At 65.2% G+C, this 56,819-nt stretch carries 48 protein-coding genes, 1 tRNA gene, 2 pseudogenes and 1 riboswitch (1 of these 52 running past the window's edge); of the genes and pseudogenes, 27 read left to right on the top strand and 24 right to left on the bottom strand.

What is annotated here, in order from left to right:
- On the top strand, positions 1-70 hold the 3' end of the coding sequence (locus tag J6500_RS20960; RefSeq protein WP_225714586.1) for a hypothetical protein. 119 nt of this gene lie to the left of the window's left edge; 70 of the gene's 189 nt are visible here — the last part of the coding sequence; its start codon lies beyond the left edge, outside the window; the stop codon is at positions 68-70.
- A 484-nt stretch (positions 71-554) separates the two neighbouring features.
- Here J6500_RS20960 and J6500_RS20955 read toward each other — a convergent pair whose 3' ends face one another.
- Positions 555-815 (bottom strand): hypothetical protein, encoded by a 261-nt coding sequence (locus J6500_RS20955; RefSeq protein ID WP_211988199.1) that lies wholly within the window; start codon positions 813-815, stop codon positions 555-557.
- 130 nt (positions 816-945) lie between these two features.
- On the opposite strand from J6500_RS20955, the gene J6500_RS20950 reads away from it, so the two are divergent.
- Genes J6500_RS20950 through J6500_RS20940 form a run of 3 tightly spaced genes read left to right on the top strand, consistent with a single transcriptional unit; the run spans position 946 to position 4,753 of the window.
- Positions 946-3,033 (top strand): M3 family metallopeptidase, encoded by a 2,088-nt coding sequence (locus J6500_RS20950; protein ID WP_225714585.1) that lies wholly within the window; start codon positions 946-948, stop codon positions 3,031-3,033.
- The gene (locus J6500_RS20945) at positions 3,030-3,683 is read left to right on the top strand and encodes a DUF1007 family protein (protein ID WP_376707837.1); all 654 of its coding nucleotides are present in this window, start codon (positions 3,030-3,032) and stop codon (positions 3,681-3,683) included. Before J6500_RS20950 ends, J6500_RS20945 begins: the two co-directional genes overlap by 4 nt.
- On the top strand, positions 3,680-4,753 hold the full coding sequence (locus J6500_RS20940) for a nickel/cobalt transporter (protein WP_376707835.1): 1,074 nt from the start codon (positions 3,680-3,682) through the stop codon (positions 4,751-4,753). Before J6500_RS20945 ends, J6500_RS20940 begins: the two co-directional genes overlap by 4 nt.
- 45 nt (positions 4,754-4,798) lie before the next feature.
- On the opposite strand, the gene J6500_RS20935 is transcribed toward J6500_RS20940, so the two are convergent.
- Positions 4,799-5,197: an MAPEG family protein gene (locus J6500_RS20935; RefSeq protein WP_225714582.1), complete on the bottom strand. Its 399-nt coding sequence runs from the start codon at positions 5,195-5,197 to the stop codon at positions 4,799-4,801.
- Between the two features lie 116 nt (positions 5,198-5,313).
- Between J6500_RS20935 and hemH the strand changes: the two genes are divergently transcribed.
- The 3 genes from hemH to J6500_RS20920 all read left to right on the top strand — a co-directional run bounded on the left by hemH (position 5,314) and on the right by J6500_RS20920 (position 8,103).
- Positions 5,314-6,351: a ferrochelatase gene (hemH, locus tag J6500_RS20930; protein WP_225714581.1), complete on the top strand. Its 1,038-nt coding sequence runs from the start codon at positions 5,314-5,316 to the stop codon at positions 6,349-6,351.
- A 209-nt stretch (positions 6,352-6,560) separates the two neighbouring features.
- Positions 6,561-7,565, top strand: a complete 1,005-nt coding sequence (locus J6500_RS20925) for an SPFH domain-containing protein (RefSeq protein WP_225714580.1) — start codon at positions 6,561-6,563, stop codon at positions 7,563-7,565.
- A 91-nt stretch (positions 7,566-7,656) separates the two neighbouring features.
- Positions 7,657-8,103: an NfeD family protein gene (locus J6500_RS20920; RefSeq protein ID WP_225714579.1), complete on the top strand. Its 447-nt coding sequence runs from the start codon at positions 7,657-7,659 to the stop codon at positions 8,101-8,103.
- A 160-nt stretch (positions 8,104-8,263) separates the two neighbouring features.
- Here the strand turns inward: J6500_RS20920 and J6500_RS20915 are convergent, their stop codons facing one another.
- Entirely contained in the window at positions 8,264-8,590 is a 327-nt protein-coding gene (locus J6500_RS20915; protein ID WP_225714578.1) for a winged helix-turn-helix transcriptional regulator, read from the bottom strand.
- Between the two features lie 74 nt (positions 8,591-8,664).
- Here J6500_RS20915 and J6500_RS20910 point away from each other — a divergent pair, with 74 nt between their 5' ends.
- Entirely contained in the window at positions 8,665-9,204 is a 540-nt protein-coding gene (locus tag J6500_RS20910; protein WP_225714577.1) for a carboxymuconolactone decarboxylase family protein, read from the top strand.
- Positions 9,205-9,221: 17 nt separating this feature from the next.
- Here the strand turns inward: J6500_RS20910 and J6500_RS20905 are convergent, their stop codons facing one another.
- Entirely contained in the window at positions 9,222-10,229 is a 1,008-nt protein-coding gene (locus J6500_RS20905; protein WP_225714576.1) for a KpsF/GutQ family sugar-phosphate isomerase, read from the bottom strand.
- 246 nt (positions 10,230-10,475) lie between these two features.
- Between J6500_RS20905 and J6500_RS20900 the strand changes: the two genes are divergently transcribed.
- Positions 10,476-12,149 (top strand): outer membrane beta-barrel protein, encoded by a 1,674-nt coding sequence (locus J6500_RS20900; protein ID WP_376707834.1) that lies wholly within the window; start codon positions 10,476-10,478, stop codon positions 12,147-12,149.
- A 169-nt stretch (positions 12,150-12,318) separates the two neighbouring features.
- Here the strand turns inward: J6500_RS20900 and J6500_RS20895 are convergent, their stop codons facing one another.
- On the bottom strand, positions 12,319-13,776 hold the full coding sequence (locus J6500_RS20895; RefSeq protein WP_225714574.1) for a glutamate synthase subunit beta: 1,458 nt from the start codon (positions 13,774-13,776) through the stop codon (positions 12,319-12,321).
- Positions 13,777-13,954: 178 nt separating this feature from the next.
- Positions 13,955-18,721, bottom strand: coding sequence for a glutamate synthase large subunit (gene gltB / locus J6500_RS20890; protein ID WP_225714573.1), 4,767 nt, complete (start codon positions 18,719-18,721; stop codon positions 13,955-13,957).
- A gap of 482 nt (positions 18,722-19,203) precedes the next feature.
- Between gltB and J6500_RS20885 the strand changes: the two genes are divergently transcribed.
- Entirely contained in the window at positions 19,204-19,980 is a 777-nt protein-coding gene (locus J6500_RS20885; RefSeq protein WP_225714572.1) for a hypothetical protein, read from the top strand.
- 195 nt (positions 19,981-20,175) lie between these two features.
- Here J6500_RS20885 and J6500_RS20880 read toward each other — a convergent pair whose 3' ends face one another.
- Positions 20,176-20,649, bottom strand: a complete 474-nt coding sequence (locus J6500_RS20880) for an Hsp20 family protein (protein WP_225714571.1) — start codon at positions 20,647-20,649, stop codon at positions 20,176-20,178.
- Between the two features lie 218 nt (positions 20,650-20,867).
- On the opposite strand from J6500_RS20880, the gene J6500_RS20875 reads away from it, so the two are divergent.
- Positions 20,868-21,815, top strand: a complete 948-nt coding sequence (locus tag J6500_RS20875; protein WP_225714570.1) for an alpha/beta fold hydrolase — start codon at positions 20,868-20,870, stop codon at positions 21,813-21,815.
- Between the two features lie 9 nt (positions 21,816-21,824).
- On the opposite strand, the gene J6500_RS20870 is transcribed toward J6500_RS20875, so the two are convergent.
- Positions 21,825-22,484 carry a hypothetical protein gene (locus J6500_RS20870; protein ID WP_225714569.1) on the bottom strand — a complete coding sequence of 220 codons (660 nt, stop codon included), beginning with the start codon at positions 22,482-22,484 and terminating at the stop codon, positions 21,825-21,827.
- Positions 22,485-22,562: 78 nt separating this feature from the next.
- Positions 22,563-24,359: an adenylate/guanylate cyclase domain-containing protein gene (locus J6500_RS20865; protein ID WP_225714568.1), complete on the bottom strand. Its 1,797-nt coding sequence runs from the start codon at positions 24,357-24,359 to the stop codon at positions 22,563-22,565.
- A gap of 248 nt (positions 24,360-24,607) precedes the next feature.
- Here J6500_RS20865 and J6500_RS20860 point away from each other — a divergent pair, with 248 nt between their 5' ends.
- Complete coding sequence (locus tag J6500_RS20860; RefSeq protein ID WP_225714714.1) at positions 24,608-25,243, top strand: LysE family translocator; 636 nt, start codon at positions 24,608-24,610, stop codon at positions 25,241-25,243.
- 884 nt (positions 25,244-26,127) lie between these two features.
- Here the strand turns inward: J6500_RS20860 and J6500_RS20855 are convergent.
- Together J6500_RS20855 and J6500_RS20850 are read right to left on the bottom strand one after the other, a co-directional pair.
- Positions 26,128-26,370, bottom strand: a complete 243-nt coding sequence (locus J6500_RS20855; RefSeq protein ID WP_225714567.1) for a hypothetical protein — start codon at positions 26,368-26,370, stop codon at positions 26,128-26,130.
- Between the two features lie 59 nt (positions 26,371-26,429).
- A complete protein-coding gene (locus tag J6500_RS20850; protein WP_225714566.1) occupies positions 26,430-27,182 on the bottom strand; it encodes a sulfite exporter TauE/SafE family protein in 753 nt (250 codons plus the stop codon).
- Between the two features lie 88 nt (positions 27,183-27,270).
- On the opposite strand from J6500_RS20850, the gene J6500_RS20845 reads away from it, so the two are divergent.
- Positions 27,271-28,164 carry a LysR family transcriptional regulator gene (locus tag J6500_RS20845; protein ID WP_225714565.1) on the top strand — a complete coding sequence of 298 codons (894 nt, stop codon included), beginning with the start codon at positions 27,271-27,273 and terminating at the stop codon, positions 28,162-28,164.
- Positions 28,165-28,193: 29 nt separating this feature from the next.
- Here the strand turns inward: J6500_RS20845 and J6500_RS20840 are convergent, their stop codons facing one another.
- The 4 genes and pseudogenes from J6500_RS20840 to J6500_RS20825 form a co-directional block, all read right to left on the bottom strand.
- Positions 28,194-28,682, bottom strand: coding sequence for an RlpA-like double-psi beta-barrel domain-containing protein (locus J6500_RS20840; RefSeq protein ID WP_312018232.1), 489 nt, complete (start codon positions 28,680-28,682; stop codon positions 28,194-28,196).
- 317 nt (positions 28,683-28,999) lie between these two features.
- Positions 29,000-29,970, bottom strand: a pseudogene (locus tag J6500_RS20835) (Bug family tripartite tricarboxylate transporter substrate binding protein).
- A gap of 84 nt (positions 29,971-30,054) precedes the next feature.
- Positions 30,055-30,834 (bottom strand): histidinol-phosphatase, encoded by a 780-nt coding sequence (gene hisN / locus J6500_RS20830; RefSeq protein ID WP_225714563.1) that lies wholly within the window; start codon positions 30,832-30,834, stop codon positions 30,055-30,057.
- An 894-nt stretch (positions 30,835-31,728) separates the two neighbouring features.
- The gene (locus J6500_RS20825) at positions 31,729-32,616 is read right to left on the bottom strand and encodes an N-formylglutamate amidohydrolase (protein WP_225714562.1); all 888 of its coding nucleotides are present in this window, start codon (positions 32,614-32,616) and stop codon (positions 31,729-31,731) included.
- 296 nt (positions 32,617-32,912) lie between these two features.
- On the opposite strand from J6500_RS20825, the gene cpdR reads away from it, so the two are divergent.
- Entirely contained in the window at positions 32,913-33,272 is a 360-nt protein-coding gene (gene cpdR, locus J6500_RS20820; RefSeq protein WP_066502958.1) for a cell cycle two-component system response regulator CpdR, read from the top strand.
- A gap of 79 nt (positions 33,273-33,351) precedes the next feature.
- Positions 33,352-33,426, top strand: a tRNA-Val gene (locus J6500_RS20815).
- Positions 33,427-33,581: 155 nt separating this feature from the next.
- Here J6500_RS20815 and J6500_RS20810 read toward each other — a convergent pair.
- The gene (locus tag J6500_RS20810) at positions 33,582-33,989 is read right to left on the bottom strand and encodes a hypothetical protein (protein ID WP_225714561.1); all 408 of its coding nucleotides are present in this window, start codon (positions 33,987-33,989) and stop codon (positions 33,582-33,584) included.
- Between the two features lie 384 nt (positions 33,990-34,373).
- On the opposite strand from J6500_RS20810, the gene J6500_RS20805 reads away from it, so the two are divergent.
- On the top strand, positions 34,374-36,152 hold the full coding sequence (locus tag J6500_RS20805; protein ID WP_225714560.1) for a peptidoglycan-binding protein: 1,779 nt from the start codon (positions 34,374-34,376) through the stop codon (positions 36,150-36,152).
- Positions 36,153-36,588: 436 nt separating this feature from the next.
- On the opposite strand, the gene J6500_RS20800 is transcribed toward J6500_RS20805, so the two are convergent.
- On the bottom strand, positions 36,589-37,203 hold the full coding sequence (locus J6500_RS20800; RefSeq protein ID WP_225714559.1) for a GNAT family N-acetyltransferase: 615 nt from the start codon (positions 37,201-37,203) through the stop codon (positions 36,589-36,591).
- Positions 37,204-37,271: 68 nt separating this feature from the next.
- Between J6500_RS20800 and J6500_RS20795 the strand changes: the two genes are divergently transcribed.
- The 7 genes from J6500_RS20795 to uca all read left to right on the top strand — a co-directional run bounded on the left by J6500_RS20795 (position 37,272) and on the right by uca (position 46,459).
- Positions 37,272-38,186: a LysR family transcriptional regulator gene (locus J6500_RS20795; protein WP_225714558.1), complete on the top strand. Its 915-nt coding sequence runs from the start codon at positions 37,272-37,274 to the stop codon at positions 38,184-38,186.
- A gap of 298 nt (positions 38,187-38,484) precedes the next feature.
- Positions 38,485-38,596, top strand: a riboswitch (guanidine-I (ykkC/yxkD leader).
- Between the two features lie 77 nt (positions 38,597-38,673).
- Positions 38,674-39,747: a putative urea ABC transporter substrate-binding protein gene (locus tag J6500_RS20790; protein ID WP_225714557.1), complete on the top strand. Its 1,074-nt coding sequence runs from the start codon at positions 38,674-38,676 to the stop codon at positions 39,745-39,747.
- Between the two features lie 40 nt (positions 39,748-39,787).
- On the top strand, positions 39,788-40,606 hold the full coding sequence (locus tag J6500_RS20785) for an ABC transporter permease (protein WP_225714556.1): 819 nt from the start codon (positions 39,788-39,790) through the stop codon (positions 40,604-40,606).
- Positions 40,603-41,436, top strand: coding sequence for an ATP-binding cassette domain-containing protein (locus J6500_RS20780; RefSeq protein ID WP_225714555.1), 834 nt, complete (start codon positions 40,603-40,605; stop codon positions 41,434-41,436). The genes J6500_RS20785 and J6500_RS20780 overlap by 4 nt, the downstream gene beginning before the upstream one ends.
- A complete protein-coding gene (locus tag J6500_RS20775) occupies positions 41,433-42,278 on the top strand; it encodes an urea amidolyase associated protein UAAP1 (RefSeq protein ID WP_225714554.1) in 846 nt (281 codons plus the stop codon). Before J6500_RS20780 ends, J6500_RS20775 begins: the two co-directional genes overlap by 4 nt.
- Positions 42,275-42,913, top strand: a complete 639-nt coding sequence (locus J6500_RS20770) for an urea amidolyase associated protein UAAP2 (protein ID WP_225714553.1) — start codon at positions 42,275-42,277, stop codon at positions 42,911-42,913. The genes J6500_RS20775 and J6500_RS20770 overlap by 4 nt, the downstream gene beginning before the upstream one ends.
- A gap of 3 nt (positions 42,914-42,916) precedes the next feature.
- Positions 42,917-46,459, top strand: a complete 3,543-nt coding sequence (uca, locus tag J6500_RS20765) for an urea carboxylase (protein ID WP_225714552.1) — start codon at positions 42,917-42,919, stop codon at positions 46,457-46,459.
- A gap of 62 nt (positions 46,460-46,521) precedes the next feature.
- Here the strand turns inward: uca and J6500_RS20760 are convergent, their stop codons facing one another.
- The 6 genes from J6500_RS20760 to J6500_RS20735 form a co-directional block, all read right to left on the bottom strand.
- Entirely contained in the window at positions 46,522-47,217 is a 696-nt protein-coding gene (locus J6500_RS20760) for an ABC transporter ATP-binding protein (protein WP_225714551.1), read from the bottom strand.
- Entirely contained in the window at positions 47,217-47,966 is a 750-nt protein-coding gene (locus J6500_RS20755) for an ABC transporter ATP-binding protein (protein WP_225714550.1), read from the bottom strand. The genes J6500_RS20760 and J6500_RS20755 overlap by 1 nt, the downstream gene beginning before the upstream one ends.
- Entirely contained in the window at positions 47,963-49,255 is a 1,293-nt protein-coding gene (locus tag J6500_RS20750; RefSeq protein WP_225714549.1) for a branched-chain amino acid ABC transporter permease, read from the bottom strand. Before J6500_RS20750 ends, J6500_RS20755 begins: the two co-directional genes overlap by 4 nt.
- Entirely contained in the window at positions 49,252-50,199 is a 948-nt protein-coding gene (locus J6500_RS20745) for a branched-chain amino acid ABC transporter permease (RefSeq protein ID WP_225714548.1), read from the bottom strand. Before J6500_RS20745 ends, J6500_RS20750 begins: the two co-directional genes overlap by 4 nt.
- Positions 50,200-50,337: 138 nt before the next feature.
- Complete coding sequence (locus J6500_RS20740) at positions 50,338-51,576, bottom strand: branched-chain amino acid ABC transporter substrate-binding protein (RefSeq protein WP_225714547.1); 1,239 nt, start codon at positions 51,574-51,576, stop codon at positions 50,338-50,340.
- A 374-nt stretch (positions 51,577-51,950) separates the two neighbouring features.
- Complete coding sequence (locus J6500_RS20735; RefSeq protein WP_225714546.1) at positions 51,951-53,177, bottom strand: TetR/AcrR family transcriptional regulator; 1,227 nt, start codon at positions 53,175-53,177, stop codon at positions 51,951-51,953.
- Between the two features lie 232 nt (positions 53,178-53,409).
- On the opposite strand from J6500_RS20735, the gene J6500_RS20730 reads away from it, so the two are divergent.
- Entirely contained in the window at positions 53,410-54,474 is a 1,065-nt protein-coding gene (locus J6500_RS20730; RefSeq protein ID WP_225714545.1) for a ketopantoate reductase family protein, read from the top strand.
- Between the two features lie 145 nt (positions 54,475-54,619).
- Entirely contained in the window at positions 54,620-54,814 is a 195-nt protein-coding gene (locus tag J6500_RS20725; RefSeq protein WP_225714544.1) for a hypothetical protein, read from the top strand.
- 343 nt (positions 54,815-55,157) lie between these two features.
- On the opposite strand, the gene J6500_RS20720 is transcribed toward J6500_RS20725, so the two are convergent.
- Positions 55,158-55,703, bottom strand: a complete 546-nt coding sequence (locus J6500_RS20720) for a DUF5625 family protein (RefSeq protein ID WP_225714543.1) — start codon at positions 55,701-55,703, stop codon at positions 55,158-55,160.
- 383 nt (positions 55,704-56,086) lie between these two features.
- Here J6500_RS20720 and J6500_RS20715 point away from each other — a divergent pair, with 383 nt between their 5' ends.
- Together J6500_RS20715 and J6500_RS20710 are read left to right on the top strand one after the other, a co-directional pair.
- A complete protein-coding gene (locus J6500_RS20715) occupies positions 56,087-56,275 on the top strand; it encodes a hypothetical protein (protein ID WP_225714542.1) in 189 nt (62 codons plus the stop codon).
- Positions 56,276-56,471: 196 nt separating this feature from the next.
- Positions 56,472-56,819, top strand: a pseudogene (locus J6500_RS20710) (AraC family transcriptional regulator); the annotation flags it as partial.

Below are 56,819 nucleotides of genomic sequence, written 5' to 3'. Positions count from 1 at the left end.
GCTGCCGTGGATTGGTTGGGAGAGTTTCCCGCCCGCTCACCTGGCAATGAAGGACAAGCCTTTTCAGTAGCCCGCGCCGGCGTTGGACTGCCGGTAGAGACCAAAAAAGCCCGATCCGTCGTTGCTTTAAGTCGCGTCCCCCGTTGAGAGCGGGGTGCGCCGGTTCGCCTCCGGCTGCCAGTCACGGTTGCAAGACGTGGCGAGACCTTCAACGGCATCCCTGGAGAGAGATGCTGGCCGCTTGATCCGTCATGACTAACGGGAGCGACCCTCGGTTCTTCCACCCCTTGGCGGCTGTCCGGCCTCTTGTCCGGATACCTACCGACTGACACACGACCACAGGCACGTGCGAAATTGGGCAAGCGAGGAAATAAGTCTTTTGACTTCGCGGCGCAAGAATTTTTTTGCGATCGCGACAAATTTCCCTAACGCGTGCTTGCGATCTCGCGAGCAGCAGGCGTCGTGCGACGCTGAAGATGAACCGCTGTTAAGATTGGCTAACGAAGCGTGTGCGTCTTAGCCCTGCGCCGCAGCGCTTTCTTGAATCGCTGCGCTCACGCGCGACGCGTGAACGGCTCGATGCGCTGTGCGGCGCGGATGAAGGCGATCATGATCAAGACGCCGACGCCGAACAGCACCGCCTGCAGGATGTGCGCGCCGACATCGTCGAGCCCGAACAGGATCGCGAGCGCCCAGCCGCCGGCGAACGCGGCGCCGAACACCTCGGCGCCGATCAGGATCGCCGCCGAGATCACGGTGACGACGCTCGGCCAGACGATGACGCGGTTGCTGGAGGCGGTGGGCTGCGTGCTCATGAATTAGGTCCTGTTCAGGGGGCGCAATCTCTCCGAAAAGTCCCCATCTATCAAGCGCAAAAGGCCCAAAAATGCCGTATCGGGTGATATAGTCCGAACCGCATTTTCAAGGCGAAAAACGGGATATTCGATGTCGGAAACCAGCGCGCAGGCCGAGCTCCAGACCTTGGCCAACCCCCTTCTCAAGGCGTGGCAGACGCCGTTCGAGACGCCGCCTTTTGCCGAGATCCAGCCGGAGCATTTCCTGCCCGCCTTCGAGCAGGCCTTCGCCGACCATTCGGCGGAAGTGGCTGCAATCACCCACGATCCGTCGCTGCCCGACTTCGAGAACACCATCACGGCGCTGGAGCGCTCCGGCAAGCTGCTGTCGAAGGTCGCCGCCGTGTTCTACGGCCTGGTCTCGGCGCACTCCAACCCTCAGATCCTGGAGATCGACAAGGAGGTGTCGCTCCGGATGGCGCGGCACTGGAATCCGATCATGATGAACGCTGTGCTGTTTGGCCGCATCGCCATGCTGCACGAGAAGCGCGCCAAGCTCGGCCTGACCGGCGAGCAACTCCGGCTGCTGGAGCGCACCTATACCCGTTTCCACCGCGCCGGCGCCGGCCTCGATGACGCCGCCAAGGCGCGGATGGCCGAGATCAACGAGCGCCTAGCCCATCTCGGCACTTCCTTCAGCCACCATCTGCTCGGCGACGAGCAGGAGTGGTCGATGGAGCTCGGCGAGGACGACCGTGCGGGCTTGTCCGAGACCTTCGTGGCGGCAGCCAAGGCCGCCGCTGCCGAGCGCGGCATGGCCGGCAAGGCGATCGTGACGCTGTCGCGCTCCTCGGTCGAGCCGTTCCTGCAGAGCTCGGCGCGGCGCGATTTGCGCGAGAAGGTCTACAAGGCCTTCATCGCCCGCGGCGACAACGGCAACGCAAACGACAACAACGAGACGATCGTCGAGATCCTCAAACTGCGCGAGGAGAGCGCGAAGATCCTGGGCTTTCCGACCTACGCCGCCTATCGGCTGGAGGATTCCATGGCCAAGACGCCCGAGGCGGTGCGCGGCCTGCTGGAGCGGGTCTGGAAGCCGGCGCGGGCGCGCGCGCTCGCCGACCGCGACGCGCTGCAGGCGCTGATCGCGGAGGAGGGCGGCAATTTCACCTTGGCGCCGTGGGACTGGCGCTACTACGCCGAAAAGCTGCGGCAGCGCCGCGCCAATTTCGACGACTCCGCGATCAAGCCCTACCTGGTGCTCGACCACATGATCGAGGCCGCCTTCGATTGCGCCACCCGCCTGTTCGGCGTCACCTTCGAGGAGCGCAAGGACGTCCCGGTCTGGCATCCGGATGTCCGGGTCTGGGAGGTCAAGGGCCGCGACGGCAAGCACAAGGCGCTGTTCTACGGCGACTACTTCGCCCGGCCCTCGAAGCGCTCGGGCGCCTGGATGACCTCACTGCGCGACCAGCAGAAGCTCGACCACGACGTCGCGCCGCTGGTCATCAACGTCTGCAACTTCGCCAAGGGCGCCGACGGTGCGCCGTCGCTGCTCTCGCCCGACGACGCGCGGACCCTGTTCCACGAGTTCGGCCACGGCCTGCACGGCATACTCTCCGACGTCACCTATCCCTCGCTGTCGGGCACCTCTGTGTTCACCGACTTCGTCGAGCTGCCCTCGCAGCTCTACGAGCACTGGCAGGAGCGGCCCGAGGTGCTGCAGCGCTTCGCCCGCCACTACCAGACCGGCGAGCCGCTGCCGGATGATTTGCTCAAGCGCTTTCTCGCGGCGCGCAAGTTCAACCAGGGCTTTGCCACGGTCGAGTTCGTCTCCTCGGCGCTGGTCGACCTCGAGTTCCACACCCAGCCGGCGGCGGCGAGCCGCGACGTCCGGGCGTTCGAGAAGCAGGAGCTGGAGAAGATCGGGATGCCCGCCGAAATCTCGCTGCGCCACCGGCCAACCCAGTTCGGCCATATCTTCTCCGGCGACCACTATGCCTCCGGCTACTACAGCTACATGTGGTCGGAGGTGATGGATGCCGACGCCTTCGGCGCCTTCGAGGAGGCCGGCGACATCTTCGATCCGGCGACCGCCAAGCGGCTGCATGACGACATCTACTCCTCGGGCGGTTCGCGCGATCCGGAGGAGGCCTATGTCGCGTTCCGCGGCCGCGAGCCCGAGCCGGACGCGCTGCTGCGCCGCCGCGGCCTGCTCGAAGCCTCCGAGGCGGCCTGACGGTGCGGCCGCTTCTCAACCGCCTGGCCGCTTCGCTGGTGCTGGCAGCCGCCGTCGTGCTCGGCACGGCCGCCGCGCAGGCCCATCCGCATGTCTGGATCACGGCGAAGAGCGAGCTGATCTACGCCGCCGACGGCACCATCACCGGCATCCGGCACGCCTGGACCTTCGACGACATGTTCTCGACCTACGCGCTGCAGGGCATCGAGACCAAGGTCAAGGGCGCCTACAGCCGCGAGGAGCTGGCACCGCTGGCGCAGACCAATGTCGAGTCGCTGAAGGAATACGCCTACTTCACCTTTGCCAAGGCTGACGGCAAGAAGCAGAAGTTTTTGGAGCCGGTCGACTACTTCCTCGAATACAAGGACACGGCGCTGACGCTGCACTTCACGCTGCCGGCGAAGACGCCGTTCAAGACGAAGGAGCTCTCGCTCGAAGTGTTCGACCCGAGCTACTTCATCGACTTCCAGTATGCCGACAAGGACCCGATCAAGCTGGTCGGCGCTTCGGCCGACTGCAAGATGCAGTTCCAGCGGCCCAACGACGGCAGCGCCGCGGCCCAGAAGCTGGGTGAGCAGAATTTTCTCGACGGCAGCAACGCCAATTTCGGCATGATGTTCGCCAACAAGGTCACCGTGGAGTGCCCATGATACCGACCGCCTCCCGCGTGATGCGCGGCCTCGCGATGTCCGCCGCGCTGTGGGCGGCGTGCGCGCTGCTCGATGGCGCCGTGCACGGGCTGCTGGCGCACAATCCGTTCGGCGCGCCGCGCACCGCGCCCGAGCCGCAGGGCGGGATCGTCGGCTGGCTGCTGGCCAAGCAGTCTGAATTCTACCGCGAGATGTCGGCGACGATCCGCGCGGCGAAATCCGACGGCTCGGCGGTCTGGACGCTGCTGGCGATCTCCTTTGCCTACGGGATCTTCCACGCCGCTGGGCCCGGTCATGGCAAGGCGGTGATCTCGTCCTACATGGTCGCCAACCGCGAGACCGCGCGGCGTGGCATCGTGCTGTCGTTCGCTTCGGCGCTGATGCAGTCGCTGGTTGCCGTCACTCTCGTCGGGATCTGCGCCTGGCTGCTCAACGCGACCGCGAAGACGATGTGCGGAGCGGAGAAGGCGATCGAGATCGCCAGCTACGCCCTGATCGCGCTGTTCGGCGCCCGGCTCGTCTGGCTCAAGGGCGGCGGCTTCTTCCGCGCGCTGCAGGTGCCGCGCCCGGAGCTGGCGTTGGCCGGCGCGCATCATCACGACCACAGCTATCACGACCATGGCCATGGTCATCACCATCATCATCATGGCCACGACCATGATCACGGCCACGTCCATGACGAGCATTGCGGCCATTCGCACGGGCCGACGCCGGCCGAGCTCGCCGGTCCCGGCGGCTGGCGGCGCGGCCTCAGCGCGATCCTCACCATCGGCATCCGGCCGTGCTCGGGCGCGATCCTGGTGCTGGTGTTTGCGCTGGCGCAGGGCCTGTTCTGGGCCGGCATCGCCGCGACCTTCGTGATGGGACTCGGCACCGCGATCACGGTCGCCGCGATCGCGCTTGTCGCAGTGTCGGCGCGCGGCCTGGCCGAGAAGCTCAGCGCGGCGCGCGACGGCGGCGGCATGCTGATCATGCGCGGACTGGAATTCGCCGCCGCGGGGCTCGTGCTGCTGTTCGGGATCGGACTGTTGTTCGGCTACGTCGCGGCCGAGCGGGCGACGTGTCTTTAGGTACGGTCCCCGCGTACTGGATCGCCCACAGAGGCGAATTCGTCCTCACCCCGTCACATAGCCCCGCAGCGCCGGCAGCAGGAAGATCGCGACGTTGATCGCGAAGCCGATGCTCCAGAGGATCGAGCGCAAGGTCGGGCGGTTGCCGATATAGGTGAAGACGTAGGCGATGCGCACGATCAGGAACAGCACGGCCAGCTCGTCGATCAGCCGCAGCGGGCCGACGCGGTATTCGGCGAGCAGCACCGCGAAGGCGAAGAACGGAAAGGCCTCCAGCCCGTTCTGGTGGGCGCCGAGCGCGCGCGAGCGGATCGGGTCGTCGTAGAAATCGGAATCGCGCGGCCGGGAATTGTCGAAACGGCGGAAGCCGGCCCATTTCACCGACGCGATCGTCAGGAGCGACAGCATCAGCGTCCCGAAGACGCACCATTCGGCGACCGTCATGGTTCCCCCTATTCCCGCCGGAACGTACCCAACCGGCACTCGGCTTGACAAGGTTTGAGCAACGCGCGAAGCCCCAGAAACCCGACGTGAAGAAGCTCCGTCCTGAGAACACCAGCATGAGCACGGTCATTCCCTTCGAGAGTCCGACGCCGGCGGCGACCACCAGGCCGGAGCGGGTCGGCGTGCTGCTGGTTAATCTCGGCACGCCGGATACCGCCGATACTGCGGGCGTGCGGGTGTATCTGAAGGAATTTTTGTCCGATCCGCGGGTGATCGAGGATCAGGGCCTGGTCTGGAAGCTGATCCTCAACGGCATCATCCTGCGCCGGCGCCCGCGCAGCAAGGCGCGCGACTATCTGAAGATCTGGAACACCGAGAAGAACGAGTCGCCGCTGAAGACGATCACGCGCTCGCAGGCCAACAAGCTTGCGGAGGCGATCGCCGCGCACGGTCACGTCGTGGTCGACTGGGCGATGCGCTACGGCAACCCGTCGATCAAAGCGCGGATCGAGGCGCTCGCCGCGCAGGGCTGCAGCCGTCTCCTGGTGGTGCCGCTCTATCCGCAATATTCCGCCGCGACCTCGGCGACCGTGTGCGACGAGGCGTTCCGCGTGCTGACCGCGATGCGCGCGCAGCCGACCTTGCGGGTGACGCCGCCTTACTATGACGATCCCAACTATATCGAGGCGCTCGCGGTCTCGATCGACGCGCATCTGGCGAGCCTGCCGTTTCAGCCCGAGATCATTCTGGCATCCTTCCACGGCATGCCGAGGGAGTATGTCGACCAGGGCGATCCGTACCAAGCGCAGTGCATCGCGACGACCGACGCCTTGCGCAAGCGGCTCGGACTCGCGGCCTCGAAGCTGGTCCTCACCTTCCAGTCGCGCTTCGGCAATGCCGAGTGGCTGCAGCCCTATACCGACAAGACGGTCGAGCGGCTGGCGAAGGAGGGCGTGAAACGGATCGCCGTGGTGACGCCGGGCTTCTCCGCCGATTGCCTGGAGACGCTGGAGGAGATCGCGCAGGAGAACGCCGAGATATTCCGGCACAATGGCGGCGAGCAGTTCGCCGCGATCCCCTGCCTCAACGACAGCGACGGCGGCATGGACGTGATCCGCCAGCTGGTGCTGCGCGAGCTTCAAGGCTGGATTTGAACGGCCTGGTCAGAGGGGCTGGACCGGATCGTTAACGATCCGCGACACTGGACACGAAGGGTCGGTTCAGCCTTCATACATCTGGCTGCCCGCGCCACCGCTTCCTACCTCATGATCAGAACAACAGCCGGGCTGAACCGGCGCAGCGGTCCTGCCGACCAACGTACCGACCGCGCCCGGCGACGGTCTCGCCGGCCCTGGAGGACTTTATGACTGGTTTCGATATTTTCGCGATCGCCCTTGTTCTTCTCGTCATCGTCACGTTGTTCGCCGGGGTCAAGACCGTCCCGCAGGGCTATGACTGGACCATCGAGCGGTTCGGCAAATACACCCGCACGCTGTCACCCGGCCTCAATCTGATCGTGCCGTATTTCGATCGCATCGGGCGCAAGATCAACATGATGGAGCAGGTGATCGACATCCCCGAGCAGGAGGTGATCACCAAGGATAACGCCACCGTGACGGTGGACGGCGTCGCCTTCTTCCAGGTGTTCGACGCGGCGAAGGCGAGCTACGAGGTCGCCAACTTGACGCAGGCGATCACCGTGCTGACCATGACCAACATCCGTTCAGTGATGGGCTCGATGGATCTCGACCAGGTGCTGTCGCATCGCGACGAGATCAACGAGCGGCTGCTGCGCGTCGTCGACGCCGCGGTGTCGCCCTGGGGCGTCAAGGTCAACCGCATCGAGATTAAAGACATCGTGCCGCCGGCCGACCTCGTCGAGGCGATGGGCCGGCAGATGAAGGCCGAGCGCGTCAAGCGCGCCGACATCTTGCAGGCGGAAGGCCAGCGGCAGTCGGAGATCCTGCGCGCCGAGGGCGCCAAGCAGGGGCAGATCCTGCAGGCCGAAGGCCGCCGCGAGGCCGCCTTCCGCGACGCCGAGGCGCGCGAGCGTCTCGCCGAGGCCGAGGCCAAGGCGACGCAGATGGTGTCGGAGTCGATCGCCAAGGGCGACGTCGCCGCACTGAACTATTTCATCGCCGACAAATACATCAAGGCGTTCGGCCAGCTCGCGGAATCGCCGAACCAGAAGATCCTGATGCTGCCGATCGAGACATCGAGCGTGCTGGGCTCGCTCGCCGGCATCGGCGAGATCGCCCGCGCCACCTTCGGCGAGAGCGCGGCATCCGCCACGGCCGCCGCGCGCCGCGGCTCGGTGCCGCCGGCCGGCCCGACGCCACCATCGTCACCGCCTGTGCCGCAACGGTGAGGGCGATGTCGGTCGCGGCATACTCAGTTCACCTCTCCCACAAGGGGAGAGGGAGCTCAGCGTCGCTGTGGAGGCATTTAGAGATCACGTCATGACCGAGATGTTTTCGACCCTGGGCAGCTGGAACTGGCTGATCTTCGGCTTCATCCTGATGGCGCTGGAATTGGCCGCGCCCGGCGTGTTCCTGTTCTGGCTTGGGCTCGCGGCGCTCCTGGTCGGTCTCTTGTCGTTCGTGTTCACGCCATCCTGGCAGACGCAGCTCCTGATGTTCGCGGTGTTTGCGGTGGCTGCCGTGCCGGCATGGCGGCATTTTGCCAGGAGCACGCGGGAGGCGAGCAAGAGCAATCCGTTCCTCAACCGCCGCAACGAAGCCCTGATCGGCCGCGAATTCACCCTGGAGAAGCCGATCATCGACGGCACCGGCACGGTGCGGATCGACGACACGATCTGGCGCGTCGCCGGCCCCGACCTGCCGGCCGGCAGCCGGGTCAAGGTGGTCGGCGCCGATGGCGCCAGCCTAACGGTGGCAATGGCGTAGCTCATCGAGCGAGGCCTTCCTTCACCCTCCCCGCCTGCGGGGAGAAGTCGCCGCGCGCTTGCGCGGCGGGTGAGGGGATACAGGTCCCTCGACAAATCACACTCGCGGATGGAGTCCCTCACCCCAGCCCTCTCCCCGCGAAGGGCGGGGAGAGAGAAGATCAGCGCCTGCTCCACCGCTCGGCAAAGCGATGCAGCGGCGCAAAGGTCTGGAATAGCTCCTTGCCGAGCCCCGTGAGCGCGTAGCCGTTCTCCGTCAGCTCGATGAACCCTGCCTCGCGCAGCTCGGTCAGCCGCGTCTGCAAAATCGTCGGCGAGGCCTCGTCGCAGGCAGTGCGCAGCGCGCGCGAGGTCAGCGCGGTCTCGCGCAATTCCCAGAGAATCCGCAACGTCCAGCGCCGCCCGAGCAGATCGAGCAGCGCCATGATCGGGCGGCCGCTGCGCGAGCCGCGAACGCTGCGTTTGGCGGTCGGAACCCGTTCCGGCATCGTGAATCCGTCTTGCGTGTTGCTACAGATATTGTAGCGTCTAGCTACAGTAATTGTAGCGAGAGGTTCAGGCCATGTCACGCATCGCGCCGCTCGATCCGCCTTACGCCGCGGACGTTCAACAGCATTTCGACCGCATCATGCGCGGCGCGCCGCCGCTGCTGCTGTTCCGCGTGATGGCCGGCCATCCGCGTGCCTGGGAGAAGTTTCGCGGCGGCAGCCTGCTGGATCGCGGGCCGCTCTCGCTGCGCGAGCGGGAGGTCGTCATCGACCGCACCTGCGCGCTGAACAACTGCGAGTACGAATGGGGCGTGCATGTCGCGGCATTCGGCGCCGCCGCCGAATTATCGGCGGAGCAGGTCGAGGCGACCGTGCGCGGCAAGGCCGATGCGAGTTGCTGGTCGCCGGCCGAGCAGGCGATGCTGGCTGCGGCCGACGCGCTGCATGCCCGCGCGACGCTCGATGACGCCGAGTTCGCGGCGCTCTCAGTGCATTATGACGAGGACCAGATCCTGGAGATCATCCTGCTGTGCGGCTTCTACCGCACGGTCTCCTATCTCGCCAACGCGCTGGACCTGCCGCTGGAGACGACCGCGGCGCGGTTTCCAATGTAGCCGCCGTAGCGCGCCGCCTACGCCACGCCGGCGCGCAACAGATCGTGCAGATGGATGATGCCGACCGGCTTCTTGGCGTCGGTCACGATCAGCGTCGTGATCTTCGACGCGTTGAGCAGCTCGAGGGCTTCACCGGCGAGCGTGTCGCGGCCGATCGTCTTCGGCGTCCTGGTCATGACCTCGTCGACCGTCAGCGTCAGCAGGTCGGGGCGCATCTGGCGGCGGAGGTCGCCGTCGGTGACGATGCCGACCAGATGGCCGAGGCGGTCGACGATGCCGACGCAGCCGAAGCCCTTCGAGGTCATCTCGACCAGCGCGTCCGACATGCTGGTGCCGAGCGGCTTCAGCGGCACGGTGTCGCCGGTGTGCATCAGGTCGCGGGCATATTTCAGCAGCGCGCCGAGCTTGCCGCCCGGATGCAGCACGCTGAAATCCGTCGAGGTGAAGCCGCGGCCTTCCAGCAGCGCGATCGCCAGCGCGTCGCCGAGCGCCAGCATCATCAGCGAGGACGTCGTCGGCGCCAGATTGTGCGGGCAGGCCTCGCGCGCCTTCGGCAGCGTCAGCTGCACGTCGGCGGCCTTGCTCAGCGTGGACTCCTTGTCGGCCGTCATCGCGATCAGCGGAATGCCGAAGCGCGCAGCATAGGCGATCAGATTGCGCATCTCGGCCTGCTCGCCGGACCACGATAGCGCGAAGATCGCATCGTCAGTGGTGATCATGCCAAGGTCGCCGTGACTGGCTTCGGCCGAGTGCACGAAGAACGCCGGCGTCCCGGTGGAGGCGAAGGTCGCGGCAATCTTGCGGCCGATATGACCGGATTTGCCGAGCCCGGTGACGATCACCCGTCCCTTCAACTTACGGATCAGCTCGGCAGCCGCGGCAAAAGGCGCGGCGAGGTCGGACTTCAGCGCCGCGGTGAGCGCGGCGACGCCGCTGGCTTCGGCATCGAGGGTACGCAGCGCCGATTGAATGGCGCCGTCATCGTGACCGGATGATTTGGTCATCAGCGGCTTCGGTTTGGCCATCTTGGATTCCAGGGGGAGGGTTTTGCACCCGGGCGTCTCCCTTAGCACGGTCTATTCCGCGATGCGACGCGCGGTTAACCGGCCTCAACGGCTCATTAACCATAATTGTTTTAACTCCATTAACGACGTTTTCCGCCGCCCGGCGGAGGGTGTTCGTCAAGTGCATGAATTCGTTGGAGTATTTCAATCGTGGTGCGGAGGCCAGCAAGGGGCCGAAACGGGCGCGAATGCCTCGTTCGCGTTGCTTTGCCATGCCTGTTGCTCACCGCGACCTCAGGGCTCGCCGCGGCACAGACCGTGACGCCCGACCTGTTCAGCCCGACGCGGCAGAGTCAGCTGGTGACCCAGGATTCGCCGCTGCGCCGGACCGCGGCCGGGACGCTGGATTCCCTCAATGGTCTGAAGCTGCCTGATGCCGATCGCGACCGGCGCTCGTCAACGTCGGGCTCGACCACCCGCATCGGCCAGATCCCGACCTATGGGTTGCCCGCCGCCAACGGCGCCGCGGTGTCGGGCTACGACTCGCTCAATCGAAAGCGTCAAAAGCCGAAATATTATCCGGGCCAGGCCAAGCCGAAGCCGCCGCCGGGCCCCGGCTCGCCGGTGCCGACGCCGCCGCGCACCGCGACCGGGGAGTTGCGGCTGTCGATCCCGCCGTCATCGACCGCGAACAAGCCGCCGGTGCCGGCCGCGCTGGCCGGCACCGTCGTCGGCCAGCCGGCGCGCCGGCGGCTGAAACTCGACGACGATCCGTTCGGTGCGATCGGCGATTATGCCGGCTCGTTCCTGATCAAGACCGCGGTCGAGGTGATGGCCGGCTACGACAGCAATCCGGGCCGGCTCTATTCGCCACAGGGCAGGGCGGTCTACGTCGTCGCACCGGAATTCCTCGCGGTCTCGGACTGGGAGCGGCATGCCGTCGTCGCCGATCTGCGCGGCTCGTTCAGCGGCTACGGCTCCGGCCTGACGCCGAACGCCGACGGCACGCCGCTGTCGGCGCCGCTCGACGTCGACCGCCCGAGCTTTACCGGCCATATCGACGGCCGCCTCGACGTCACGCGGGACACGCGTCTGATGGTGCAGGCGCGCGCGCTGATCTCGACCGACAATCCCGGCAGCCCGAACGTTCAGGCCGGCCTTGCCAAGTATCCGCTGTTCAGCACGATCGGCGGCACCTTCGGCGTCGACCAGAATTTCAATCGCCTCCAGGTCTCCGCCGGTGCCACCGTCGACCGCACCGACTATCAATGGTCCAAGCTCACCGACGGCACGCGCTCGTCGAACGACGACCGCAACTTCACCGCCTATGGCGGCGTCGGCCGCGTCAGCTATGAGCTGAACCCCGCAGTCAAGCCGTTCGTCGAAATGCAAGGCGACAGCCGCGTGCACGACCTCGCCCTCGACCGCAACGGTTTCGCGCGCGACTCGTCGGGCGGTTACCTCAAGGCCGGCACCTCGTTCGAGTTCACGCGGATGCTGTTCGGCGAAATCTCGGTCGGCTACGCGATGCGCACTTATGCCGACTCGAGGCTCAACCGGCTCGAGGGCCTGCTCACCACGGCCTCGCTGACCTGGACCGCGACGCCGCTGACCACTGCGAAATTCTATTCCGACACCCAGATCGGCGAGACCACGCTGCCCGGCACCTCGGGCGTGCTGTCGCGCACCTACACCTTCGAGATCGACCACGACTTCCGCCGCTGGCTGACCGCGATCGGCAAGTTCAGCTACGGCACGCTCGAGTACCAGGGTGACAACCGCAACGACACGATCTACTCGGTGTCGACCGACCTGATCTACAAGATGACCCGCAGCCTCTGGATCAAGGGCACCATCCGCCGCGACTGGCTGGAATCGAACCAGCAGGGCAACAACTCGGCATCGACCGTGGTGATGCTGGGCGTGCGGGTGCAGAATTGAGGATCGAGATCACGCCGGCACTGAAGGTGTCATGCCCCGCGCAGGCGGGGTATCCAGTACGCCGCGGCCTCTCGGTTCAAGCGCCGACGTATCTGGAATACTGGATCGCCCGCTTTCGCGGGCGATGACAGTTGCGTATGTGGCTGTAGCGCGGCGTGACCGCCGCGATTTACCGCGGCAGGTCCGTCTTGCCCATCAGGAAGGTGTCGATCGACCGCGCACACAGCCGGCCTTCGCGGATCGCCCACACCACCAGCGACTGGCCGCGGCGCATGTCGCCGGCGGAGAAGACCTTGGCCTGCGAGGTCTGGTAGTCCTGCAGATTGGCGCGAACGTTGCCGCGCTGGTCGAGCTCGACGCCGAGGGTCTTGAGCAGGCCCTCGTGCACCGGGTGCACGAAGCCCATCGCCAGCAGCACGAGTTCGGCGTCGAGCGTGAACTCGGTGCCGGGCAGCGGCTTGAACTTGTCGTCGACCCTGATGCAGTGGAGCTTGGTGACCTTGCCGTCCTTGCCCTCGAACTTCTGGGTCAGTACGGCGAATTCTCGCACTGCGCCCTCGGCCTGGCTCGACGACGTGCGCATCTTCAGCGGCCAGTTCGGCCAGGTCACGCCCTTGTTCTCGCGCTCGGGCGGCGCCGGCATGATCTCAAGCTGGGTCACCGACTTGGCGCCCTGGCGCAGCGAGGTGCCGATGCAGTCCGAACCGGTGTCGCCGCCGCCGATCACGACGACATGCTTGCCGCCGGCGAGGATGTCGGCGGCACCATCCTGCGCCTCGCCGGAGACGCGGCGGTTCTGCTGCGGCAGGAAGTCCATCGCGAAGTGGATGCCCTGCAAGTCGCGGCCGGGGATCGGCAGGTCGCGCGGGGCTTCCGCGCCGCCGGTCAACGCCACGGCGTCATACTGCTTGACCAGTTCCTGCGGATCGATCGCATCAGCGGCGCTGCCGCCGACCGGGCGGCCGTAATGGAAGGTGACGCCCTCGGCTTCCATCTGCGCGACGCGGCGATCGATGATGGCCTTCTCCATCTTAAAATCCGGGATGCCGTAGCGCAGCAGGCCACCGGCCTTGGCGTACTTCTCATAGAGATGCACGTCGTGTCCGGCGCGCGCGAGCTGCTGCGCGCAGGCCATGCCGGCGGGGCCGGAGCCGATCACGGCGACCTTCTTGCCGGTCTTCTGCAGGGCGATCTCCGGCTTGACCCAGCCCTCATCCCAGGCGCGGTCGACGATCGCGCATTCGATGGTCTTGATCGTGACCGGGTTGTCGTCGATGTTGAGCGTGCAGGACGCCTCGCAGGGCGCCGGGCAGATCCGCCCGGTGAACTCCGGGAAATTGTTGGTCGAGTGCAGGTTGCGTGCGGCCTCTTCCCAATTGTCCTGATAGACAAGGTCGTTGAAGTCGGGGATCTGGTTGTTGACCGGGCAGCCCGGCGTGCCCGGCTCGGCCGAGCCGGTGCCGTGGCAATAGGGGATGCCGCAATTCATGCAGCGCGCCGCCTGGTCGCGCGCGTCCTTCTCGCTCAGCGGAATCACGAACTCTTGGAAGTTCTTCAATCGCTCGGCGACCGGCCGGTACTTGCGCTCGTTGCGGTCGATCTCGAGAAAACCTGTAATCTTGCCCATTAAACCCGATGCCCCTGCATCATGTGTCCGTATCTGTCTGTGTCAATTGTCCGTCATTGCGAGGTCCTCGCGACAAAATTGCAAGGCAATTTTGTGCTGAAGCGACGAAGCAATCCATGGTTCGGCTGGTGGCGCTATGGACTGCTTCGCTGCGCTCGCAATGACGTGCTTCCTGTAACTACGCGCCGATCGCGATCTTCGGCTCGGCGTCGGCGTTCTTCGCCTTCATTTCCTTCAGCGCGCGGCGGTACTCGACCGGCATCACCTTGCGGAATTTCGGCAGCCAGGTCTTCCAGTTCGCCAGGATCTCGGTGGCCTTCTTCGAACCGGTCAGCTTGGCGTGGCGCGTGATCAGGACGTGCAGCCGCTCGACGTCGGAGTCGAGCAGGTTCTGGAACACGTCGACCCGGCCGTGCGCCTCGAGATCGCCGGAGTGGTGATAGGTGTCGGCGTTGATCATCTCCTCCGACAGCACCGGCTCCAGCTCGACCATCGACAGGTTGCACAGCTTGTCGAAATCGCCGGCCTCGTCCAGCACATAGGCGATGCCGCCGGACATGCCGGCCGCGAAGTTGCGCCCGGTCTTGCCGAGCACCACCACGATGCCGCCGGTCATGTACTCGCAGCAATGATCGCCGGCGCCTTCGACGACCGCGACCGCGCCCGAGTTGCGCACGGCGAAGCGTTCGCCGGCGATGCCGCGGAAGTAGCACTCACCCTCGATCGCGCCGTACATCACGGTGTTGCCGACGATGATCGATTCCTCCGGCACGATGCCAGAGATCTTCGGCGGCTTGACGATGATGCGGCCGCCCGAGAGGCCCTTGCCGACATAGTCGTTGCCTTCGCCCTCGAGGTCGAAGGTGATGCCCTTGGCGAGCCAGGCGCCGAACGCCTGTCCGGCGGTGCCCTTCAGGCTGACATGGATGGTGTCGAGCGGCAGGCCCTCATGGCCGTAGATCTTCGCCACCGCGCCCGACAGCATCGCGCCGGCGGAACGGTCGGTGTTGTTGATCTCCTCTTCTATCTTCACCGGCGCGCCGCGGTCGAGCGCGGCCTGCGCCTTCTCGATCAGCCTGCGGTCGAGCACGGCTTCCAGATGATGGTTCTGGCTCTCCGAGTGGTAGATCGTCTGGCCCTTCTCCTCCTTCTGCCGCACGAACAGCTTGGAGAAGTCGAGGCCCTTGGCCTTCCAGTGCGAGACCAGCGCGGTCTGGTCCAGCATCTGGACCTGGCCGACCATCTCGTCGAACGTCTTGTAGCCGAGCTGCGCCATGATCTCGCGGACTTCCTCGGCGACGAAGAAGAAGTAGTTGATGACGTGCTCGGGCTGGCCGGTGAAGCGCTTGCGCAGCACCGGGTCCTGGGTGGCGACGCCGACCGGGCAGGTGTTGAGGTGGCACTTGCGCATCATGATGCAGCCCGCCGCGATCAAGGGCGCGGTGGCGAAGCCGAACTCGTCGGCCCCAAGCAGCGCGCCGATCACGACGTCACGGCCGGTGCGGAAGCCGCCGTCGACCTGCACCGCGATGCGGCTGCGCAGCCGCTGGCGCACCAGCGTCTGGTGGGTTTCGGCAAGCCCGATCTCCCACGGCGAGCCGGCATGCTTGATCGAGGTCAGCGGCGAGGCCCCGGTGCCGCCCTCGAAGCCCGCGATCGTCACATGGTCGGCGCGCGCCTTGGCAACGCCGGCGGCAACCGTGCCGACGCCCACTTCCGAGACCAGCTTGACCGAGACCTGGCCGTCCGGATTGACGTTCTTGAGGTCGTAGATCAGCTGGGCGAGGTCTTCGATCGAGTAGATGTCGTGATGCGGCGGCGGCGAGATCAGGCCGACGCCCGGCGTCGAATGCCGGACGCGGGCAATGGTCGCGTCGACCTTGTGGCCGGGCAACTGGCCGCCTTCGCCGGGCTTGGCACCCTGCGCCATCTTGATCTGCATCATGTCGGAGTTGACGAGATACTCCGTCGTCACGCCGAAGCGGCCCGAGGCGACCTGCTTGATCGCCGAGCGCATCGAGTCGCCGTTCGGCAGCGGCTTGAAGCGGTCGGCTTCCTCGCCGCCTTCGCCGGTGTTCGACTTGCCGCCGATCCGGTTCATCGCGATCGCCAGCGTGGTGTGCGCCTCGCGCGAAATCGAGCCGAACGACATCGCGCCGGTGGAGAAGCGCTTGACGATCTCCTTGGCCGGCTCGACCTGGTCGAGCTTGACCGGCTTGCGCTTGTCGTCCTCGGCGCTCTTGATCCGGAACAGGCCGCGCAGCGTCAACAAACGCTCCGACTGCTCGTTGAGGATCTTTGCGAATGCGCGGTACCGCTCCTGCGAGTTGCCGCGCACGGCATGCTGCAGGGTCGAGACCGATTCGGCGGTCCAGGCGTGGTCCTCGCCGCGGGTGCGGAAGGCGTATTCGCCGCCGACGTCGAGCGCGCTCTTGTAGACGTGGCCGTCGCCGAACGCGTCGTTGTGGCGCCGCACCGTCTCCTCGGCGATCTCGCCGAGGCCGACGCCCTCGATCCTTGTGTGGGTGCCGGCAAAATACTTGGCGACGAAGTCCGCCTTGAGGCCGACCGCGTCGAAGATCTGCGCGCCGCAATAGGACTGGTAGGTCGAGATGCCCATCTTGGACATCACCTTGAGCAGACCCTTGCCGATCGACTTGATGTAGCGCTTGACGATCTCGTAGTCGTCGAGCGCGCCCGGCAGGCGGTCCTTCATCGCGAGGATGGTCTCGAACGCGAGATAGGGGTTGATCGCCTCGGCGCCGTAGCCGGCGAGGCAGGCGAAGTGATGCACCTCGCGCGGTTCGCCGGATTCCACGACGAGGCCGACCGAGGTGCGCAGGCCGGTGCGGATCAGATGATGATGCACGGCGGCGCAGGCCAGCAGCGACGGGATCGGAATCCGGTCGGTGCCGGTCATGCGGTCCGACAGGATGATGATGTTGATGCCCTCGCGCACCGCGCCCTCGGCGCGCGCGCAGAGCTCGTCGAGCACCTGCTCCATGCCCGCCGCGCCGAAGCCGGCGTGGAAAGTGGTGTCGAGCGTGCGCGACTTGAAATGGGTCTCGGCGACGTCGGAGATCGAGCGGATCTTCTCCAGATCCGCGTCGGTCAGGATCGGCTGCCGCACCTCGAGGCGCTTGGTCGAGGCGACGCCCTGCAGGTCGAACAGGTTCGGCCGCGGCCCGATGATCGAGACGAGGCTCATGACGATTTCTTCGCGGATCGGATCGATCGGCGGGTTCGTCACCTGGGCAAAGTTCTGCTTGAAGTAGGTGAACAGCTGCTTCGGCTTGTCGGACAGCGCCGAGATCGGCGTGTCGTTGCCCATCGAGCCCGCGGCTTCCTCGCCGGTGGCCGCCATCGGCGTCATCAGGATGGTGATGTCTTCCTGGCTGTAGCCGAACGCCTGCTGCCGGTCGAGCAGCGGCAGGTTGGAGCGCACGCCCTTGGCGGGTGCGTCCGGCAGTTCCTCGAGCTGGATCTGGGTGCGATGCAGCCAGTCGCTGTAGGGATGGCTCTTGGCGAGGTCGGCCTTGATCTCGTCGTCCGGAATCAGCCGGCCCTGTTCGAGATCGACGAGCAGCATCTTGCCGGGCTGCAGCCGCCACTTGGTGACGATCTGCTCCTCCGGAATCTTCAAGACGCCCATTTCGGACGCCATCACGATGCGGTCGTCCTTGGTGACGAGGTAGCGCGCCGGGCGCAGGCCGTTGCGGTCGAGCGTGGCGCCGATCTTGCGGCCGTCTGTGAAGGCGATCGCGGCCGGGCCGTCCCACGGCTCCATCAAAGCGGCATGATATTCGTAGAACGCGCGGCGCTGCTCATCCATCAGCGGATTGCCGGCCCACGCTTCCGGAATCATCATCATCACGGCGTGCGGAAGGGAATAGCCGCCCTGCACCAGGAACTCGAGCGCGTTGTCGAAGCAGGCGGTGTCGCTCTGGCCTTCATACGAGATCGGCCAGAGCCGGCTGATGTCCTTGCCGTAGAGCTCCGAATGCACCGAGGCCTGGCGCGCCGCCATCCAATTGACGTTGCCGCGCAGCGTGTTGATCTCGCCGTTATGCGCGATCATCCGGTAGGGATGCGCCAGCGACCAGGTCGGGAAGGTGTTGGTCGAGAAGCGCTGATGCACCAGCGCCAGCGCGCTCTCGAAGTCGGCCTCGTGCAGGTCGGGATAGTACTTGCCGAGCTGGTCGGCGAGGAACATGCCCTTGTAGATCACGGTGCGGCAGGACAGCGAGCACGGGTAATAACCCGCCATGCCACGGTCGCGCCGCTGGTAGATCGCCTGCGAGATCGATTTGCGCAGGATGTAGAGCCGGCGCTCGAAATCGTCCTCGGTCTTGGCGGCGCCGTTGCGGCCGATGAAGACCTGCATGTGGTAGGGCTCGGTCGGCTTCACGGTGACGCCGAGCGAGGAATTGTCGCTGGGCACGTCGCGCCAGCCGAGCAGCTTGAAGCCCTCGTTCTTGATCTCGTCTGCGATGATGCTCTTGATGACGTTGCGCCACGCCGCATCGCGCGGCATGAACAGCGCGCCGATGGCGTATTCGCCGGGTTGCGGCAGCTTGAAGCCGAGCTCGCCCGCCTTGCGCGCGAAGAAGGTGTGCGGGATCTGCACCAGGATGCCGGCGCCGTCACCGGCGCGCGGGTCGGCGCCGACAGCGCCGCGATGCTCGAGGTTGCACAGGATGCTGAGCGCGTCGGAGACGATCTGATGCGACTTCTTGCCCTTGATGTTGGCGATGAAGCCGACGCCGCAGGAATCCTTTTCCAGGCTGAGGTCGTAAAGGCCCTCGGCCTGCGGGCGCCAGGTGTGCAGCTCGGGAGTGTGCGGCCCGAAGGACGCATCATACGCGGTATCGGCGGGTTTCGAGTCCGCGGTCGCCGACAGCGTACCTGCCACGATGATTTCGCGCTCGAATTCCGACCCGCTCATGTGTCCTCTCCCTTCGGTAAGGGGCCTCACTGTGTTGGCGCACCTTGGGCGTTGCGGCACCCACCGGGGCCACCGCTCGTCCGCCGCGAGCCGCATTTTCCTTAATTCAGACGACGGGCGTTCAACGTCCCTGTGGAACGGCCCTGCCTGCAGCATTCTCGGAGCCCGGGGCGCCGAGGTCTCGTTGCAATCCCTATGCCGGGATGGCCTCGAAATTGAGACAGTCTTACTGTCCTAACGCCGACCTTGCCAAATTTTTGTCTAACACACAAGCGCGCGAAAGTCCCCGCCTGCATGCTCGAATCGAGCGACTCCAGCGGTGCGTGTCGCCGCCGATTTGAAGCAAACGCGCCCCGATCTGGCCCAAGGACCGGCCAAGGACTGCCGGATTTGAAAATGAAATTTTGCCCCAAGGCAAGTTCGGGCAAGCCGGCAAGAGAGCGGAAACGCTCCCGGAGACGGGGCAGACAGGAGTACGGCGAATGAAGTTGTTCACAGGTTGGGTTGCAGCCGCGGCTCTCGGGCTCAGCGCGGCCGCAGCGCAGGCGCAACTGATCGGGCCTGCCCGGATCGGCAGCCCATTGCTGGTCAAGGTGTCCGACATGGACGGGCCCTATGCGGCGATGCCCGAGGTTCCGCCGCCGCCGCGCTACGGCCGCCTGCCGAGCCTGCTGCCGCCGGTCGAGGTCTATACTGTGCTGCGCGAGAACGGCTACCTGCCGCTCGGCGCGCCGCGGCAGCGTGGCTTCGTCTACACGATTTCGGTGATCGACCGCGGCGGCGATGACGGCCGGCTGGTGATCGACGCCCGCGACGGCCATATCATCCGCTTCGTTCCGGCCTATGCGATAGGCGACAATTTCGACGACGAACTGACCGCGACCTACGGGCCTGCCGGGGCGATGCCGCCGCCGATCCAGGCCCGGGTGCCGCGTCCGCCGGCCCCGATCCCGCACGTCGCCAGGCGCGCCGTGCCGGTGCCCAAGCGCAACCCGCTCGCGGCGGCCAAGCCCGTCGAGGCACCGGCTGCCGCCCAAGCCGCGGTACCGACGGCGACTGCTGCGGCGCCGGCCGGCGCGCCCGCACCCGCCCAGCCAGCAGTCGCCGAGGCGCCGAAGCCGGCCAACGCCCCCCAGGCGACCGCGCAGGCCGCCCCGGTGGCTGAGGCGCCGACCGTCGGCAACGCCGCTCCGCCGGCACCGGCCGCGCCCGCGATCCTGCCGACCCAGGAGATGCCGAAAGTGCAGGGACTGGAGTAATCCGTTGCCGGATGGGAAACTGCGGTAGCCCGGATGGAGCGCAGCGCAATCCGGGTCAGGTTTCTCCGCTGACACACAGCGGCCCCGGATTTCGCTCCGCTGCATCCGGGCTACAAGTTAGGGAGCTCATAAAAAACGCCCCGGTTTCCCGGGGCGTTTCGCGTGCAGCCAATATCTGCTGACGCCGACTTTTGCTTAGGCCGCGACCTTCGCCGAGCCGTCGACGACCTGCGGGGCCTTCTCGCCGCCGGAGATCGGAATGCTGCGGGGCTTCTTGGCCTCGGGGATCTCGCGGACGAGATCGACGTGGAGCAGGCCGTTCTCGAGCGAGGCATTCTTCACCTGCACGAAGTCGGCAAGCTGGAAGACGCGCTCGAACGCACGCGAAGCAATGCCGCGATAGAGCACCTCGGACTGGTTGCCGGAGTTCTCGTTGGCACCTTTCTCGCCCTTGATCGTCAGCGTGTTCTCCTTCGCGACGATCGAGAGTTCGGCCTGCGAGAAGCCGGAAACCGCAACGCTGATCCGGTAAGCATTCTCGCCGGTGCGCTCGATGTTGTAGGGGGGATAGCCGGGGCTGCCGTCCGAGGTCACCTGGTCGAGCAGGTTGAAGAGGCGGTCGAAGCCGACGGTGGAACGGTAGAAGGGCGTGAGATCATAGCTACGCATAGAATAGTCCTCCAGTGAGCGACTGTTTCAGTTACCCGCCCGCCATAGGGCCGGGCTTAGATGTGTGCAGCCTGATGTTCCGGTTCCGAAACACTGGTAGCGGCCTGCACGGAGGTGATATGGGAGGAACGATGTCGCGTTCAAGAGGCGGAAATCGCGTCGCTTTTGCCGACCCGCTCTCTTGATTTTCGTCCCGTCCCACCCATCCGGTTCTCCCCATGACGCTCGTCTCGATCCCCGCCAATCCGGTTCCGGAGGACGTCATCAGCGGCATGATCAAGACGCCCGATGGCGCCGAGCTGCGCTTTGCGCGCTGGGCGCCGCCGCCCGGCCGCAAGGGCACGGTCTGCGTATTCGCCGGGCGCGGCGAGATGATCGAGAAATACTTCGAGACCGTGCGCGACCTGCGCGACCGCGGCTTTGCGGTGGCGATGATCGACTGGCGCGGGCAGGGGCACTCGTCGCGGCGCCTGCGCGATCCGCGCAAGGGCTATGTCCGCGATTTCGCCGACTACGAGATCGACGTCGAGACCTTCGTGCAGCAGGTGGTGCTGCCGGACTGCCCGCCGCCCTATTTCGCGCTGGCGCATTCGATGGGCGGCGCGGTGATGCTGCGCGTGGCGCATGCCGGCAAGCGCTGGTTCGACCGCATGGTGCTGTCGGCGCCCATGATCGATCTGCCGCGCGGCCGCGTGTCGCTGTTGTCGAGCACGCTGCTGCGGATCATGCGCTACGCCGGATGGGGCGGCCGCTACGTGCCCGGCGGCAACGACGTGCTGGTCGGGACCGCGCCCTTCATCGGCAATCCCGTGACCAGCGATCCGGTGCGCCACGCCCGCAACGCCGCGATCCTCGAGGAAGACCCGACGCTCGGCATCGCCTCGCCGACGATTGCCTGGGCCGACACCGCGTTCACCGCGATGCGCACCTTCCGCGGCATGTCCTACCCATCCGACATCCGCCAGCCGATCCTGATGCTGGCGGCGAGCAACGACGAGGTGGTGTCGACCGCGGCGATCGAGGAGTTCGCCTACCACTTGCGCGCCGGCTCGCATCTCGTGATCGCCGGTGCCAAGCACGAGATCCTGCAGGAGCAGGACCGCTACCGCGCGCAATTCTGGGCGGCGTTCGACGCCTTCGTGCCAGGCACGCCGCTGTTCAAGTAACTCGATCGTTCAGCCGTTGAGCAGCGCGACGATGCGGTCCGGAAAGCGCCGTTCGACGAACAGGGTCCTGACCTCGGCGACGCTGAGGTAGCGGTCCTTGCCTTCGCCCTTGCCCATGATGTCGAGCAGCACCGGCCACTCGCCGAGCATCAGCAGGCGATAGTAGTAGTGCCGGATCGTCCAGGATGTGGAGTGCTCGCTGGCGGCGCGCCGGAAGTTGTCCGCCATGAAGGTCTTGATCTCGGACGCCGACAGGCCGCGCTCGACGCTGCCATCGGGAGCCTTGTAGTCGCGGCCGTAGCTGGTGAGGCGCGCGATCTCGTCCTCATGCACAATCGCCTGCTGATCGAGAATGCGCGAGCCGGCGCCGTGCTTGTCGAGCGGGCCGTTGCGCAACTCGTCGAGGATGGCGCCGTGGAGCAGGCTGCGCAGTTGGCTGAGCGGGCCGAAGCCGTTGGCGCCCTGCGCGACCAGGAAGATCTTTGCCCGCGCGCTGAAGCCCGCCAATCCGGTCTTGCCGGTGGCGCGGCCGATCGTCTCGGTCAGTTCGGGCAGCGGCACGATGTGACCGCCGACATAGTTGCCGGCAACCAGCGCGCGCAGGAACGGGCAGGGATTGTTCGGAGAAACCTGCGGGGCGGGCGCCTCGCTTGCAGCAATATCGGCCATGAAATCCCGTCCTGAAAGCATCAAGCCTAAGCAGCATCCATTACCGGGCGATGAATTCGCTCGGAGTCTTGGCGAAACCTAGTCCATAGCGAATTTCGGTGTCGATGCAACCAGAGCGAGTTTGCCGAACGGGACGCCGGCTTTCAAGAGGCCGTCGCGGTAATGGGCGATATCGGCCGGATTCTTCCAGTGGAAATTGCGCAAGTGCCGCTCGACCGTCAGCCCGGGATGGTTGCCGAGCAGCGCCTCGGCCGCCTGCGCAGCCTCGTCCTTGCGGCCGAGCTGGGCCAGCGCCGCGGTGCGCACCGCAAGGCATTGCAGATGGTTCGGGTTGAGGTAGAGCCCTTCGCGCGACCATGACAGCGACGCGTCATACTGCCCGAGCAGATAATGGCTGAACGCATTCAGCGCCGCCCACTGGTAGCGCGGATCGCTGTTGCCGCGCTGGACCGCGGTCGAGAACAGCTCGACCGCCTTGCGGTGGTCGCCGATCACCATGTGGCAGATGCCGAGCACGCCGCGCGCGCCCATGTCGTAGGGGTTGAGCTCGATCGCCCGCTTGATGGCGTCCATCGCGGCTTCGTAATGGCCCTGCATCGCGTGCAGATAGGCGAGCAGCTGAAACGCGAAGGAGGAGCGCGGATCGAGCCGCACGCTGCTCTCGGCCAGCGCCACCGATGACGCCCACAGCTCGCGCGTGCTCGGGATCCAGCCGAACTGCGCGGCCTGAATCTGGATCAGCGCCAGATACGCCCGCGCGATCGACAGCGCAGGATCGAGCTCGATCGCCTCCTTGAACAGGGCGATCGCGGCTTCGCAATCGGTCTTGGTCTGCTGATAATAGTGCGACAGGCCCTTCAGGAATCGATCCCACGCGGTCAGCTCGGAGTTCGGTGAGCGCGCCGGTGCGGAGGCCTCGGCGCGGTAGATCTCCTGGGCGACGGCGGCGGAGAGATTGGCGGTGATCTCGTCCTGCATCGCGAACAGGTCGCCCATGTCGCGGTCGTAGCGGCCGGTCCACAGCTGCTCGCCCTTTTCCGGGGCGATCAGCTCGGCGGTGACGCGGATCTTGTTGCCGGCGCGGCGCACCGAGCCCTGGATCAGATAGGTGGCATCGATTTCGCGTGCGATCAGGCGGGTCGGGACGCTCTTACCCTTGTAGGCGAAGGTCGAGTTACGGCTCAGCACGCGATAGAAGGATTGCAGCGACAGCGCGTGGATCAGGTCCTCGGTCAGGCCGTCGGCGAAATATTCGTCGTCGCTGCCCGAGAGGTTGTCGAACGGCAGCACGCCGACGATCGCGGTCCGATATTGCCCGGGCAGATGCGGCCCGTCCTGCGGCGCCTGCTCCTGGACGTCGGATCCGGCGGGCGCCCAGGTCCAGACATGGATCGGCTCGGCAATGTTCTTGAAGCGGTGCGGGCCGGCATCGGCCAGCGTGACGGCGAGCCGCCGCCCGGCCTCGGTGCGGGCCTTGTCCGACACCGCGATGCCGCCGGGCGCCGCCACGGTCTCGAGCCGGACGGCGATGTTGACGTCGTCGCCGAACACCTCGTCCTCGTCGGCCATGACGTCGCCCATGTGGACGCCCATCCGGAAATGCATGGCGCGGTCGGTCGGCAGATGTTCATTGCGTTCAGCCATCAGCGTCTGCATCGCGACCGCGGCCTCGATCGCGCCGATGATGCTCGGAAACTCCAGCAGGAAGCCGTCGCCGGTATTTTTGACGATTCGGCCGCCGTGATTGAGGATGATAGGGTAAATCGCGCTGCGATGGGCCTTGAACGAGGCATGCGTGCCTGCCTCGTCGACACCCATCATGCGGGAGTAGCCGGCGATGTCGGCGCAAAGAATGGCAGCGAGCCGTCGTTCCATATTGTCTGGGCCCCGGAATGGTCACTCAGCCGACGTGACCGAGTCGCATACTTACAGGACAGGACGGGTCTGGCGAAAGCTCGGTTTGCAGGCAGCTATAATGCATTGTAGCAGGAATTGGCATGCGACGATCGGACTGCGCAACGCTGTCCTCTCCTGAATTCATATGTCTTGGGAATGGCCGTCCCGGGAATGGCGCTATTCTGATCGGCCTTTCTACTTCGTTACTCATGTGGGTCACGCTCGCCATGCTTGGAATTCACGAACTCTGGCTCTTTGTTCTCTCCGGCCTGCTGCTCAACATCACGCCGGGGCCCGATACGGCCTACATCATCGGGCGCAGCATTCAACTCGGATGGCGCGGCGGGGCTGCCGCTGCACTCGGAATCAGCTGCGGCTGCCTAGTCCATGTGCTGGGAGCGTCGATCGGGCTGTCGGCGCTGCTGATGGCCTCCTCGACCGCGTTCCTGGCGGTCAAGCTGATCGGTGCGGCCTATCTGGTCTGGACCGGATTGCAAATGCTGCTGTCCAGCGCCAAGCCGATCGTCGAGATCGGGGGGCAGAAGGGCGAGACATCTGTCTCCCGGGTATTCTGGCAGGGGGCGCTGACCAACATCCTCAACCCCAAGGTGGCGCTGTTCTTCCTGGCCTTCCTGCCGCAATTCGTGGCAGCCGATTCGCCGCACAAGACGCTCGCCTTCCTGGTGCTCGGACTGATCTTCATCACGACGGGAACGTTGTGGTGCTTCGGCGTTGCTGCCTTCGCGGCACGCGCCGCCGGCCGCATCCGGCAATCCACCGGGGTGATCACCTGGATCAACCGTTCGCTCGGAGGCCTGTTCGTTTATCTCGGCGTCCGCGTCGCGATGCTGGAAGCGCGCTAACCGGCACCCCAAATGGGCCACGATGCGTTCCACCGATCCTACATCCGATTCGTTAACCTCATTCAGGAGCGCAAGTTGGGCGGCGCCAGGCTGGTGGCGACGAAGCCAGCGTAGCCCGCATGAGCGAAGCGACATGCGGGTTGCGTGGTGTCCCGCATATCGCTCGCGCATGTGGCTACTGATTGAATTGCACGGTGTGCCGCGTCAGAGACTTACCGCCGGTAATAGCGATACGGCGGCTCGAAAACGTAGGTCGAGCCGTAGCGGTACGGCAAAGGATCATAGCCGATCACATAGGCTGTTCTCAGTCGGTAGTGTTTGTATCGCACCACGCGGACGGGTTTGCGCCATGTGTCGCACACGCAGCGTTGACGGGAGCTAAAATCGGACAGCTGACTGCCCTGTGGCTTCAGGTGAGCCGCGGATGCCGCGTCCGGAAAAAAGATGCAGAGAGCGCAAAATGCGAGAATTGCCAGCGGCCGAGCCATAGGATCAAACCCAATCGCGGAGATGAACAAGCTCGACAACTGCTCGGAAACAGGCAAGTTCCAAAGGGCATGTGGCTGCCTCGTCCGAAGCGGCTGGGCGCCGTGACTTTCCGACGGATATCGTTTGAGGAGGGAAATCCTAATCGGCAGCCTTCGAAAGTTCAGGGGGAAAGCTCGCATCTATGTCGTCGCGCGGCAGCTTCAAGCCATGCGACAGCGTCCCTGCCTTGCAGACCTGACCGTTTGCGGAGGCCCGTGAACGACTACATATCGCGCATGCGACGGGCGCCTCGCGCCATCGCAGCCCCTCTTTGAGGGCGTTTCCTCCCTAGACTTGGGCCGCTTGTTCACTCAGGCGGCCTTTTTCTTTCATCAAGCTGAGCAGTGCAGGCCCGATCAGTCGGGCTTCTTCTCGCGCTTCCAATCCATGCGCTCGATGCGTTCGTCGATCAATCGATTCACTTTCTGGTCTCGCCGCGTATCCTTGCTGAACAATCCGCCGTGCAGGCGATAGGCAAGGAGCAGCAGGACGACAATGCCGCCGATGAGAAAATAGGACCAGTCCATGGCCAGAACCGCCGGGCGGCCGCAATCGCCGCAACGCGCGGAACATAAGGCCGGCTCGGCCGACTTGTCCATCTATTGCGGGTGGTCGCCTGTCGAACGTCCAGGCTGCTTGCCTCGCACTCTCCGATGCATCAACCGTGCAGCTTGGGCAGCGCGCTGCCCGCAAGATAGATGCCGAGCAGGATCATCGCGATCAGGAACCAGCGGCGGAACACGTCCGGCTGCATCCGTTGGCGGACGGCCTGGCCGATGAACATGCCGGTGAAGGATGCCACCATCGCGACCGCGCCCGGCAGCGCGGTGGCGGCCGTCAGCAGCCCCGTTGCCGTGAGGTTGAAGGCAAGCGCGACTGTCGCGGTGGTGAAGAAGACGCCGAGCGCCTGCACCAGCTCGTCCCTTTCCATGCCGATCGCCTGCATGAACGGCATCGAGGGGATGACCTGAACGCCGGTGGCGGCCGAGATCAGGCCGGTGATGACGCCGACGATGCCGCCGATCCATTTCTCGTCGCGTCGCGCCACCTTGAAGCTGAACTTGCTGAGGCCGACGATGGCGTAGATCACCAGCAGGATGCCGAGCACGACGGTTCCATAGGCTGCGTAGGGTCCAGTCAAGAGCCCGGCATTGAGCCAGATACCGGCCACGGTGCCGAGCATCAGCGGCCACAGCCGCTTGAGGATGTCGCGCAGATAGGGGCCGACGAAGGTCTGCCAGATATTGGTGACGATCGCCGGCACGATCACGATCGCGATGGCGCGGCCGGGCGACATCGTGGTGGCAAGCAGGCCCATCGCCACCGTCGGCAGCCCGAGGCCGAGCGTACCTTTGACGAAACCGGCGAGCAGGAAAGCGAAGGCGATGAAGATCAGGAGATGGTCCACCATGGCCGCACATTGACCGATCGGCGCAATCGGCACAATCTGGAGGTTACGGAGTTAGCCTTCGCTTGATCCGAAGGGCAGGGGAGACATCATGCGGTTTGACCTGGTCGACCTGCAACTGTTTATCGCGGTCGCCGATGCGCGCAGCATCACCCACGGCGCCGCGCGCGCCAACCTCGCGCTGGCCTCGGCCAGCGAGCGGATCAAGGGCCTCGAGGATGCGCTCGGCGTCGCGCTGCTCAAGCGTGGCCGCCGCGGCGTCGAGCTGACCGCGGCCGGCGAGAGCCTGCTCGGCCACGCCCGTATCGTGCTGCACAATGTCGAGGCCCTGCAGGGCGACCTCGCCGCCTATGCCTCCGGCGTCCGTGCCAACGTGCTGCTGCTCGCCAACACCTCGGGCCTGTCCGAGCATCTGCCGCGGGCGCTGGCCAATTTCCTGCACGAGCATCCCGACATCAGCGTCGACGTCGAGGAGCGTGAGAGCACCGATATCGCGGATGCGATCGCCAGCGGTGCTGCCGATCTCGGCTTCGCTGCCGAGCACGTGCTGCCCGACAGCGTGGAGCGCTTCCTGTTCAGCGAGGATAAGCTGATGCTGGTTGCCTCGCGCCGCAGCGATCTTGGCGGCCGCCGCCAGATCGATTTTCAGGAAGTGGTCGGCCGCGATTTCGTCGGGTTGACGGCCACCTCGGCGCTACAGGTGCATATCTCCCGGCACGCGGCGAAGCTCGGCGCGCGACTGCGCTTCCGTGCTCGGCTGCGCGGCTTCGACGCGATCTGCCAGCTGGTCGCTGCCGATGTCGGCGTCGCCGTGATTCCGGAGACCGCGGCGCGCCGCTGTGCTGCGGCGATGCCGATCGTCACGATCCGGATCCGCGACGCCTGGGCCAACCGCCGCCTGACGATCTGCGCCCGCAGCTTCAAGGCGCTGCCGCGGCCGGCCAAGCAGCTGGTCGAGCATTTGCGCGCCGAGGCGCAGCGGTGAATGTAAGGATTTGAAACGAGGAGGCCTATTCAGCCCACCGGTCCTGGGCTCCAGTAGTCGCCTGAAAGCGGGCTGACCTTGACGTCATCAATGACGCCGATATCCAGGCTCGGATCGAAATAGCGCATCGTCCGCTCGTTGAAGTCAATGATACGGCCGGGCCGCAATGGCCCGACGTCATTGATCTTGACGATGACCTTCTTGCCCGCGGCCTCGACCAGGGCATATTTCGGCCTTGCGCCAAATTGGACCCCGCCAAACTTCTTTCGCAAACTCGTCTTGATCGCAGCCGTCCAGGCGGAGGGATCATAACGCTCGCCGGAGGCGGTGCTCGGACCGCCCTCCTCCCTGCCGGGCTTGAATGGATTGTACATGGATGCGGCGCCAACGATCGCAGTCTTCGTCGCGGCCTCGACGACGGCGCTTGCATGAATTCCTTCACTTCGAGCAACGTTGACAGAAACGGCAAGCGCAATCAGGGCGCCGCAGACTGCGGCGCTCGAGCAGAACAGCATCATATCTCCTGTGATTTTTTCGATCGGTTCCCGATCGCAAACATGGTCAAGCGAACGCGGATGCGTGGATGGACTTGCGCCAATCGTTTGCGAGTTCGAGCCAAACCCCTCGGCTATGGAACCGTCGTGAGAACCAGTGGTCCTCACGCAGTGTTTTAGGTTTGCAGCGACTAAAACGGAGATTGCGTCAGCAGCATGGCCTTGCGGCACCTTGGCGCGAGCGGCGCGTGCCACGTCCGTGTCGGGTCAAAGCCGTCGCTGACCGCAGAGCCAAGCAACGGCCGCTTCGCGCGCGGAGCGGAACTGCATCCGCATGCTGCTTACTTCGCCGTCGCGATGCCGGCATCTTGGATCACCTTGGCCCATTTGCCGATCTCGGCATTGATGAAGCCGCGGAAATGCTCTGGCGTGTCGCCGGCGACGGTGAGGCCCTGCTCGGCGAGCCGCGCCTTGACGTTTGGATCGGCCATCGCTTGGTTGGCAACGCGGTTCAACGTGGCCACGATGTTCTCGGGCGTGCCCGCCGGTGCGAGCATGCCGTACCAGTTCTCGATCAGCAGTTCGGGCATCCCGACTTCCGCGGTGGTCGGCACGTCGGGCGCGGTCGACGCGCGCGCCGGTGCGCCAAGCGCGATCGGGCGCAGCGCACCCGCCTTGATCTGCGGCAGGATCACCGGCAGGTCGAGGAACGTCATCTGCACCTGCTGCCCCAGCAGATCGTTGATCGCGGGGGCGGCGCCGCGATACGGCACATGGACGACGTCGATCTTCGCAGTCAGCTTGAACAACTCGCCCGCCAGATGCGGCAGGCTGCCGAGGCCCGAGGACGCGAAATTGAGTTTTCCGGGCTGCGCCTTCGCCAGCGCGACCAGCTCCGTCATGTCGCGCGCGCCGGAACGTTGGTCGCGACCACCAGCATCTCCGGAACGGTCACGACGAGCGTGATCGGCGCGAAATCCTTCCGGGGATCGTAGGCGACTTTCTCCATTGCCGGGCTGACGGCGAGCGAGCTCGCGCTGGTGATGCCGATGGTGTAGCCGTCCGGCGCGGCCTTCGCCACGGCATCGGTGCCGAGCACTCCCGCCTGTCCGCCGCGGTTGTCGATCACGACCGGCTGCCGGATCAGTTCCGACATCTTCTGCCCGACCACGCGCGCGATGATGTCGTTCGGGCCGCCGGCCGGGAACGGCACGATCAGGCGGATCGGCTTGGCCGGAAACTCCTGCGCTGCGGCAACGACGGGCGCGAGAAGCAGAAGAAGCCCTGCCAGCAGTCTGCCGCAAATCGTCATGTGCGCCCGTCCCTGACGTTTCTGGTTGCCGCCAGAATGGGCGCGGATCAATCGCGCGGCAACCCGGGAAATCGGGCCGAGAAATCAGGCGTTGAGCAGCTTCATCGCCGCTTCGTGGACGCGGGGATCGCCGGCGGCGATGATGCGGCCACCGGCCTGTGCGGGTTTGCCGTCCCAGGTCGTGACGATGCCGCCGGCGCCGGTGACGATCGGAATCAGGCCGGCAATATCGTAGGGCTTGAGCTCGGTCTCGACCACGAGGTCGAGATGGCCGGAGGCGAGCATGCAATAGGAGTAGCAGTCGCCGCCGTAGCGCGTGAGCTTGGCGACATTCTCGATGCGGGTGAAGCAGGCACGGTCGTCCGCATTCATCAGCAGCGGGCTCGTGGTGTAGGCGGTCGCCTCCTTCAGCGACGCGCAGCGCCGCACCGAGAGCTTCCGCTCGCCGGACGGGCCGGAATAATGCGCCGAGCCGTTGTCGCCGGAGAAGCGCTCGCCGATATAAGGCTGGTGCATCATGCCGAATACCGGCGTACCTTTGTGCAGCAGCGCGATCAGCGTGCCCCAGATCGGGAAGCCGGCGATGAACGACTTGGTGCCGTCGATCGGGTCGAGCACCCAGACGTAGTCGGCATCCTCGCGCTCATTGCCGAATTCCTCGCCGACGATGCCGTGCTGGGGGAAGTTCGACTTGATCAGCCGCCGCATCACCGCTTCCGCGGCGCGGTCGGCCTCGGTGACGGGATCGAAATCGTTCGAGCTCTTGTTGTCGATCGAGAGCGAGGTCCGGAAGAACGGCAGGATGGTTTCGCCGGACGCGGTCGCGAGGCGGCCGATGAAGGCGGTAAAGTCGATGACCGTCACGGCAGGTCCTTCGGAAGGCGCAACGCGCACGTGGAAATCGCAAGGTGCTCTTGTCGAGGACGTCTTGCCTAGCTCAATCCGGTGCCGTGCGCACGATTAACGGAGCGTTATTCCCACCCTGATGACGGGTTCCGGACTTTCGATTCGGCTTCGGATTCGAAAGCTGCCCTGCTGCCGGGCGGGATCACGAAGTTGCGAGTTCTGGTATACGGGCTATGCGCGTGGCGCCGGCCGTTGCGGATTTTTTGTCGTAAGTTGCTGTGAAATAACAGGAAAATTCAATTAAATGGGTCTGTTGCATATTCGCCAGCCTCCTCAACAGAGCGCAGAAAATGTTTCGAAAGTTCTTGCGTTTTGTGCAGCGCGGTCGCATATTGTTGCGGTGCGGTAGCGCCTCGCGCTATCGCTGCCCTCCTTGGGCGTTTCCTCCCTAGACTTGGGCCGCTTGTTCATTCAAGCGGCCCTTTTTTCTTGAGGCACATTCCTTCTTCGTCATTCCGGGGTGCACTCGAACTCGGGTTCACCCGACTTCGGCTCATTTTCATGCTTGTCGCGCGGATAAATGGATTCCGGGTTCATGACTTCGTCGTGCCCTCAGGATTACGACGGGTTGGTTTGCTCAACTTGCTCGGTCATCGCCCGGCTTGCCGCCTCCGCTAAAGCTCCGGCGTGCCCGAGATCGCAAGCCTCGTCGAAGCCTTGGCGCAGACGGGACAGGGCGATCCAGTATTCCAGAGACACTCGTTATTAAACCGATAGGCCGCGGCGTACTGGATCGCCCGGGCCATCTGCGCAATTGCGCACAGGCCGGGCGATGACAGCGGTGGGTGAGGACAGAGCTTCACACCCTCTCAGGTGCGCAATCGCGCACCGGGAATGACGAGCGAGGGATTTCTACTCCGCGGCCGCCTGGAAGGGACCAAGATCGCCGAAGGGGATCGTCGCCAGCGCATCCGCCAGCGTCGCGAAGTCGGCCGCCACCTGGGCGAAGCGCGGGCCCCGCTCGCGGCGCCGCTCATCCATATAGACGGCGCGGTTGAGCTCGATCTGCACGGTGTGCAGGCCGCTTGCCGGATTGCCGTAATGCTCGGTGATGAAGCCGCCGGCATAGGGCTTGTTGCGGCCGATCGAATAGCCGAGCGCGCTCAGGGTCTCCTCGACCAGATCGGGCAGCAGCGCCGCGCAGCTCGTGCCATAGCGATCGCCGATCACGACGTCGGGCCGCCGCGGCTCGTCGCGCGACACGCCGATCGACGGCATCGAATGGCAGTCGATCACCACCACCGTGCCGAACGCCTGATGGGCCTTGTTGATCAGCCGGCGCAGTGCGCGGTGATAGGGCTTGTACAGCACCTCGATCCGTCGCAGCGCCTCATCGACGTCGAGCCGCTCGCGATAGATCTCCTGGCCGTCGCCGACCACGCGCGGGATCGTGCCGAGGCCGCCGGCCACCCGCATCGAGCGCGTGTTGGCGAAGCTCGGCAGCCGCCCGGTGAACATGCGCGGATCGAGCTCGTAGGGCTCGCGGTTCACGTCGACGTATGAGCGCGGGAAATTCACGCGCACGGTCGGAAAGCCGCGCTCGCTGAGGCCGCCGATCAATTCGTCCATAAAAGAGTCTTCGGAGCGGCGCAGCGCGGCGACATCGATCCGCGACGCGTCGAGGAATTCGGCCGGATAGACTGAACCCGAATGCGGTGAGTTGAAGATGATCGGCGCGCGCCAGGCCTGCGGCTCGACGATCTCGAACGGGGGCGACACATCGCCAGCAAACTCGGTCATTCCCTTGGCGCCGTCCCTTGTGTCCGCCAGGTCCGGATTTCTGCCGGAAAAGCGGAGATTTATGGGCGCACATTGTCGGTAATCGCGGCCATTCTGCCAAGTGAAAAGAGCGTGGTTGGCGGCTGGAACGCATCTTAGGAGCGGAAAAATCGCTCCTGTTGATTCGATGCGCCCTTCGGTCCACAAATAGCTTGCGCTCGCCGGCGCTGGCCGGGCGCAAATTTCACCCGAAATTTACCGACTGTCGGGCTTAGTGTCCGGACAGATCCTCAACGCCGGATTCGACGATCCCTGCCATGCCGAAAATTCTCCTCGCGGAAGACGACAACGATATGCGCCGCTTCCTGGTCAAGGCGTTGGAAAACGCCGGTTTCAAGGTCTCGCCGCACGACAACGGCATGTCGGCCTACCAGCGGCTCCGCGAGGAGCCGTTCGAAATGCTGCTCACCGATATCGTAATGCCGGAGATGGACGGCATCGAGCTGGCGCGCCGCGCCTCGGAACTCGACCCCGACATCAAGATCATGTTCATCACCGGCTTCGCTGCGGTCGCCCTCAATTCCGATTCGGAGGCGCCGAAGAACGCCAAGGTGCTGGCCAAGCCGGTGCACCTGCGGGAGCTGGTCAGCGAAGTGAATAAGCTGCTGGCGGCCTGATTCGGGCCTGAATTAACGACTTTGCGTCCTTGCCTGCCCCGTCCGGGTCCGTTATAGGGACCCGACCCAATACGATTTGGGGTGCGTAGCTCAGCGGGAGAGCACTACCTTGACATGGTAGGGGTCACAGGTTCGATCCCTGTCGCACCCACCATCCTTCGCTCGCGTAGCGTGCGAAGGATGTCACGCCGGAGCCCAACGGGCGCAGGCCGACTTGCGGCCGCGAGCCACGCGTCTTCTCGATCATCTTCACGCGTCTCAGAGCGCCGGGCAGAGGCCCGCGTTCAGCACGCGGGCCTCCGCTCGATATCACCACCGCGGATAGGCGCCGCGGTAGTAGGCGTAGGAGCCGAAAGCCGGGCGGACCGCATAACGATAGCGGTAAGCCGGCCGGTATCCGGAATAGTATGTCGTGGTGTATCCGCCGCCCCAACGATACGGCCCGACATAATCGTCGTCATAAGCGTAGCTGCCGTAATAGGCAGGTGCGTAGTACGCAGGGGCGTAGCCGCCGTAGTAGCCGTACCCGGGACCATAGCCGTAACCAGGACTCCAGGCGTAGGCCGATGAGGCGAGCCCGCCGACGACCGCGCCGGCGATCAAGCCGCCAGCGACCGCGCGGCCGAATCCATCGCGTGCTTCGGCCGGCGCCGGCGCAGCGACCGAGCTCAAGCCGAGCGCGCCGACCGTCGAAAGAACAAGTGCTGTCTTCTTCATGTGATCCTCCTTCGCTGGTGATTGCCCTGCCGATCAACGGGAGAGAACGGCGTTGGTTGCGAGCGAAGGCGCGCCGCCGGCGGCGCGGACCCGCCGATACCGGAACAACTGTTCACAGCTGAACGGAACTGGCCGGGCGCCGCGCGCCGGATGATCGTGCAGGTGTTCCCGGAGGCGCCAAATGTCGCGTCGAGCACTCGCCTAGGAACGGCTGCCGCGGCACCGCTGTTTGTAAGCGAGGCAGGTTCGTTGGTGAGCCGCGTGCACCCCAGTGCAACGAGGCTCACCTGACCTTTGGAGCGCGGCTCCGCCAGAGCGAACGCCGATGTCAGGCGCCAGCTTTGCGAACGGAACAACCGCCACGTTTGGAGGAGGAGATCGGCAATGCAGAGCAAGATTGCAAAGAACAAGTTGCTGCTGACGACAGCGCTGCTGTTGGTCGGCGTCAGCGTCGCCTCGGCACAGGGCATGCGCGAAGGTGCCGGCGGTGGCGGCGGTGCAGGCGGCGGTGCGAGCATGGGCGCCGGAGCCGGCGGCGAACGCGGATCATCCGCAGGCGCGTCGGAGGGACGTTCCGGCGGTGAAATGCGCGGCAGCCCCTCGGGCGCAGCGCGAAGCGGAGGCATGACGGAAGGCCGCGGACGCGGCGGAGAATCCGGCATGAGCGAACGCGGACGTGCACAAGGCCAGGCTGAGCGGCAGATGGGCCGCGATGGCGCCGCCGAGCGCGGCGAGAGTGCGCGGGGCCAGACGACCGGACAGGCCCGCGACAGTGGCCGCGCCGAGCAGCGCGGCGAACAGCAAATCCAGCGTGACCGGTCGAGAAGCGATCAGACCGTCGGACAGAGCCGGCGTGACCGCGAGCAAACCGGCCGCGATGACTCCCGCGAACGCGGCAGCGCCGCGACACGAGAGAGCCAGCAGCAGAACCGCAGCGGTGCCGCGAACCAGCGCGAAGGTATGACGACAGGCCAGAGCAAGGGCTCGAGCACGACGACCGGCCAGAACCCGAGAGCCGGCCAGAGCACGACGGGCGCCGCCACTCAGCAGCAGCCGGGTACGGCACAGGGCCGCACGGATCCCAACCAAACGACTGGTCAGACTAACCAGACGACCGGTCAGACCAACCAGACCACTGGTCAGACGAGCGGCCAGACGCAGGGTCAGACCGGCGCCGCCGCCCAGACCCAGTCGAACGCAACGGTGCAAACCCAGGCCGGCCGCACCGTGACCGCGCAGCAGCAGAGCACGATCCAGCAATCAGTGCTGTCGGCACGCAACGCGCCGCGCGTCAACGTCAACTCGATCAACTTCGCAGTCCACGCGGGTGCGGTCGTGCCGAGCCACTTCAATGCGGTGTCGGTCTCGGCCTATCCGGCGCTGATCGATGCGTTCCCGTATTATCGCGACGACAGCTTCTTCATCGTCGAGGACGAGGTCGTGTTCCTCGATCGGAGCCGCCGCGTTGTCGACGTGGTCCCGGTCGGACCGCGAACGCACTACAGCCAGCGCGGTGGCAGGAGCGGCGGCGGCAGCATGGCGATGATGGATCTGAGCCCGCAGCAGATCCGCGAAGTGCAGCAGGTGCTGATCGATCGCGGCCTGCTGGTCGGCGAGGCCGACGGCGTGCTCGGCTCGCGCACCCGCGAGGCGCTGATCACGTTCCAGCGTCGCGAGGGCATCTCGACCAGCGGCAGCATCGATACGCGGACAGTGACCGCATTGGGACTGTCTGAGCGCTTCGGTCAGGGAGCCGGGCAAAGCCAGTCGACGGTCGGCCAGGGCGGCGCGCAACAGAACACGACCGGTCAGGCCAACGCGCCGCAGAACCAGTCGACCAGCGGGCAGGCTGGCACTCAGCAGCCTAACCAGCAGAACACGACTGGACAAACCACCGGCCAGGCGCCGCAAAACCAGAACCAGTCGACATCGGGCCAGACCAGCAACCAGCCGTCGGCTCAGCAGCCAGCCCCGCAGCAGAATACGACGGGACAGGCTGCGCCGCAGAACCAGTCCACCGTCGGACAGAGCGGCAACCAGCCGAACGCAAATCAGAACACGCAGTCCGGCCAGAACAGCGGTCCGTCATCGTCGGTCTCGGGCCAGGGCGCACAGACGCCCGCGCAAAATAACACCGGTCAGGGTTCGACCGGCAGCAAGTAGCAGCAGCTCACGCGAGAGCCCCGCCGCGAGGCGGGGTTCTTTTTGTGTCCGCGCTGATTGCGCAGCCGCCCCTCCGCGCGAACGTCAGCCGATGTATCGTGTTGGAGAGCCGTCACCGGGATGTGCCGAGATTCCGGCGGTCATTGGCGGCCTTTGTGCCCACGGCGGGCAAATTTACTGGTGACATTTCAGACGCGATGCCTCGTGACGACTGGGTCGGAACGGGGTCGAAAATTATTGCCAATCTCAGAAGGAGGCAGCAGGCGCCATGCAGAACGTCAAGCTGATGCGGCTGTTCACGTAGGACGAGATCAAACAGGTGCGCCAGAACGCGGTCAAGCTGCGCCCGTCATACCAGGCACCCGGCAGCTGATCTCTTTTGACTCACGCAAGACGCGAAGCTGCCGCTCGAACGATCGAGCGGTGGCTTTCTCACCTATGAAGGACGATCAGACGGCAGCCGGCCGCGCCATGCTTCGCCGGCGAGGACCTGGCGCTGCCGGTCGGCAATGGCTGGCCATTCCGAACGAACCACGCTGAGACTGGCCGCGTCGGCGGACCGACCGTCATCGGTCGCGAAATAGGCGCGCAGCCGGCCTTCGCAGCGGAAGCCGAGGCCGGTGTAGAGATCGAGGTTGCGCCGCAGTCGCCATTCCAGATGGAGCTCGGCCCGCTCGACGGCGAGCACCTCGAAGGCAAAGCGCGTCATCAGATGCGCGACATGGCTGACGAGCATCGCCTCGTCCATGCGCCCGGTGCTCCAGATCGGCGCGAGCGTCGCCCGCTTCTCCTCGGGGATGATCGTGGAGAAGCCGGTAAAGCCGAGAACGGCGCCCGATGTTACATCCTGGATGGCAAAAATATTCGTCGTCGCCGCCCGGCTCAGTGCCGCCGCGAGGCGTGATGCGTGCGCTTGACGGGAGCCGCTGCGATCGAGTTGGCGAAGCATGGCGACATCGCCAGGCAATTGCGCACATGCCTCCGGACCTGTGATCGCTGCGAGCAGGACGCGGTCGGTGGCGAAGCTGGTATGGCGGTTCGCGGAATCCATGCCATATTGACGCAGCTATCGGATATGCCGTCAAATGACCGCAACGGCAGTTCATATGCAGATTGGTCATGTCGCTCAATCCGAGACACGTCGACCTGTTTCGCGAGGTCGTGCGCCATAATGGAATCACCAAGGCCGCCCTGAGCCTGCGGATCGGGCAGCCTTTCGTCAGTCGCGCGATCGCCCGGCTCGAGCGCGAGATCGGCTTTGCACTGTTCGAACGCGGGCGCGGCGGCGTCACGCTGACGGTGGAGGGCGAGATCTTCCTGCGCGAAGTCGAGCGCAACCAAGTCGGGCTCGACTATCTGGCGCGGGCGGCGCGCGACATTCGGGCGCGTGGCAGCGGAACGCTCAGGGTCGCCTGCCTGCCGGCGTTCACCTATTCGCTGATGCCGCGGATCGTCGCGGCCTTCGCCAAGCAGCATCCCGACATCATGCTGTCAGTGGCGGTGCACAGTCCCGAACGGGTCTGGAGCCTCGTTGCTGCGGGACAGTGCGACGTCGGGCTGGCCCGGCCGCAGCCGGGCTTTGCCGCCGTCGATGACGAACTGCTGATGACGATGGAGGCGGTCTGCGTGCTGCCGCGCCAGCACCGGCTGCGCGCCAAGCGGTCGATCAGGCCGAAGGATTTGCAGGGTGAGCCGATGATCGCGGTCGCGCCGAGCGCGACGCATCGGTCCCGCCTCGAGCGTGCCTTCGAGGATGCCAAGGTCGAGGTCCGGACGGTCGCGGAGATTCAGTACAGCATGCAGCGCTGCGCTCTGGTCGCGCAGGGCCTCGGGTTTTCCATCGTCGATCCCGTCGTCGCTCGCGATTTCGCCAGCTCCCGCATCGTGCTCAAGCCGTTCCTGCCGCGGATCGAGATCACCACCGTGCTGCTGTTTCCCTCGCAACGGCCGCGCAGCCGTCTTGCGCTCGAATTCTGCGAGCTGGTGCGCGCTGAGACGGCCGAGTACAGGAAGGAAGTTGGCACGCCGGCCTAGCCGGACCGTCGAGCGCCGCGCGCGCGAAGATCGCAGCTCGGCACCAGGCCATGGCGGCCGTGCAGTCCGCGCCAGAGCCCGCCAAACAGGACACTCAGAAGCTTGCGCATCGGACCTCCCGCGTTGGCACCTGCGTTCGCGTGATCCTGCGAGCCAAGGCGGTGAAATGACAGAGCCAATTCTGAGCAGACCTGCGTAGTTTTTGAGCAGACCGTTCGTGGGTCTGAACGGCCGGCGCCGAAAAATCCTATGAGATTCAAATCAGCATGTTGTGGCACGGCTCGTGCATCGAAGGTGCCGAGTTGGCCGCTAGGGTTCCGACCTTGAGTATGCAAGGTGCTGGTCCGAGAGCAGCCGCTTGCGGGAGAGACATCCCCGCAGGTGCACGGCGGGACAAAAACCCGGGAGACCTCGTTAGCCAAGGGATTGGCGGAGCGATGGTCTTTTCGCCAATCCCCTTTGTGAATTTTTGCAAGAGGGATCGGCAATGAACAAGCTCGCTTTCTTCCTCCGCTCTGTGGTCATCGGCTGCGTGGCCGTTCTCGCGGCAATTTCGGCCGCCGACGCCGCGCCGAAGAAAAACTTCAAGGTCGCCTGGTCGATTTATGTCGGGTGGATGCCGTGGGGCTATGCGGCCGACACCGGCATCGTCAAGAAGTGGGCGGACAAATACGGCATCGCGATCGAGGTCAAGCAATTCAACGACTACGTCGAGTCGATCAACCAGTACACCGCCGGCGGCTTCGATGCCGTCACCATCACCAACATGGATGCGCTGTCGATCCCCGCAGCCGGCGGCGTCGACACCACCGCGATCGTGATGGGCGATTTCTCCAACGGCAATGATGCCGTGATCCTCAAGAACAAGACCGATCTCGCCGCGATCAAGGGGCAGAGCGTCAACCTCGTCGAATTCTCGGTGTCGCATTATCTCCTGGCGCGCGCGCTCGAAAGCAGCAAGCTGAGCGAGAAGGACGTCAAGGTCGTCAATACGTCGGATGCCGACATGGCCGCCGCCTACAAGACGGCCGACGTGAGCGCGGTCGTGACCTGGAATCCGATCGTGACGGAAATCCTCGGCTCGCCCGACGCCAGGAAGGTGTTCGATTCTTCGCAGATCCCCGGCGAGATCATGGACCTGATGGTCGTGAACACCGAGGTGGCGAAGGACAATCCTGCCTTCGCCAAGGCGCTGGTCGGCATCTGGTATGAGACCATCTCCAAAATGACCGCGAACGATCCCGCGGCAAAGGCTGCCAAGGAGGCGATGGCCAAGGCCTCCGGCACCGATCTCGCCGGCTTCGACAGCCAGCTCGCCTCCACGAAGCTGTTCGACAAGGCGGCGGATGCCGAAGCCTTCACGCGCAGCAAAACGGTCGGTATGACGATGGACCGTGTCCGCAAGTTCCTGTTCGAGAAGGACCTGCTCGGCAAGGGCGCGAAATCGGCCGACGCCGTCGGCATCGAGCTCGCCGACAAGTCGGTGCTGGGCGACAAGTCGAACGTCAAGCTGCGCTTCGACCCGACCTATATGGACGAAGCCGCCAAGGGCAAGCTCTGAAGGCACGCCCTGACGCATCGCCTCACGCAGGAGCTGCTCCATGCGACTTGTGAACCTACGGCCAGGCCGGCAGACGCGATTCTATCTTCTCGCGGTGCCGTTTCTGCTGGTCGCAATCGCGTACTTCGCCGGCTCCAGCGCGAGGCTCGCGCAGAACCCGAACGACAAGCTGCTGCCGGCGCTGCCTAGCATGGTGCAGGCCGTCAAGCAGATGGCGTTCGAGGCCGATCCGCGCTCCGGAAACTATCTGATGGCCTCGGACACGGTCGCGAGCCTCGGCCGGCTCGGCTCGGCGCTGGCGATCTCGACGGTCGCAGCGCTGATCCTCGGCATCGTGATCGGCCTGTTGCCGGGCGCCAATGCGCTGCTCGGGCCGTTCGTGTCGGTGACCTCGATGGTGCCGCCGCTGGCGCTGCTGCCGATCCTGTTCATCGTGATGGGATTGGGTGAGAACTCTAAGATCGCGCTGATTGTGATCGGGACGTTGCCCTGCATGATCCGGGACCTCGCCATGAAGGTGCAGGAGCTGCCGCGCGAGCAGATCGTCAAGGCGCAAACACTCGGTGCCTCGACCTGGCAGATCGCGCTGCGCGTCGCGATGCCGCAAACGCTGCCGCGGCTGATCGACGTGCTGCGGCTGCAACTCGGGCCGGCCTGGCTGTTCCTGATTGCGGCCGAGGCGATCGCCTCCGACTCCGGGCTCGGCTACCGCATCTTCCTGGTGCGGCGCTATCTCGCGATGGATGTCATCATCCCCTACGTTGCCTGGATCACGCTCCTGGCGTTCCTGATCGATGTCGGCCTGCGCCTGCTGCAACGAAAGGCGTTTCCCTGGTTCGCGTCGGTGAGGGCGGAATGAGCGCGATCCGCTTCGACGACGTCTGGAAGGAATACGGTGATCACATCGTGCTCGAACGCATCACGATGGAGGTCGAGCCGCGCGCGTTCATCGCGCTGGTCGGCCCGTCCGGCTGCGGCAAGACCACGCTGCTCAGAATGCTGCTCGGCGAGGAGCAGCCGTCGCGCGGGCAGATCCTGGTCAACAGCAAGGTGCTGCCCGCGGAGCCCGACGCCGACCGCGGTGTCGTGTTCCAGCGCTACTCGGTGTTTCCGCACCTGACGGTGCTCCAGAACGTCATGCTCGGCCGCGAATTGCGCGACGCCCGATGGCTCGGCCGGCTGTTCGGGGCGACCCGCCGCGCCGCGGCCGACGATGCGATGAAGCTGCTTGCCGAGGTCGGGCTGGCCGGGCAGGAGACCAAGTATCCGTCCGCGCTGTCGGGCGGCATGCAACAGCGCCTCGCTTTGGCGCAAGCGATCATGCGCGGGCCGAAGATCCTGCTGCTCGACGAGCCGTTCGGCGCGCTCGATCCCGGTATCCGCGCCGACATCCACGTGTTGATGAAGCGGCTCTGGAACGAGACCAATCTGACCGTCGTGATGGTGACGCACGATCTCAGCGAGGCTTTCGGGCTCGCGACGCGCGTGATCGCGCTGGAGCGGCAGCGCAACCGGCCGGAGGAGCGCGAGCGCTACGGCGCCACCGTGTCGCGCGACCTCGAAATCTTTCCGCGCCGCACCGCCGAGCCGCGGACCAGCATCGATCCAGCTCCGGCCGGGACGACCCGGTCAAGCAAGGAGCATCAGCCGGGACGGCCCGGCGCTCTCGTCTTGAAGGAGCACTCATGATCCTCACCGAGGAACAGAAGGCCGAGATCGCAGCGCATGCGCGGCGATACAATGAACTGAAGGCCGCAGGACAGGAGCACGCGCCGCGTGCGCTGCCGGCGCCGACTTCCCGCGATGCCACGCCGATCGACGCCGCGACGGTCATTCACCGCGAGACCATTCCGTCCGGCTGGTACTGGACGACGCGGCTGAACCGCGGCGAGGCGCTGCGTCTCGCCAACACATCGGGGACATCCACCGTCAGCCTGCTGGCGTGGAACGCCGCCGATCCCACCGAGCGGCTCAATCACGCTGATACGATCAAGGTGCAGTGGGCGGCACGGCTGCAGAAGGGCCGCGTGCTGCTCTCGGACATGGGGCGGGCGCTGCTCGGCCTCACCGAGGACACAAGCGCCGCGCACGACACGCTGGTCGGTGGCTCCACCGCAGCGACCAACCAGGCAAAATATGGCGACGGTCACTTTCGCAACACGCGGGACAATTTCATCCTCGCCGCGGCCAAGCTCGGGCTCGACCGCCGCGATGTGCATCCCTGCGTCAGCTTCTTCGCGCCGGTCGCGGTCGATGGCGAGGGAAAATTCCTCTGGAACGAGGGACGGCGACACAAGGGGGATTTCGTCGATTTGCGCGCCGAGATGGATCTCTTGATCGCGCTGTCGAACTGTCCGCATCCGCTCGATCCCGTCGCGTCCTATCCGCAAGGGAGCGTTGAGGTCGTGCGCTATCGCGCAGATGTCCCGCAAGCCGACGATCTCTGCCGCACCGCGACCGCGGAGGCGGTCCGCGCCTTCGAAAACAACGCGCTGTATCTCGGCGACATGCTGCAAGGAGCCGCGCCATGATCACGCTAGCCCTTCATCCCGGCATCCGCATCGTGCTCGACGCTGAAATTCCCGCGCGCAAGTCGTGGTCGGCCATCATCCGAAAGGGGCAGACGCTGCGCATAACGGACAGCCATGGCCAGCAAGCGGTCGATACGCTGTTCTACTGCGCCGACGATTTCGGCGAGCGCTACAGCGGCCAGGATACGTTGCGCACGCAGGGCTCGGCCTATGTCGGGCTCGGCACCCGCATCATGTCCAGCGAGGGCCGCGTGATGCTGCGCGTCACCGCCGACAGTTGCGGCCTGCACGACACCTCGGCCGGCGCCTGCTCCTGCGAAAGCAACACGGTGCGGTTCGGCCACCAGACCCGCTACCAGCACGCCTGCCGCGAGAACTTCGTGCTGGAGGGGGCCAAGCACGGTCTGTCAAAGCGCGATATCGTGCCGAACCTCAACTTCTTCATGAACGTGCCGATCGATCCCGCGGGCAATTTCACCGTGGTCGACGGCGTCTCCAGGCCGGGAGATGCGATCGAGCTGGTCGCCGAGATGGACGTGCTGTGCGTGATCTCGAACTGCCCGCAGATCAACAATCCCTGCAACGGCTTCTTCCCGACGCCCGTGCAGGTCACGATCTTCGAGCCGGAGGCTTGAAGCATGTTCAGCAAGGTCCTGATTGCCAACCGCGGCGAAATCGCCGGGCGGATCGGCAGAACGTTGCGGTGCATGGGCATCGCTTCGGTCGCGGTCTATTCCGACGCCGACCGCTTCACCCGGCCGGTGCTCGATGCCGACGAGGCGGTGCGGATCGGCCCGGCGTCGGCCGCCGAGAGCTACCTGAACGTCGATGCGATCATGGCGGCCTGTCTTCGGACAGGTGCGCAGGCGGTGCATCCCGGCTACGGCTTCCTGTCGGAGAACCGCCGCTTCGCCGAGCGGTTGGCGGAGCACGGCATCAAGTTCATCGGCCCGCGGCCGGAGCATCTCGACGCCTTCGGGCTGAAACACAAGGCCCGTGCCATCGCCGAGAAAAGCGGCGTAGCGCTGCTGCCGGGCTCGGGCCTGCTGGAGACGGTCGATGAGGCGATCGCGCAGGCGGAGGCGATCGGCTATCCCGTGATGCTGAAGAGCACCGCGGGCGGCGGCGGCATCGGCATGCAGCTCTGCCACGATGCGGCGACGCTGCGCGAGCGGTTCGAGTCCGTGCAGCGCACGGCGCGCGCCAGCTTCGGCGATGCGCGGGTCTATCTCGAGCGGTTCGTCGCCCGGGCGCGCCACATCGAGGTGCAGATCTTCGGCAATGGCAAGGGTGGCGTGGTGGCGCTCGGCGAGCGCGACTGCTCGCTGCAGCGGCGCAACCAGAAGGTCTTCGAGGAAACGCCGGCGCCGGGACTTTCCGCGGACGTCAGGCGGCGGCTGCATGCTGCCGCGGTCTCGCTCGGCAAGGCCGTGTCGTACGAATCCGCAGGCACCGTCGAGTTCATCTACGACGTCTCGCGCGAGGATTTTTACTTCCTCGAGGTCAACACCCGCCTGCAGGTCGAGCATCCCGTCACCGAGCAGGTCTACGGTGTCGACCTCGTCGAATGGATGATCCGGCAGGCGGCGGGCGAGGACGTGCTGAACAAGGCGGACGCGCTCACCCCGAAGGGCGCGGCGATCGAGGTCCGGCTCTACGCCGAGAACCCGGGCGCCGCTTTTCGCCCGAGCGCGGGCCGCCTGACGTCCGTCGCGTTCTCGCCGGATGCGCGGATCGACGGCTGGATCGAGACCGGCACCGAGGTGACGCCGTTCTACGATCCGATGCTGGCCAAGATCATCGTCTCGGCCGAGACGCGCGAGGCAGCGATCGCAAGGCTGAGCGACGCGCTGGACCACACGATCGTTGCCGGCATCGAGACCAATCTCGGCTATCTGCGTGCCATCGCGGCCTCCGACGTGTTCCGCAGCGGCGAGGTGGCGACCAGCGTGCTCGGTGACTTCGCATATCGTCCGCGCACCATCGACGTCGTCGCGCCCGGTGCGCAGAGCGGCATTCAGGAATTGCCCGGCCGGTTGCATCTCTGGCACGTCGGCGTACCGCCGAGCGGCCCGATGGACGAGTGCTCGTTCCGCCTCGCCAACCGCGTCGTCGGCAACCCCGAGACGACCACCGCGCTGGAGCTGACCGTCAACGGGCCGACGCTGCGCTTCAACACTGATGCGACCGTGGCGCTTGCGGGCGCGCGGATGAAGGTCTCGCTCGACGGCGTAGAGGTCGCGCACCACGAGCCGGTCGCGATTCGCGCGGGGCAGACGCTTTCGATCGGCAGTATTCAGGGCGCCGGCCAGCGCGCATATCTCGCCGTGCGCGGTGGCTTCGACGTGCCCGAGATGCTCGGCTCGCGCGCCGTGTTCGCGCTCGGCGCCTTTGGCGGCCACGCGACCGGATCGCTGAAGGCGGGTGACGTGCTGCATATCGGGGCGGAGCCGCCGGGCCTTGCAGCGCCGCGCCGCGCGCCGGAGAGCGAGCGGCCCGAGCTGACATCGGCATGGGAGATCGGCGTGATCTACGGGCCGCACGGTGCGCCGGACTTCTTCACCGACGAGGATATCGAGACGCTGTTCGCGGCGAGCTACGAGGTGCATTTCAATAGCGCCCGCACCGGCGTGCGGCTGATCGGTCCGAAGCCGCGTTGGGCACGCGTCGACGGCGGCGAGGCCGGGCTGCATCCGTCGAACATCCACGACAACGCCTATGCGGTCGGCTCGATTGATTTCACCGGCGACATGCCGATCATCCTCGGCCCTGACGGACCGAGCCTCGGCGGCTTCGTCTGTCCGGCGGTGGTCGCGCGCGACGAGCTCTGGAAGATCGGGCAGCTCAAGCCCGGGGACACCGTGCGGTTCGTGGCTGTCAGGCGTGACGATCCGGTCGCCGGCCCGACGATCCTCAAGGCGCCCGAGCTCGGCGCGGCCGTCGTCGGCCGCAACGATGACGGCCCGATCCCGGTGGTCTATCGCCGCGCCGGCGATGACAATCTTTTGGTCGAATACGGCCCGATGGAGCTCGACATCGCCCTGCGGCTGCGCGTGCATGTGCTGGCGCAGGCGCTGCAAGAGGCGAAGCTTCCGGGCCTGGTCGATCTGACGCCCGGCATCCGCTCGCTGCAAATTCACTACGATGGCGCCGCGCTGTCGCGGCAAAAACTGCTCGACGTGCTGCGGCGGATCGAGCGCGAATTGCCGCCGGTCGACGCGATGCGGGTGCCGAGCCGCACCGTGCATCTGCCGCTGTCGTGGCGCGATCCGCAGGCCGAGCTGGCGATGCAGAAGTACCAGGAGCTGGTGCGGCCGGATGCGCCATGGTGCCCGTCGAATGTCGAGTTCATCCGGCGCATCAACGGTCTCGCCGGCGAGGACGATGTTCGCCGCATCGTGTTCGACGCTGACTATCTCGTGCTTGGTCTCGGCGACGTCTATCTCGGCGCGCCGGTGGCGACGCCGCTCGACCCGCGGCACCGGCTGGTGACTACCAAGTACAACCCGGCGCGCACCTGGACGCCGGAGAACGCGGTGGGCATCGGCGGCGCCTATATGTGTATCTACGGCATGGAAGGGCCGGGCGGCTACCAGCTGTTCGGCCGCACCATCCAGGTGTGGAACAGCTGGCGCACGACCAGCGTGTTCAAGCCGGGTCATCCCTGGCTGCTGCGGTTCTTCGACAAGATCCGCTTCTTCCCGGTCGATGCCGACGAGCTCACGGACGCCCGTGCTGCATTCCCGCACGGGCAGTACGACATCAGGATCGAGGAGGATACGTTCTCCTACGCCAATTACGCGAAAGGATTGGCCGAGGCACGGCCGTCGATCGCCGCGTTCAAGGCGACCCAGCAGGCCGCGTTCGATGCCGAGCGCAGGCGCTGGCGTGAGATGAAGCTCGACGAGGCGCCGGTGGAATCGATCGATGCAGGTGTCGCCGCGACAGGCATTCCCGACGGTCAGGTCGGCGCGTTCTCGGAGGTGCCGGGCAACATCTGGAAAATCCTGGTCGAGGAGGGCACGGAGATCGCGGCCGGCGACGTGCTGGCGATCATCGAATCCATGAAGATGGAGATCAACGTGCACGCACCCAGCGCGGGCCGCATCGCGTCGGTGCCGGTCAAGCCTGGCCAGACGCTGCGTGCGGGCGACGTCGTGGCGTTGATCCGGCCGGCGTAAATCTTACCGAGGCTGTCATCGGGCGCGCATTCGCGCGACCCGTTGGCTCGCAATGACGAGGCTCACACCTCCAGCCATTCCTCGCGAACGGCCGCGTTGGACTTGAGCTCGTCGGGCGTGCCTTCGAACACGACGCGGCCGTGGCCCATGATGTAGACCCGGTTCGAGATCTTCATCGCGATCGACAGCTTCTGTTCGACCAACAGGATGGCGACGCCGGCCTTGGCGATCCGCGCAATCAGCTCGCCGACCTGCTGCACGATCAGCGGCGCCAGACCTTCGGTCGGCTCGTCGATCATCATCAATTCGGGGTCGCCGAGCAGCGTGCGGCAGATGGTCAGCATCTGCTTCTCGCCACCCGACAGCACGCCCGCCGGGGTGTCGGCGCGCGCGGCGAGGTTCGGGAACATGTCGAGCATCTCCTGCGGCCGCCACTTGCCGGGCCGGCGTGGGTCCTTGACGCCGAGGATCAAATTCTGCCGAACCGTCAGTCCCGGAAAGATGTCGCGATGCTCCGGCACATAGCCGAGGCCAAGGCGGGCGATCTTGTGGCTCGGCAGGCCCGCAATGTCCTGGCACTTGAAGCGGATGGTGCCCTGCGGCGGCACTTCGCCCATGATCGCCTTGACGGTCGTGGAGCGGCCGACGCCGTTGCGGCCGAGCAGGCTCACGACCTCGCCGACCGCGATGTCGAGATCGACGCCCTGCAAAATGTGGCTCTTGCCGTAATAGGCGTGAAGATTCCTGACCTCGAGCATCAGTCGATCTCCTCGCCGAGATAGGCTTCCTTGACCTTCGGGTTGCCGCGGATTTCCTCCGGGGTGCCGGAGGCGATGATGTGGCCGTAGACCAGCACCGAGATGCGGTCGGCGAGCCCGAACACCACGCTCATGTCGTGCTCGACGATCACGAGGGTGCGTCCTTCGGTGAGGCGGCGGATCAGCGCGACGGCGCGCTCGGTCTCGGCGTGGCTCATGCCCGCGGTCGGTTCGTCCAGCATGATGACGCTGGCGCCCCCGGCGATCGTGATGCCGATCTCGAGCTCGCGCTGCTCGGCATAGGTCAACAGGCCCGCCGGTACGTCGCGGCGATGGCTGAGATGGATGTCGTCGAGAATCTGCGCGGTGCGCTGCTTCACCTCCGGCAGGTTGTCGACGTTCTTCCAGAACGCGTAGCGGTGGCCGGTCGCCCACAGCACCGCGCAGCGGACATTTTCCCACACCGTCATGCGTGCGAACACGTTGGTGACCTGGAACGAGCGCGACAGTCCGCGGCGGTTGATCTCGAATGGCCGCAGCCCCGAGGTCACCTCGCCGTTGAGGCGGATCTCGCCCGAGGTCGGCTTGATGTGGCCGGAGATCAGGTTGAACGTCGTCGACTTGCCGGCACCGTTCGGGCCGATGATGGCGTGGCGTTCACCTCGCGCGACGCTCAGATTGAGATCGCGGATGATGCCGACATTGCCGAAACGCTTCTCGACGGCGTTGAGTTGGATGGCCGCGGTCATGCGAGATATCCCCGATCACGGGCCACCGTCGCGGCGCGATCCCAGGCTTCAGCGACGCGCCGCCAGGTGATGCGCGCGACCAGGAAGCCGCCGACGAGCAGAACCGCCGCGGCCGCCCAGGTGGTCGGCGCCGTGGCGACGAACGGGATGCCGAGCAGGTTGATGACGTCGCCACCGGAGAAGCGCGCGACTGTCTCGATGGTCAGGATGATGCCGAGCGCGAGCGCCAGCGTCGGAATCGCCGCGACCAGATAGGACGGGATCACAGAACGAAGCGTGCCGGCGCGGATCAGCGGGCGGTGCTTCATCAAGATGCCGGCGATGCCGCCCGGAGCGAACATCACGATGCCGATGAAGATGACGCCGAAATAGAGCTGCCAGACCGAGGTGACGCTGGTCAGCCCGAGTTGCAGATAGGTCACCAGGATGGCGCCGAGAATCGGGCCGAAGAAATAGGCGGTGCCGCCGATGAAGGCGGAAAACAGCACCAGGCCCGACTGGGTCGCGCCGAGATAGGCCGAATTGGCGATCTCGAAATTGATCGCGGTGAGGCCACCAGCGATGCCGGCGAAGAAGCCGGCGAACATGTAGGCGAGATAGCGCACCACATGCGGATCATAGCCGATGAACTCGACACGCTCCGGATTGTCGCGCACTGCGTTGCAGATGCGTCCGAGCGGCGTGCGGGTCAGCGCGTACATCGCGATCGCCGAGACCATCACCCAGAACGCGATCAGGTAGTAGACCTGGATCTGCGGGCCGAAGGTCCAGCCGAACAGCGGCATCAGAGCCGTGCGGTCGGTGGTGATGCCGGATTCGCCGCCGAACACGCTGCGCAGGATCAGCGACGACGAGGCGACGAGTTCGCCGATGCCGAGCGAGATCATCGCAAACACCGTGCCGGCGCGCTTGGTCATGACCCAGCCGACCAGCAACGCGAAGGCCATGCCGCCGAGGCCGCCGACCAGCGGGATCACCGGCAGCGGGATCGGCCAGTTGTGGCTGGCGACCGCATTCATGACATGCACGGCGAGGAAGCCGCCGAGGCCGTACTGCACGGCGTGTCCGAACGACAGCAGCCCGGTCTGGCCGAGCAGGATGTTGTAGGACAGCGCGAAGATGATCGCGATGCCGATCAGGCTGAACGAGGTCAGCGAGCCGCCGGAAGAAAAGACCAGCGGCAGCACGACCAGCGCTATGGCTGCGAGCAGCCAGACGCCATAGAAGCTCACGGCGCCGCCGGGCTCCTGCTTGGTCACGGCGGAGGCGGGTGTGGCAGCGTTGCTCATGACTCGCGCGTCCCCAGCAGCCCCATCGGGCGGAAAATCAGGACCAGCACCAGCAGCAGATAGGGCAGGATCGGCGCGACCTGCGCGATCGTGACGTTCCAGATATCGGTAAGCGGTGAGGCACCGAGGCTCGGATCGAGCGGGCCGAACAGGCTGGCGAGCGACCCATTCAGCGCGACCGCGAAGGTCTGGATCAGCCCGATCAGCAGCGATGCGATGAAGGCGCCAGGCAACGAGCCGAGGCCGCCGAACACGATGACGACGAACAGGATCGGGCCGAGCAGCGCCGCCATGTCGGACTGCGTCACCAGTGAGGGGCCGGCGATGACGCCGGCAAGGCCGGCAAGCGCGCTGCCGACGCCGAACACCAGCATGAAGACACGTCCGACATTGTGGCCGAGATGGCCGACCATGCTCGGATGGGTCAGTGCGGCCTGCACGATGAGGCCGACCCGCGTCTTCTTCAGCGTGACCAGCAGCGCAATGAAGATCACCACCGACACCACCAGCATGAAGATCTTGTAGGCGGGGTAGTTGGTGGAGAACACGGTGAAGGCGGGGAAGTCGAGCACGGCCGGCACCCGGTAGTCGACCGGGCTTCTGCCCCAGATCATCGAGACGATCTCTTCGATCGCGAACGCGAGCCCGAAGGTTAGCAGCAGCTCGGCGACATGGCCATGCTTGTGGGTGTTGCGCAGGCCGTAGCGCTCGACTGCCATGCCGACCGCACCAACCAGAAGCGGCGCCAGCACGAAGGCTGGCCAGAAGCCGATCCAGCGCGTGAGCTGATAGCCGAAGAACGCACCGAGCATGTAGAAGCTGGCATGCGCGAAGTTGAGCACGCCCATCATGCTGAAGATGACGGTGAGCCCGCTGGACAACAGAAACAACAGCATGCCGTACAGGATGCCGTTGAGCGTCGAGATGACGATCAATTCAGCCACGGCGCACTCGCTTGAGACCGGAACGATTCACGTGATCAAAGACCCGTCGAACGAAGGGAACTACGACGCCACCACGCCGCCGGAACACGAACGCCTCCGCAACCCTGCGGTCGCGGAGGCGCATTCCAAGGCGGTCGATCAGGGCCGCTTCATGTTGCAGGTGGTCGGAAGCATCGTCTGCGCGGTGTCGATCTTGGAGACGATGCGCCAGCCCCAGCCGGTGTTTTCCTCGTCGAACGGCTCCTTGGTCTTGTCGGCCAGCGAGCCGAACGAGGAGATGTAAATCGGCTGGAAGAACTGGTGGTCGTCCTTGCGGATGAAGCCCTCGCCGCCGTCGAACACTTCGAACTTCATGCCTTCGAGCGCGGCCGCGACCTTCACCGGATCGATCGAGTTGGCCTTCTCGGCGGCCGCCTTGAACATCCGCATCTCGTTGACCGCGCGCGGATACCACACGGAAATGCCGGTCTTGGCGCGGAAGTCCTTCTCGAAATCCATCGCCGCCTTGTTGCCGGAGTTCGGGATGCCTTCGCTGATCTGGAACACCTGACCCTCGAGGCCGGCCTGCTTGATTGCAGTCGGCCCACCGGCGCCGCCGGCGTAGTAGGTGTACCAGTTGACCTTGAGGCCGGCGTCAGCCGCCGCCTTCAGCAGCAGCGCGAAGTCCTGCCCCCAGTTGCCGGTCACGACGGTGTCGGCGCCGGACGCCTTGATCTTGGCGATGTAGGGCGAGAAGTCGGTGACCTTGAGCATCGGGTGCAGTTCGTCGCCAACGACCTGGACGTCCGGCCGCTTTTCACCCAGCATCTTGCGCGCCGTGGCGCGCACCGACTGGCCGAACGAATAGTCCATATTGATCAGGTAGACCTTCTTGATGGACGGCTGACCCTTCATGTAGTTGGTCAGCGCTTCCATCTTGATGTCCGAGTTCGCATCCCAGCGGAAGTGCCAGTAGCTGCACTTCTCATTGGTCATGCTCGGATCGACCGCGGCGTAGTTGAAGTAGAGCACTTCCTTGCCGGGGTTGCGCGAATTGTGCTTGGTGACGAAGTCTGCCAGCGCGGCGCCGACCGACGAGCCGTTGCCCTGGGTGATGTAATGGACGCCGGCGTCGACCGCTTTCTGCGCCTGCACCAGGCTTTCCTGCGGATTGGTCTTGTTGTCGAGCGGGACGATCTCGACCTTGTGGCCGAGGATGCCGCCCTTGGCATTCAATTCATCGGCCAGATACTGGAACGTCTTCAGCCCGCCTTCACCAACGCTCGCGCCGCCGCCGGACAGCGGGTCGATATAGCCGATCTTGATGGTTTCCTGCGCGGACGCTGCGCCACCCAATACCGTCAGCGCTGCCGCGGCGGCAACGATCAGCTTACGCATCCTGGTTTCTCCCTTGCTCATGTTTCTTTTGATCTTCAGCGATCGAAGCCGTCTCATAACCTCAATTGCCGAACCTTCGCAACTTTCGCATTGAATACTGCGTCAAGTTTTAGCGGGCGGTACTATGATGTTATAGGCTTTCATCCTCAAAATCCGGAACCAATTTTGAACCGCAAGTAAACTTTTGGATGAGGCCTCATGTCTGTTCCAAATCTCCCTTGAAAAGGGGAGGTCGCTTTGCTCGCCGGAGCAAATCGAGTGGGGATTTCCACTCTCACCATGAAATATCGGCTTTCGCGGCTGGACCTTCCGCCTTTCAGGGGATGGAGAACGGAGATCGTTGAGTCGAGGCTCAGGCCTGATGCCGTCGAAGCTCAGGCTGGATCCCGGCGCGGCTTGAGGCCCGAGAGAAACAGCCGCGCGAAATGATCGGCGATCTCGACGGCAGACCAGTCCCGCTTGGTCTGGAACCAGATTGGATACCAATGCCCCATTCCGGTTAAAATCCGCTCCGCGAAATATGTATCGATGCGGCGGAAGCGGCCCTCGTCGATCCAGCGCTGATAGCTGTCCTGGTCTTGCCGGATCGTCGCCAGCACGTCGCCGACATAGGCTTTCCGATCGGCGTCGTTGAGATAATTGATGTTGTGGTAGGTCGCCTTGGGGCCGCACGGCGTGTCGTGCAGCATCAACAGAAGGCGGATTCTCTGCACGATGTGATCGAATGCCCCGAGGCTCTGATCTTGCAGATGCTCACGGATGCTGATCTCTCCGGCGAGCCCGCGTCGCAGGCAAGCCAGCAGCAGACTCTCCTTTTCACTGAAGTGATAGTAGATGCCGGCGCGAGTCATGCCCGCATCCGCAGCGATGCTCTCGAGCGACGTGCCCGACGCCCCCCTTCGGTTGAAGCTATCAGAGGCGATCGACAGCATCCTGTCGAACTTCGCGGCCCGCTTGTTCAGCGCCGCGCGAGACTCGAGGAAAGGCGCAAGGCTGAGTGGTTCCGGCATGTCGGGAAGCGCGATCTCGCGCCGGTAAACGCCATGCGTGATGATGTCATCGATGGCATCGATCGCCTGCTGGCGCGTGTAGTAGTCGCGTTCGGACAGCCAGAACGGAACCCAGTCCAGGACGGAGATCAGCGCCACCGCCGTGAGCAGCGGTTCGTCGCAGGCGATCGAGCCGTCCGCGACGCCCCGATCCAGAATCTCCGCCAGCAGCGCGGCATTCGCCCAGCGCTTCGCATGGACTTCGTTGCTGTAGGGCGCGGCAAGCGCGTCGATATCGGTGAACAGGATCATGCGCTGGCCTTCAGGCCTCAACCTGCCGCGCACGAAGCGCCTGACGATCTCGAGTCCGTCGATACCGGGTTCGGCCGCCGCCTCAATTTCGTGCCGATAGATCGCAAGGCCGCGCAGATAGCAGTGGAAGATCAGATCCTCCTTGTCGCGGAAATAGTGATACAGCGCGCCCGGCACGGCGCGAACAGACGCCGCGACCTGCTCCATCGTCACGTTCGCATAGGAGTGGCGAGCAAACAGCCGGGAAGCCGAGACGAGGATTTCTTCAGCCCGATCTGTCGGGTCGGCGGCGACTTGCAAACTCCAATGCCCTTCCTGATCGCGGAACGAAAATCCGCACGCGAGATAATCCCCTTGGCAGTAGCTTGTCGATCTGCGATAGACATTGGTATACCGTACACCAGTAGCTTCTACCAGGTGGATGGTTTAGCAAGCAGCGTTCCGTGGATGCGGGACGACCGGTATCGACCTGACATCGGTCAGGCCCAGTTTCGGGCAAGGCTTTTGGTGAAAAGAGGCTTTTGGAGAGAGCATGGCGCGCAACATCCTGATCCTTGGGGCCTCCTACGGCTCGCTGCTGGGCACGAAGCTGCTGATGGCAGGGCACAATGTCAGTCTGGTCTGCCGCAAGAACACCGCTGAACTGATCAACCGCGACGGCACCGAGGTGCGCATCAAGCTGCGGGACGAGAAGGAGCACCGCTCGATCTTCTCGCGCGACCTGCCGGGCAAGCTCGACGCGGTCACGCCCGGCGACGTCGACGTGTCGCGCTACGACATGGTCGGTCTTGCGATGCAGGAGCCGCAATACACTAACCACACGGTGCGCGTGCTGATGGTCAAGATCGCGGCGGCGAAGCTGCCGTGCCTGTCGATCATGAACATGCCGCCGCTGCCCTACCTGAAGCGGATTCCTGCGCTCGCCGGCATGGACCTCGAGGAGGCCTACACCAATGCGCAGGTGTGGGAGCGCTTCGAGCCGGGCCTCGTGACGCTGTGCTCGCCCGATCCGCAGGCGTTCCGTCCGCCGGAGGAGAAGGCCAACGTGCTGCATGTCGGCCTGCCGACCAATTTCAAGGCCGCCGTGTTCGCTGACGAGGCGCACAATAAGGTGCTGCGCGAGCTCGAGGCCGATATCGATGCGGTGACACTGGACGGCCAGGACGTGCCGGTGAAGTTGAAAGTGTTCGATTCGCTGTTCGTGCCGCTGGCAAAGTGGTCGATGCTGCTGACCGGCAACTACCGCTGCATCACGCCGACGGAGCCGCAGTCGATCCGCGACGCCGTGCACGGCGATCTGGCGCGCTCTCAGGCGATCTACGATCATGTCGACGCCATCGCGCGGCAGCTCGGCGCCGATCCCGCCGACCAGGTGCCGTTCGCGAAATACGCCAAGGCGGCGGAGAGCCTGCTGAAGCCGTCATCGGCGGCCCGCGCGGTCGCGGCCGGCGCGCCATTCATCGAGCGGGTCGACCTGCTCGTGAAGCTGATCTCGCATCAGATCGGCACCCCCAGCGCCGAAATCGACCGCACCGTCGACACGGTTGATCTGAAGCTGAGCGAGAAGATCGTTCAGGGCGGCTCAGGCGCGGAGTAAGGACGACCGTCACAGACATCCCGCGAGCGAGGCGCCTGCGGCATGCGCCTGCGCCGCGCAAGGCGCCGCGATCCGGCCGCCGAACGCATGGCTCGGCCGCTACGGCTGAGGTAGGCTCTCCCAGTTTGCGGTCGGGAGCACGACAATGCCGAACAAGCCGCTTTCTCCTTTTGCGATCTATGGCGACATGGACCGCGCACGCGACATCATGCGCGCCTGGCAGCCGCTCGACCAACTTTCTCCGGATCAAGCCGAGATCGTCACCAAGGCGATTGCCGAGGGCATCGCCCGCGGCCGCCGGCACGGTTTTGAGATCGGGCAGGGCCATCTCGCCGCGTGAGCGGCGCGCGCCGTGTTTCAGCCTGTTGCTGGCCGCACTCGTGAGGTGTGTGAGGTGAGCACGCGGGTCAGGCTCCCTCCCCCCTTGCGGGGGAGGGTGGGGAGAGGGGTGAGTCCCGGGCGAGATCATCGAAGCGCGCGTTGCCGTCGCAACGTTGCGTGCGCGTCGTTGCGTGATGAACTGAGAGAGTGTGCCGTGTGGTACCCCTCTCCCCAGCCCTCCCCCGCAAGGGGGGAGAGAGCCCTTCCGCCGATGCGTCCCTTACAAAGGTGGCATTACCGAATGAGCGCCGATGCCCAATACGTGCCTCCGGCTGATCGTGCGCGCAGACCCGCGCCCGATCTCACTTCGTATCGCCGCTGACGAGGCTCATCTCGACGGTGATGTCGCCGAAGGCGGGCTGCGGGTGCAGATTGTGGACCTCGATGCGATAGGCTCCACGGCGGAGGTCGATGCGGCCGATATCGCGGTATTTTTCGTTCCTGGCATGGGTGGCGTGGCACAGCGAGTTGAAGGTCCGGTCCAGTACGGCGGCGCCGTCGGGCTCGGTACGGACGGTGACCTTGAGCGGAATTGGCAGGCCGAGGCCGGGCCGCTGCGGTTCAGGAATGGCGTGATAGGCGATGTCGCTGTTGCAGTGATCGTCGGAGTAGCGGTCGCCGACCAGCCTGTCCCTGAGACGGACTTCCGTGGACGGAAACACGAATCTGAGCTGCAGCAGGTAGGATTTATCGACTGGCGCGTTGAACTCCTTGTTGAGCACCACGCCAGATTGCTGCAATGAGATTTCGGTCGGCGGCACCAGCGGCGGAAAGGCGCACAGCCCGGTGATCCACATCGCGAGCCCGATGAATTCCTTGTTGCAGAGGCTGTAGGTGGTCGGTCCCATCAGGTCTCTTCGGTCGGCGACGAGAATCGATCGGTCGATCCGCCGCCGAACGGCGTGCGGACGCGTGCCTCCTTTTTCCTCGTGCATTGTAGGGAGTTGCGCCGAATTCTTCGACGGCCGCTCTGGGGCAAATGGCCACATGCGGCGATACGACGATGACCGTCGCCGCTGATATTTGCGCGGCGTCCGCAAGCTGTCCGAGAAACCGGAGTCGCAACATGTGCTAGAAGACGGTGCGCTCCTCGCTGCGAGCCTTTCGCTTCTGCATCGGCCTGGTTGTGCGATCGGCGGATACAACCCTGCTGTTCCGCCGCGATCAGGTGATCGCGATGCGATCGTTAATATGACTCCGACCATGCTTAATTTTCCGAAGGCCCGGGACCATGCATCGTCCGATGGCGCGGCGCGATCACAATGCTGATTTCTTCGCGAACGCGTGGACGACCCTCTGGTTCTCGCTTCGATTGTTCTCTACATCAGGCGAACGGCTCGATAGCGAATCCGCCCGGGCCGCGGACCGCAACGAGCGCGACAATCGCAACGGGCGCGACAATGAAGAATGCCATGCATGAGCACGACGACCGCAGGAGCTCGCGGCGACCTTATCAGGAGCGGCCGGCATAGGCAGCTGATGGCCGCATTCTGCATGCGGTCCGGTTCATCTGCCTGAAAGTGCGCCCGCTCGTCGGAGGGCGACGAAGCAATCCTGGAAATGCCCTTCTGCTGAACCGAACGTCGTCGTTCGCGACAGCGGGGGATCGAGATGACATGCAAGACGACGACAATCCTGCGGCGCGCGCGGCGAAACATCTTCCCCTGCCGCGCGAACCTCGCGACCTCAAGGACATCAGCGCAGCGCCGCCGCTTCTGTTCTCGACCCGGCCGTACCGGCCGGCGGAACAGTTCGAGGTTTGGAAGACGCGGATGGCCTCGCTGCTCGACGTCGCCCCGGCGCCGGGCCACGATCCGGCGCGGGGATTCGAGGTCGAGTACCTGACCTGCAACATGGCCAACGTCGTGTTCACGTCGGGGCGCTTTGCGGCGCAAACGTTCGCGCGTGTGCCCCGGCCGTCGCAGCGCCCGCGAGTCGATTTCTGGTGGCTGTTCCGCGTGCGC

Origin of the sequence: Bradyrhizobium semiaridum (genome assembly GCF_020329505.1) — a bacterium.
Lineage (GTDB): Bacteria > Pseudomonadota > Alphaproteobacteria > Rhizobiales > Xanthobacteraceae > Bradyrhizobium > Bradyrhizobium semiaridum.
Note: the sequence above shows the minus strand (reverse complement) of the source record. Positions and strands in the feature narration are given on the sequence as shown.

Bases quoted from the DNA above. Each gene is read 5' to 3' on its own strand.
- J6500_RS20750 (WP_225714549.1), bottom strand. From the start codon at position 49,255: ATGAGCAACGCTGCCACACCCGCCTCCGCCGTGACCAAGCAGGAGCCC.
- J6500_RS20865 (WP_225714568.1), bottom strand. From the start codon at position 24,359: ATGGAACGACGGCTCGCTGCCATTCTTTGCGCCGACATCGCCGGCTAC.
- J6500_RS20880 (WP_225714571.1), bottom strand. From the start codon at position 20,649: ATGCGTAGCTATGATCTCACGCCCTTCTACCGTTCCACCGTCGGCTTC.
- J6500_RS20800 (WP_225714559.1), bottom strand. From the start codon at position 37,203: ATGGATTCCGCGAACCGCCATACCAGCTTCGCCACCGACCGCGTCCTG.
- hemH (WP_225714581.1), top strand. From the start codon at position 5,314: ATGAGCACGGTCATTCCCTTCGAGAGTCCGACGCCGGCGGCGACCACC.
- J6500_RS20925 (WP_225714580.1), top strand. From the start codon at position 6,561: ATGACTGGTTTCGATATTTTCGCGATCGCCCTTGTTCTTCTCGTCATC.
- J6500_RS20785 (WP_225714556.1), top strand. From the start codon at position 39,788: ATGCGACTTGTGAACCTACGGCCAGGCCGGCAGACGCGATTCTATCTT.
- J6500_RS20905 (WP_225714576.1), bottom strand. From the start codon at position 10,229: ATGGCCAAACCGAAGCCGCTGATGACCAAATCATCCGGTCACGATGAC.
- J6500_RS20910 (WP_225714577.1), top strand. From the start codon at position 8,665: ATGTCACGCATCGCGCCGCTCGATCCGCCTTACGCCGCGGACGTTCAA.
- J6500_RS20920 (WP_225714579.1), top strand. From the start codon at position 7,657: ATGACCGAGATGTTTTCGACCCTGGGCAGCTGGAACTGGCTGATCTTC.
- J6500_RS20845 (WP_225714565.1), top strand. From the start codon at position 27,271: ATGCGGTTTGACCTGGTCGACCTGCAACTGTTTATCGCGGTCGCCGAT.
- J6500_RS20850 (WP_225714566.1), bottom strand. From the start codon at position 27,182: ATGGTGGACCATCTCCTGATCTTCATCGCCTTCGCTTTCCTGCTCGCC.
- J6500_RS20840 (WP_312018232.1), bottom strand. From the start codon at position 28,682: ATGATGCTGTTCTGCTCGAGCGCCGCAGTCTGCGGCGCCCTGATTGCG.
- J6500_RS20730 (WP_225714545.1), top strand. From the start codon at position 53,410: ATGGCGCGCAACATCCTGATCCTTGGGGCCTCCTACGGCTCGCTGCTG.
- J6500_RS20885 (WP_225714572.1), top strand. From the start codon at position 19,204: ATGAAGTTGTTCACAGGTTGGGTTGCAGCCGCGGCTCTCGGGCTCAGC.
- J6500_RS20875 (WP_225714570.1), top strand. From the start codon at position 20,868: ATGACGCTCGTCTCGATCCCCGCCAATCCGGTTCCGGAGGACGTCATC.
- J6500_RS20870 (WP_225714569.1), bottom strand. From the start codon at position 22,484: ATGGCCGATATTGCTGCAAGCGAGGCGCCCGCCCCGCAGGTTTCTCCG.
- J6500_RS20725 (WP_225714544.1), top strand. From the start codon at position 54,620: ATGCCGAACAAGCCGCTTTCTCCTTTTGCGATCTATGGCGACATGGAC.
- J6500_RS20715 (WP_225714542.1), top strand. From the start codon at position 56,087: ATGCATCGTCCGATGGCGCGGCGCGATCACAATGCTGATTTCTTCGCG.
- cpdR (WP_066502958.1), top strand. From the start codon at position 32,913: ATGCCGAAAATTCTCCTCGCGGAAGACGACAACGATATGCGCCGCTTC.
- J6500_RS20915 (WP_225714578.1), bottom strand. From the start codon at position 8,590: ATGCCGGAACGGGTTCCGACCGCCAAACGCAGCGTTCGCGGCTCGCGC.
- J6500_RS20935 (WP_225714582.1), bottom strand. From the start codon at position 5,197: ATGACGGTCGCCGAATGGTGCGTCTTCGGGACGCTGATGCTGTCGCTC.
- J6500_RS20825 (WP_225714562.1), bottom strand. From the start codon at position 32,616: ATGACCGAGTTTGCTGGCGATGTGTCGCCCCCGTTCGAGATCGTCGAG.
- J6500_RS20950 (WP_225714585.1), top strand. From the start codon at position 946: ATGTCGGAAACCAGCGCGCAGGCCGAGCTCCAGACCTTGGCCAACCCC.
- J6500_RS20940 (WP_376707835.1), top strand. From the start codon at position 3,680: ATGATACCGACCGCCTCCCGCGTGATGCGCGGCCTCGCGATGTCCGCC.
- J6500_RS20805 (WP_225714560.1), top strand. From the start codon at position 34,374: ATGCAGAGCAAGATTGCAAAGAACAAGTTGCTGCTGACGACAGCGCTG.
- J6500_RS20790 (WP_225714557.1), top strand. From the start codon at position 38,674: ATGAACAAGCTCGCTTTCTTCCTCCGCTCTGTGGTCATCGGCTGCGTG.
- J6500_RS20760 (WP_225714551.1), bottom strand. From the start codon at position 47,217: ATGCTCGAGGTCAGGAATCTTCACGCCTATTACGGCAAGAGCCACATT.
- J6500_RS20860 (WP_225714714.1), top strand. From the start codon at position 24,608: ATGCTTGGAATTCACGAACTCTGGCTCTTTGTTCTCTCCGGCCTGCTG.
- J6500_RS20740 (WP_225714547.1), bottom strand. From the start codon at position 51,576: ATGCGTAAGCTGATCGTTGCCGCCGCGGCAGCGCTGACGGTATTGGGT.
- J6500_RS20810 (WP_225714561.1), bottom strand. From the start codon at position 33,989: ATGAAGAAGACAGCACTTGTTCTTTCGACGGTCGGCGCGCTCGGCTTG.
- uca (WP_225714552.1), top strand. From the start codon at position 42,917: ATGTTCAGCAAGGTCCTGATTGCCAACCGCGGCGAAATCGCCGGGCGG.
- J6500_RS20855 (WP_225714567.1), bottom strand. From the start codon at position 26,370: ATGGACAAGTCGGCCGAGCCGGCCTTATGTTCCGCGCGTTGCGGCGAT.
- J6500_RS20955 (WP_211988199.1), bottom strand. From the start codon at position 815: ATGAGCACGCAGCCCACCGCCTCCAGCAACCGCGTCATCGTCTGGCCG.
- J6500_RS20775 (WP_225714554.1), top strand. From the start codon at position 41,433: ATGATCCTCACCGAGGAACAGAAGGCCGAGATCGCAGCGCATGCGCGG.
- J6500_RS20755 (WP_225714550.1), bottom strand. From the start codon at position 47,966: ATGACCGCGGCCATCCAACTCAACGCCGTCGAGAAGCGTTTCGGCAAT.
- J6500_RS20780 (WP_225714555.1), top strand. From the start codon at position 40,603: ATGAGCGCGATCCGCTTCGACGACGTCTGGAAGGAATACGGTGATCAC.
- J6500_RS20720 (WP_225714543.1), bottom strand. From the start codon at position 55,703: ATGGGACCGACCACCTACAGCCTCTGCAACAAGGAATTCATCGGGCTC.
- J6500_RS20770 (WP_225714553.1), top strand. From the start codon at position 42,275: ATGATCACGCTAGCCCTTCATCCCGGCATCCGCATCGTGCTCGACGCT.
- J6500_RS20895 (WP_225714574.1), bottom strand. From the start codon at position 13,776: ATGGGCAAGATTACAGGTTTTCTCGAGATCGACCGCAACGAGCGCAAG.
- gltB (WP_225714573.1), bottom strand. From the start codon at position 18,721: ATGAGCGGGTCGGAATTCGAGCGCGAAATCATCGTGGCAGGTACGCTG.
- J6500_RS20795 (WP_225714558.1), top strand. From the start codon at position 37,272: ATGTCGCTCAATCCGAGACACGTCGACCTGTTTCGCGAGGTCGTGCGC.